At 40.2% G+C, this 57,671-nt stretch carries 48 protein-coding genes and 1 riboswitch (1 of these 49 running past the window's edge); of the genes, 30 read left to right on the top strand and 18 right to left on the bottom strand.

What is annotated here, in order from left to right; genetic code table 11:
* On the bottom strand, positions 1-569 hold the 5' portion of the coding sequence (locus tag H4J41_RS02520; RefSeq protein WP_182136399.1) for an acetyl-CoA C-acyltransferase. It extends 616 nt beyond the left edge of the window; 569 of the gene's 1,185 nt are visible here — the first part of the coding sequence; its start codon is at positions 567-569; its stop codon lies beyond the left edge, outside the window.
* Positions 570-953: 384 nt separating this feature from the next.
* On the opposite strand from H4J41_RS02520, the gene H4J41_RS02515 reads away from it, so the two are divergent.
* The 10 genes from H4J41_RS02515 to H4J41_RS02470 all read left to right on the top strand — a co-directional run bounded on the left by H4J41_RS02515 (position 954) and on the right by H4J41_RS02470 (position 12,410).
* A complete protein-coding gene (locus H4J41_RS02515) occupies positions 954-1,346 on the top strand; it encodes a MerR family DNA-binding transcriptional regulator (RefSeq protein ID WP_182136398.1) in 393 nt (130 codons plus the stop codon).
* Between the two features lie 118 nt (positions 1,347-1,464).
* Entirely contained in the window at positions 1,465-2,634 is a 1,170-nt protein-coding gene (locus tag H4J41_RS02510) for an isovaleryl-CoA dehydrogenase (RefSeq protein ID WP_182136397.1), read from the top strand.
* Positions 2,635-2,904: 270 nt separating this feature from the next.
* Complete coding sequence (locus H4J41_RS02505) at positions 2,905-4,512, top strand: carboxyl transferase domain-containing protein (RefSeq protein WP_182136396.1); 1,608 nt, start codon at positions 2,905-2,907, stop codon at positions 4,510-4,512.
* A 10-nt stretch (positions 4,513-4,522) separates the two neighbouring features.
* Complete coding sequence (locus H4J41_RS02500; RefSeq protein WP_182136395.1) at positions 4,523-5,371, top strand: enoyl-CoA hydratase/isomerase family protein; 849 nt, start codon at positions 4,523-4,525, stop codon at positions 5,369-5,371.
* A 5-nt stretch (positions 5,372-5,376) separates the two neighbouring features.
* Positions 5,377-7,389 (top strand): acetyl/propionyl/methylcrotonyl-CoA carboxylase subunit alpha, encoded by a 2,013-nt coding sequence (locus H4J41_RS02495; RefSeq protein ID WP_182136394.1) that lies wholly within the window; start codon positions 5,377-5,379, stop codon positions 7,387-7,389.
* Positions 7,389-8,306, top strand: coding sequence for a hydroxymethylglutaryl-CoA lyase (locus tag H4J41_RS02490; RefSeq protein ID WP_182136393.1), 918 nt, complete (start codon positions 7,389-7,391; stop codon positions 8,304-8,306). Before H4J41_RS02495 ends, H4J41_RS02490 begins: the two co-directional genes overlap by 1 nt.
* A 123-nt stretch (positions 8,307-8,429) precedes the next feature.
* Positions 8,430-9,137 (top strand): CoA transferase subunit A, encoded by a 708-nt coding sequence (locus H4J41_RS02485; RefSeq protein WP_182136392.1) that lies wholly within the window; start codon positions 8,430-8,432, stop codon positions 9,135-9,137.
* A 23-nt stretch (positions 9,138-9,160) separates the two neighbouring features.
* Positions 9,161-9,817 (top strand): 3-oxoacid CoA-transferase subunit B, encoded by a 657-nt coding sequence (locus H4J41_RS02480; RefSeq protein WP_182136391.1) that lies wholly within the window; start codon positions 9,161-9,163, stop codon positions 9,815-9,817.
* Positions 9,818-10,473: 656 nt separating this feature from the next.
* Positions 10,474-10,566, top strand: a riboswitch (cyclic di-GMP riboswitch).
* A 107-nt stretch (positions 10,567-10,673) separates the two neighbouring features.
* Positions 10,674-10,991, top strand: coding sequence for a DUF3718 domain-containing protein (locus H4J41_RS02475; RefSeq protein ID WP_259363218.1), 318 nt, complete (start codon positions 10,674-10,676; stop codon positions 10,989-10,991).
* A gap of 267 nt (positions 10,992-11,258) precedes the next feature.
* Positions 11,259-12,410 carry a patatin-like phospholipase family protein gene (locus H4J41_RS02470; protein WP_182136390.1) on the top strand — a complete coding sequence of 384 codons (1,152 nt, stop codon included), beginning with the start codon at positions 11,259-11,261 and terminating at the stop codon, positions 12,408-12,410.
* A gap of 66 nt (positions 12,411-12,476) precedes the next feature.
* On the opposite strand, the gene H4J41_RS02465 is transcribed toward H4J41_RS02470, so the two are convergent.
* Positions 12,477-14,444: a cation:proton antiporter gene (locus H4J41_RS02465; protein WP_310649802.1), complete on the bottom strand. Its 1,968-nt coding sequence runs from the start codon at positions 14,442-14,444 to the stop codon at positions 12,477-12,479.
* Positions 14,445-14,892: 448 nt separating this feature from the next.
* On the opposite strand from H4J41_RS02465, the gene H4J41_RS02460 reads away from it, so the two are divergent.
* Entirely contained in the window at positions 14,893-15,789 is an 897-nt protein-coding gene (locus H4J41_RS02460; RefSeq protein ID WP_182136389.1) for a GGDEF domain-containing protein, read from the top strand.
* Positions 15,790-15,903: 114 nt separating this feature from the next.
* Here the strand turns inward: H4J41_RS02460 and H4J41_RS02455 are convergent, their stop codons facing one another.
* The 5 genes from H4J41_RS02455 to H4J41_RS02435 all read right to left on the bottom strand — a co-directional run bounded on the left by H4J41_RS02455 (position 15,904) and on the right by H4J41_RS02435 (position 22,989).
* Entirely contained in the window at positions 15,904-16,545 is a 642-nt protein-coding gene (locus tag H4J41_RS02455) for a hypothetical protein (RefSeq protein WP_182136388.1), read from the bottom strand.
* 39 nt (positions 16,546-16,584) lie between these two features.
* Positions 16,585-17,934 (bottom strand): DEAD/DEAH box helicase, encoded by a 1,350-nt coding sequence (locus H4J41_RS02450; protein WP_182136387.1) that lies wholly within the window; start codon positions 17,932-17,934, stop codon positions 16,585-16,587.
* Between the two features lie 127 nt (positions 17,935-18,061).
* Positions 18,062-19,498 carry an alanine/glycine:cation symporter family protein gene (locus H4J41_RS02445; RefSeq protein ID WP_310649801.1) on the bottom strand — a complete coding sequence of 479 codons (1,437 nt, stop codon included), beginning with the start codon at positions 19,496-19,498 and terminating at the stop codon, positions 18,062-18,064.
* Positions 19,499-20,035: 537 nt separating this feature from the next.
* Complete coding sequence (gene pntB, locus H4J41_RS02440) at positions 20,036-21,439, bottom strand: Re/Si-specific NAD(P)(+) transhydrogenase subunit beta (protein ID WP_182136386.1); 1,404 nt, start codon at positions 21,437-21,439, stop codon at positions 20,036-20,038.
* A gap of 11 nt (positions 21,440-21,450) precedes the next feature.
* Positions 21,451-22,989 carry a Re/Si-specific NAD(P)(+) transhydrogenase subunit alpha gene (locus H4J41_RS02435; RefSeq protein WP_182136385.1) on the bottom strand — a complete coding sequence of 513 codons (1,539 nt, stop codon included), beginning with the start codon at positions 22,987-22,989 and terminating at the stop codon, positions 21,451-21,453.
* A 279-nt stretch (positions 22,990-23,268) separates the two neighbouring features.
* On the opposite strand from H4J41_RS02435, the gene H4J41_RS02430 reads away from it, so the two are divergent.
* From H4J41_RS02430 to H4J41_RS02375, 12 genes are all read left to right on the top strand, one after another.
* Positions 23,269-23,793 (top strand): gamma carbonic anhydrase family protein, encoded by a 525-nt coding sequence (locus H4J41_RS02430; RefSeq protein WP_182136384.1) that lies wholly within the window; start codon positions 23,269-23,271, stop codon positions 23,791-23,793.
* Between the two features lie 389 nt (positions 23,794-24,182).
* Complete coding sequence (gene nhaR, locus H4J41_RS02425) at positions 24,183-25,088, top strand: transcriptional activator NhaR (RefSeq protein WP_182136383.1); 906 nt, start codon at positions 24,183-24,185, stop codon at positions 25,086-25,088.
* A gap of 1,050 nt (positions 25,089-26,138) precedes the next feature.
* Complete coding sequence (locus tag H4J41_RS02420) at positions 26,139-26,711, top strand: Na+/H+ antiporter subunit E (protein ID WP_182136382.1); 573 nt, start codon at positions 26,139-26,141, stop codon at positions 26,709-26,711.
* Positions 26,711-26,968: a monovalent cation/H+ antiporter complex subunit F gene (locus tag H4J41_RS02415; protein ID WP_182136381.1), complete on the top strand. Its 258-nt coding sequence runs from the start codon at positions 26,711-26,713 to the stop codon at positions 26,966-26,968. The genes H4J41_RS02420 and H4J41_RS02415 overlap by 1 nt, the downstream gene beginning before the upstream one ends.
* Positions 26,965-27,288 (top strand): monovalent cation/H(+) antiporter subunit G, encoded by a 324-nt coding sequence (locus H4J41_RS02410; protein WP_182136380.1) that lies wholly within the window; start codon positions 26,965-26,967, stop codon positions 27,286-27,288. Before H4J41_RS02415 ends, H4J41_RS02410 begins: the two co-directional genes overlap by 4 nt.
* Entirely contained in the window at positions 27,285-27,596 is a 312-nt protein-coding gene (locus tag H4J41_RS02405; protein ID WP_182136379.1) for a hydrogenase subunit MbhD domain-containing protein, read from the top strand. The genes H4J41_RS02410 and H4J41_RS02405 overlap by 4 nt, the downstream gene beginning before the upstream one ends.
* Positions 27,589-28,338 carry an MnhB domain-containing protein gene (gene mbhE / locus H4J41_RS02400; protein WP_182136378.1) on the top strand — a complete coding sequence of 250 codons (750 nt, stop codon included), beginning with the start codon at positions 27,589-27,591 and terminating at the stop codon, positions 28,336-28,338. Before H4J41_RS02405 ends, mbhE begins: the two co-directional genes overlap by 8 nt.
* A complete protein-coding gene (locus H4J41_RS02395) occupies positions 28,335-28,631 on the top strand; it encodes a cation:proton antiporter subunit C (RefSeq protein WP_182136377.1) in 297 nt (98 codons plus the stop codon). The genes mbhE and H4J41_RS02395 overlap by 4 nt, the downstream gene beginning before the upstream one ends.
* Entirely contained in the window at positions 28,631-30,160 is a 1,530-nt protein-coding gene (locus H4J41_RS02390; RefSeq protein ID WP_182136417.1) for a complex I subunit 5 family protein, read from the top strand. Before H4J41_RS02395 ends, H4J41_RS02390 begins: the two co-directional genes overlap by 1 nt.
* Positions 30,161-30,162: 2 nt before the next feature.
* Positions 30,163-33,309 carry a complex I subunit 5 family protein gene (locus H4J41_RS02385; RefSeq protein WP_259364437.1) on the top strand — a complete coding sequence of 1,049 codons (3,147 nt, stop codon included), beginning with the start codon at positions 30,163-30,165 and terminating at the stop codon, positions 33,307-33,309.
* Between the two features lie 35 nt (positions 33,310-33,344).
* A complete protein-coding gene (locus tag H4J41_RS02380) occupies positions 33,345-34,280 on the top strand; it encodes a universal stress protein (protein WP_182136375.1) in 936 nt (311 codons plus the stop codon).
* Between the two features lie 129 nt (positions 34,281-34,409).
* On the top strand, positions 34,410-35,348 hold the full coding sequence (locus H4J41_RS02375) for a universal stress protein (RefSeq protein WP_182136374.1): 939 nt from the start codon (positions 34,410-34,412) through the stop codon (positions 35,346-35,348).
* Positions 35,349-35,983: 635 nt separating this feature from the next.
* Here H4J41_RS02375 and H4J41_RS02370 read toward each other — a convergent pair.
* On the bottom strand, positions 35,984-36,346 hold the full coding sequence (locus H4J41_RS02370) for a DUF2237 family protein (protein ID WP_182136373.1): 363 nt from the start codon (positions 36,344-36,346) through the stop codon (positions 35,984-35,986).
* A 48-nt stretch (positions 36,347-36,394) separates the two neighbouring features.
* Between H4J41_RS02370 and ubiG the strand changes: the two genes are divergently transcribed.
* Positions 36,395-37,192 carry a bifunctional 2-polyprenyl-6-hydroxyphenol methylase/3-demethylubiquinol 3-O-methyltransferase UbiG gene (gene ubiG / locus H4J41_RS02365; RefSeq protein ID WP_182136372.1) on the top strand — a complete coding sequence of 266 codons (798 nt, stop codon included), beginning with the start codon at positions 36,395-36,397 and terminating at the stop codon, positions 37,190-37,192.
* Between the two features lie 655 nt (positions 37,193-37,847).
* Here the strand turns inward: ubiG and H4J41_RS02360 are convergent.
* From H4J41_RS02360 to H4J41_RS02315, 10 genes are all read right to left on the bottom strand, one after another.
* Entirely contained in the window at positions 37,848-41,126 is a 3,279-nt protein-coding gene (locus tag H4J41_RS02360) for a PKD domain-containing protein (RefSeq protein ID WP_182136371.1), read from the bottom strand.
* Positions 41,127-42,291: 1,165 nt separating this feature from the next.
* On the bottom strand, positions 42,292-42,840 hold the full coding sequence (locus H4J41_RS02355) for a YcgN family cysteine cluster protein (RefSeq protein WP_182136370.1): 549 nt from the start codon (positions 42,838-42,840) through the stop codon (positions 42,292-42,294).
* Positions 42,841-42,916: 76 nt separating this feature from the next.
* Positions 42,917-43,984 (bottom strand): lytic transglycosylase domain-containing protein, encoded by a 1,068-nt coding sequence (locus H4J41_RS02350; protein WP_182136369.1) that lies wholly within the window; start codon positions 43,982-43,984, stop codon positions 42,917-42,919.
* Positions 43,984-44,283, bottom strand: coding sequence for a YcgL domain-containing protein (locus tag H4J41_RS02345; RefSeq protein ID WP_182136368.1), 300 nt, complete (start codon positions 44,281-44,283; stop codon positions 43,984-43,986). The genes H4J41_RS02350 and H4J41_RS02345 overlap by 1 nt, the downstream gene beginning before the upstream one ends.
* 177 nt (positions 44,284-44,460) lie before the next feature.
* Positions 44,461-45,612, bottom strand: a complete 1,152-nt coding sequence (gene rnd, locus H4J41_RS02340) for a ribonuclease D (RefSeq protein ID WP_310649800.1) — start codon at positions 45,610-45,612, stop codon at positions 44,461-44,463.
* A 380-nt stretch (positions 45,613-45,992) separates the two neighbouring features.
* The gene (gene rluB / locus H4J41_RS02335; protein WP_182136367.1) at positions 45,993-46,853 is read right to left on the bottom strand and encodes a 23S rRNA pseudouridine(2605) synthase RluB; all 861 of its coding nucleotides are present in this window, start codon (positions 46,851-46,853) and stop codon (positions 45,993-45,995) included.
* A gap of 146 nt (positions 46,854-46,999) precedes the next feature.
* A complete protein-coding gene (gene scpB / locus H4J41_RS02330; RefSeq protein ID WP_182136366.1) occupies positions 47,000-47,563 on the bottom strand; it encodes an SMC-Scp complex subunit ScpB in 564 nt (187 codons plus the stop codon).
* Between the two features lie 86 nt (positions 47,564-47,649).
* Positions 47,650-48,522 (bottom strand): ScpA family protein, encoded by an 873-nt coding sequence (locus H4J41_RS02325; protein WP_182136365.1) that lies wholly within the window; start codon positions 48,520-48,522, stop codon positions 47,650-47,652.
* Between the two features lie 98 nt (positions 48,523-48,620).
* The gene (locus H4J41_RS02320) at positions 48,621-49,241 is read right to left on the bottom strand and encodes an L-threonylcarbamoyladenylate synthase (RefSeq protein WP_182136364.1); all 621 of its coding nucleotides are present in this window, start codon (positions 49,239-49,241) and stop codon (positions 48,621-48,623) included.
* Between the two features lie 131 nt (positions 49,242-49,372).
* Positions 49,373-50,263 (bottom strand): RNase RNM, encoded by an 891-nt coding sequence (locus H4J41_RS02315; RefSeq protein WP_220460844.1) that lies wholly within the window; start codon positions 50,261-50,263, stop codon positions 49,373-49,375.
* Between the two features lie 364 nt (positions 50,264-50,627).
* Between H4J41_RS02315 and H4J41_RS02310 the strand changes: the two genes are divergently transcribed.
* The 6 genes from H4J41_RS02310 to trpA are packed head-to-tail and all read left to right on the top strand — an operon-like array spanning position 50,628 to position 57,649.
* Positions 50,628-52,391 carry an anthranilate synthase component 1 gene (locus H4J41_RS02310; RefSeq protein ID WP_182136363.1) on the top strand — a complete coding sequence of 588 codons (1,764 nt, stop codon included), beginning with the start codon at positions 50,628-50,630 and terminating at the stop codon, positions 52,389-52,391.
* Positions 52,388-53,098 (top strand): aminodeoxychorismate/anthranilate synthase component II, encoded by a 711-nt coding sequence (locus H4J41_RS02305; protein WP_182136362.1) that lies wholly within the window; start codon positions 52,388-52,390, stop codon positions 53,096-53,098. The genes H4J41_RS02310 and H4J41_RS02305 overlap by 4 nt, the downstream gene beginning before the upstream one ends.
* A gap of 49 nt (positions 53,099-53,147) precedes the next feature.
* Positions 53,148-54,185 (top strand): anthranilate phosphoribosyltransferase, encoded by a 1,038-nt coding sequence (gene trpD, locus H4J41_RS02300; RefSeq protein ID WP_182136414.1) that lies wholly within the window; start codon positions 53,148-53,150, stop codon positions 54,183-54,185.
* Positions 54,185-55,573 carry a bifunctional indole-3-glycerol-phosphate synthase TrpC/phosphoribosylanthranilate isomerase TrpF gene (trpCF, locus tag H4J41_RS02295; protein WP_182136361.1) on the top strand — a complete coding sequence of 463 codons (1,389 nt, stop codon included), beginning with the start codon at positions 54,185-54,187 and terminating at the stop codon, positions 55,571-55,573. The genes trpD and trpCF overlap by 1 nt, the downstream gene beginning before the upstream one ends.
* A 1-nt stretch (position 55,574) precedes the next feature.
* Positions 55,575-56,822: a tryptophan synthase subunit beta gene (gene trpB / locus H4J41_RS02290; protein ID WP_182136360.1), complete on the top strand. Its 1,248-nt coding sequence runs from the start codon at positions 55,575-55,577 to the stop codon at positions 56,820-56,822.
* Complete coding sequence (gene trpA / locus H4J41_RS02285; RefSeq protein WP_182136359.1) at positions 56,822-57,649, top strand: tryptophan synthase subunit alpha; 828 nt, start codon at positions 56,822-56,824, stop codon at positions 57,647-57,649. Before trpB ends, trpA begins: the two co-directional genes overlap by 1 nt.
* The last annotated feature ends 22 nt before the right edge of the window (positions 57,650-57,671 follow it).

Genomic DNA, 57,671 nt, shown 5'->3' with positions numbered 1-57,671 from the left:
TTAGCACGTGCTAATGAACGAATAGCATAGGCGTCCATATCTTCACGGGTAAAGGCAGATTCATCAGCCGTTGCTTGTGCGAAACAACCCATGGCAATACCGTCGTAGGCATTTTCTAAACCGTCGGTCATCATGTGATCAAGTACTAGGCCTTGACCCATTTTAATCCCAGTTCTGCCTTTAGGTAATAAATGTGGTGCGTTGGTCATGCTTTCCATGCCACCAGCAACGGCAACATCAATAGAACCAGCTAATAGAGCGTCATGTGCTTGCATAGCCGCTTTCATACCTGAGCCACAAACTTTATTGATAGTGGTACAGGCGGTTGATAAAGCTAAATCAGCTTCTAAAGCAGCTTGTCTTGCGGGAGCTTGTTTTAAGCCCGCAGGTAATACACAACCCATGATCACTTCATCAACTTGATCATTAGATAGATTAGCGGCCGCCATAGCACCACGAATGGCAGTTGCACCTAAAGTGGTAGCACTAACGGCTGATAAACCGCCCATAAAACCACCCATAGGGGTACGTTTTGCAGCAACGATAACGATTGGATCTTGAGTAGACATAGGGTTCTCCGATAAAGTGTTGTTTAGCATTTGTTCGACATTTGTTGGTTAGATAGTTTTTCAATAATCAATAAGAATTACAAATTAGGTTAACGTAAATTTAGTTTTACACAAACGTACTCTTTATACTTTTTAATATAATAACGCTAGTATTTACAAAGTTTGTCATCGTTATTTAAAGCAAAATCATGTGCTCAATTATGCTTTAAATAACACCATTGACTTAAACCGCGGACTTAAACCGCACACGGCTATTATCTCTTATGTAAAAGCACTTCAGTTAGCTAACTTTACACTCGCACTTTACGTTAACGTAAACTTATTGTAAAGTATCCCATAAATAAAAAGCGCGTTAACTTAGAGCAACAAGAATGAGTAACCATAATGAGCGATAAGAACCCAATCACCTTCTCTATCGGCGAGTTAGCAAGAGAGTTTGATATTACCACCCGCAGTATTCGTTTTTACGAAGACCAAGGCCTGATACTACCAAATCGCAAAGGACAAACAAGAATATATAACCAGAGAGATAGAGTTAGACTAAGGTTAATTCTACGTGGTAAACGTTTAGGTTTTTCATTAGCAGAAACGGGTCGCTTGTTTGAACTTTACGATGCTGACACTTCAAGTGCAACGCAATTAATACAAATCATGGAATTAATTTCCAACAAAAAGAATGACTTAAATCAGCAATTAGAAGATATTAAAGCGGTGTTGATTGAATTAACTGGTTTAGAAAAAAATTGCCAAAATACCTTGGCGCTTATCGAAAAATAACCGTTAGTCAGTCAATAAGCAGCAATAGATAAAAGCGCTAAGTCGCGTAACAAATAAAGTAAAAGTTAACGTAATAATAAAAGCGTTAACACGACAAACCATTATTAAGGGTACTACTATGATTTCTACTTTCTCATCAATGAATTTTAACCTAGGTGAAACTGTTGACATGATCCGCACCACGGTGAACGCTTTTTCTCGTGATGAAATTGCCCCTCGTGCGGCACAGGTCGATAAAGATAACGAATTCCCCATGGACTTATGGCGCAAATTTGGCGACCTAGGTTTGTTAGGCATGACAGTAGATGAGCAATACGGTGGTTCTGGTTTAGGTTACTTAGCACACATGGTGGCTATGCAAGAAATCTCTCGTGCTTCTGCCTCTGTAGGCCTAAGTTATGGCGCCATGTCTAACCTTTGTTTAAACCAATTAAACAAAAATGGTAGCCATGAACAAAAAGAAAAATATTTACCTAAACTGTGTTCAGGTGAACATATTGGTGCTTTAGCAATGTCAGAGCCAAACGCTGGTTCTGATGTAGTCAGTATGAAACTTACCGCCAAAAAACAAGGCGATAAATACATTCTTAATGGCAACAAAATGTGGATTACTAACGGTCCTGATGCCAATGTTTTTATTATCTATGCAAAAACTGATACCAGTGCCGGCTCTAAAGGTATTACTGCCTTTATCGTTGAACGTGACTATCCGGGTTTTTCACGTCATCAAAAACTAGATAAATTAGGTATGCGCGGCTCTAATACCTGTGAATTAGTCTTCCAAGATTGTGAAGTGCCGGCTGAAAATATTTTAGGCGGCGAAGGCAAAGGCGTTCGGGTATTAATGTCAGGCTTAGATTATGAACGCATCGTACTAACTGGCGGCCCGCTAGGTATTATGGACGCTTGTATGGACTTAGTTGTGCCTTACATTCATGACAGAAAGCAATTTGGTCAAGCCATTGGTGAATTTCAATTAATTCAAGGCAAAATTGCCGACATGTACACCCAAATGAATGCGGCTAAATCTTATGCTTATTTATGTGCAATGGCAGCCGATCGCGGTGAAACAACCCGTAAAGATGCCGCGGGTGTTATTTTATATTCTGCCGAACTGGCCACAAAAATGGCTTTAGACGCCATTCAATTACTTGGCGGTAACGGTTACATTAATGAATTCCCTGCTGGGCGTTTGTTGCGTGATGCTAAGTTATATGAAATTGGCGCTGGCACCTCAGAAATTCGCCGTATGCTAATTGGCCGCGAACTGTTTAACGAATCAGTTTAACGCTGGTTTTGGCTTTTTCGTTGCTAATGACGCGACTTCTACCTAAAAACACCCAGATAGGCAACTATGCTAGGTGTTTTTATTGAACTCGCGCTATTAGCTTCGAGCTTAGTCCAAGGCTCAAAAAAAAGCACAAGCTATAAAATACTTCAGTGACTATTGCTATTGAATACTCATCACTCATTAAGCACAGATTTAATATTAGTGAATCGAAAACAATATCAATATGCGCTGACCAAGCAAGAGTTCAACAAAACATAAGGTTATACCGTGGCTAAGATAATATCAAAAATTAATCCCCGCAGCCCTGACTTCATCGAAAATGCTGCCCATATGCAACTACAAGTCGATGATTTAAAAGTTAAGTTAGAAGAAATAAAACTCGGTGGTGGTGAACGCAGTCGAGAACGTCATTTATCACGTGGTAAATTATTACCTAGAGATCGAGTTTATGCCCTACTCGACCCCGGCTCTGCATTTCTTGAATTATCACAATTAGCCGCCTTTAAAGTTTATGACGATAACGTTCCCGCTGCAGGTATCATCACAGGCATTGGCCGTGTGGGTGGTCAAGAATGTCTTATTATTGCCAATGACGCGACCGTAAAGGGTGGTACTTATTTCCCGTTAACGGTGAAAAAGCATTTACGCGCCCAAGCTATCGCGCAAGAAAACAACTTACCTTGTATCTATTTAGTCGATTCAGGTGGTGCTAACTTACCGAATCAAGATGACGTTTTCCCCGATAAAGAACATTTTGGCCGTATTTTCTTTAACCAAGCCAATATGTCAGCGCAAAGCATTCCACAAATAGCAGTAGTGATGGGTTCATGTACCGCCGGTGGTGCTTATGTTCCAGCTATGGCTGACGAATCTATTATCGTAAAAGAACAAGGCACTATCTTCCTTGCAGGCCCGCCCTTAGTTAAAGCAGCTACGGGTGAAGTAGTCAGTGCTGAAGATTTAGGTGGCGCTGATGTGCATTGTCGTACCTCAGGTGTTGCCGATCACTATGCGCAAAATGATCACCATGCTTTAGAAATTGCTCGCAGCGCTATTGGTAATTTAAATCGGGTTAAACCCGTACAAATGGCCATTAAAGAAGTTGTTGAACCGGCTTATGCCACAGAAGAAGTTTATGGCATTGTACCCAAAGATTCTCGTCAGCCTTATGATGTGCGTGAAATTATCGCCCGTGTGGTTGACGGCAGTGAATTTGATGAATTTAAAGCGCTTTATGGCACCACCTTAGTTTGTGGCTTTGCCCGTATTTATGGTTACCAAGTCGGCATTATTGCCAATAACGGCATTTTGTTTGGCGAATCGGCACAAAAAGGCGCGCACTTTATAGAACTGTGTGCTCAACGAAAAATTCCCTTAGTATTTTTACAAAACATTACTGGTTTCATGGTCGGTCAGCAATATGAAGCCGGCGGTATCGCTAAACATGGCGCAAAAATGGTTACCGCGGTTGCAACCGCACAAGTGCCTAAATTTACCATTTTAATTGGTGGTAGTTTCGGTGCAGGTAACTATGGCATGTGCGGCCGTGCTTACGATCCACGCTTTCTATTTATGTGGCCAAACTCGCGTATTTCAGTGATGGGTGGCGAACAAGCGGCTGGCGTATTAGCCCAAGTTAAACGTGATCAAAAAGACCTTCGTGGTGAACAATGGAGCGCAGAAGAAGAAGCAAACTTCAAGCAACCCATTATTGATAATTACGAACATCAAGGTCATCCATATTATGCCTCAGCGCGTTTATGGGACGATGGCGTGATTGACCCTGCCGATACGCGTCAGGTGCTTGGTTTAGCTATTTCAGCGTCACTTAATAAACCTATAAAAGAGACCAAATTTGGTCTGTTTAGAATGTAGGGGTGAATTGATGATGCTTTCATATAACCAAATAAAAAGTCCTAGTGAACAGGTATTGTTCGATGTTGACAGCCGCGGCGTAGCAACGGTTACCTTAAATAATCCTGAAAAGCATAATGCCTTTGATGACAGTATTATTTTTGCACTAAATCACCTATTTCAGGCCATAGCACAATGCCATGACATTAATGTCATGGTGTTAGCGTCAAGCGGAAAAAACTTTTCTGCTGGCGCTGATTTAGCTTGGATGCAGCGAATGGCATCTTACTCTTATGAAGAGAATTTATCGGACGCTAACGCCCTAGCCCAAATGTTGAAAAACCTTAATTTCTTGCCACAGCCTACCATTGCTAAAGTGCAAGGTGCTGCCTTTGGCGGCGCTGTTGGGCTAGCAAGCTGTTGCGATATTGTCCTTGCCAGCGACAAAGCCAGCTTTTGTTTAAGTGAAGTAAAGTTAGGCCTAATTCCTGCCACCATTAGCCCTTATGTGGTTAACGCAATCGGCCAAAAAGCCAGCAGACGTTATTTTCAAACTGCTGAGCGATTTTTTGCTGACAAAGCACAGCAACTTGGTTTAGTCGATGAAATATACCCGTTAACCGTATTAGATAGCGCAGTTACTGAAATGGTAAACACACTATTAGCCAATGGGCCATTAGCCGTGCGACAAGCAAAGCAGCTAGCCTTTGATGTAGCTTACCAAGACATTGACGAAGCACTGATTAAAAACACCTGTGAGCGTATTGCAGCCATTCGTGTTTCCGCAGAAGGTCAAGAAGGCCTAACGGCATTTTTTGAAAAGCGCCAACCTGCTTGGCAAGCCGAGTCAAAAACATCAACAAATAAAGGCGAAGGATAAAATTTATGTTTACTAAAATACTAATTGCCAACCGTGGTGAAATCGCCTGTCGTGTTATTAAAACCGCACGCAAAATGGGTATATTAACAGTCGCGGTTTATTCTGATGCTGATGCTGACTCATTACACGTCAATATGGCCGATGAAGCGATCCATATTGGTGGCTCACCTTCACGCGAAAGTTACTTATTATCAGAGAAAGTAATTGAAGCCGCGAAACGTACCGGCGCGCAAGCTATTCATCCAGGTTACGGCTTTCTTTCTGAAAATGCTGAGTTTTGTCGCATGTGTAGCAAAGAAGGTATTACTTTTATTGGCCCACCGGTTGCTGCTATTGAAGCCATGGGGTCAAAGTCTGCCGCTAAAAATATTATGGAAAAGGCCCAAGTGCCTTTAGTGCCAGGTTATCACGGAGATGACCAATCGGAGGCCGTGATCAAAAAAGCCGCTGATGATATGGGCTATCCGGTATTACTCAAAGCTACCGCTGGCGGCGGTGGTAAAGGTATGCGCCAAGTTTGGCATGAAAATGAGTTTGCTGAAGGATTTGCCGCTGCTAAACGCGAAGCAAAATCATCTTTTGGTGATGATAGAATGTTGGTTGAAAAGTACTTAACTCAACCTCGCCATGTTGAAATTCAAGTGTTTTGTGATAATCACCAAAACGCGGTTTATCTTTTTGAGCGCGACTGTTCAGTACAGCGTCGTCATCAAAAAGTAATTGAAGAAGCGCCGGCCTTTAGTATGAGCGAAGAGCTACGTACCCAAATGGGTGAGTCGGCTATAAAATCAGCACAAGCTATTGGTTATCAAGGTGCCGGTACGGTTGAATTTTTACTTGATGTTGATGGTTCATTTTACTTTATGGAAATGAATACTCGCTTACAAGTCGAGCACCCAGTGACTGAACTAATTACTGGTCAAGATCTAGTAGAATGGCAATTACGTGTTGCGGCAGGTGAAATATTACCTAAAGCTCAACACGAACTGAAAATTAACGGCCATGCTTTTGAAGCCCGAATTTACGCTGAAGATCCCAACAATGACTTTTTACCTGCCACTGGCAAGTTAGACTTTTTACAACCGCCCGTTGAAAGTGAATTTGTTCGTGTTGATACCGGTGTACGCCAAGGGGATGAAGTGAGCGTGTTTTACGATCCTATGATTGCAAAATTAATTGTTTGGGATGAAAGCCGTGAAAAAGCCTTACAGCGTCTAGCGAAAGCCTTGTCGGAGTATCGTATAAGTGGTGTGACAACCAATATCGATTTTCTTTATAACTTAGCCACTTGTGCGCCATTTGTTAATGCGGATATCGACACCAGTTTTATTGAAAAAAACCAAGCAATAATATTTCATGACAACGAACAATCCCTTGCTGGAGAACTGCCAATGGCGGCACTTTATTTAGTGTTGTCACAAGCACAGCAAGCACAAGCAAAGGCCGCAAAAACCAACGACCCATTCTCACCTTGGAATATGACGAATGCTTGGCGCTTAAATGAAGCGAATATTCATCACATAGTATTGGCTCATAATGGCACAGAATACCCGATTATAGTCGAGCAAAAGCGTCAAGGTAGTGGTAGTTATTACTTAATCTCAGTTGATGGCCAAACCGTTGACTGTCAAGGTCGTATTGAAAACGAAACGTTATACGCCAGTATTGACGGCTACCGCAGTCATGCAACCATTGCAAAAAATGCTAACCAAATTAGCCTTTTCCATCAAAATGGTGTGTTTAATTTTATTCATATATTGCCAGACTGTGGCGATAATAGTGCTGATGATAACCATGGTGGCTTAGTTGCGCCCATGAACGGCACCATGGTGTCCGTATTAATAAAAGCCGGTGATAACGTAGTTGCAAATCAACCCTTGATGATTATGGAGGCAATGAAGATGGAACATACCATTCGCGCGCCAAGTAATGGTGTTGTAGATGCTCTATATTATAAAGATGGTGATATGGTTGACGGTGGTGCTGAATTAATCGCCTTTACCGCAGAGGAAGCATAATGACCGATATTGCTCAATTTTCATTACCGAACTCAGTAAAAATAGTTGAAGTTGGGCCACGCGATGGTCTACAAAATGAAAAGCTACAGATTAGCGCAGAAGATAAAATAGCGTTAATTGAAAAGTTAGCCGACGCCGGTGTCAGCTACATTGAAAGCGGCAGTTTTGTCTCACCTAAATGGGTGCCACAAATGGCCACTTCTAGTGATGTTTTCAAAGGTATTAAGCGCAAAAGCGGTGTTACATACGCCGCATTAACGCCAAATATGAAAGGCTTTGAAGCAGCAATGGCGGTGAATGCCAATGAAGTCGCTATTTTTGGCGCGGCATCAGAAGCCTTTAGTCAGAAAAATATTAATTGCTCGATTGATGAAAGTTTGCAACGTTTTGAATCCATTATGCAAGCGGCAAAAGCCGCTAACATTCGTGTGCGTGGCTATGTTTCTTGTGTCGTTGGCTGTCCTTACGATGGTGATGTTGCAGCAGAAAAAGTAGCAGAAGTTGCAGAGAAGCTATATAAAATGGGCTGTTACGAAATATCACTTGGCGACACCATTGGTGTTGGTACGCCAGCCAGTGTCCAAAAAATGTTACAGGCTGTTAGTGCTAAAGTCCCCATTGATAAGTTGGCTGTGCACTTTCATGATACCTATGGACAGGCTTTGACCAACATTTACGCGGCGCTTGCTATGGGCGTAAAGGTAGTCGATAGTGCTATTGCAGGTCTTGGTGGTTGCCCATATGCTAAGGGTGCATCAGGCAATGTCGCCACTGAAGACGTGTTATATATGCTCAATGGCTTAGGTATAAAAACTAATATTGATTTTGACAAATTACTGGCTGCAGGATGGTTTATTAGCGACAAATTAGGCAAGGCGCCGTTATCAAAAGTCTCGATAGCCTATCGTGCAAAATAATCTAAAATATAGACTAAAATATAGACTAAAAAGTTAACTAAAAAATTACCTGGCGTTGATTGTGAGCATTACCTACATCAGCGAATAAAATATAAATTAAACATTAATATTGAGGAGCAAATAATGGCAGGATTTGACAAAGTAGTGTCAAGCTATGAAGAAGCAATGGCCGGTCTTGAAGACAATATGACCGTAATTGCTGGTGGTTTTGGTTTATGTGGTATTCCTGAAAATTTAATACGCGAAATTCAGCGTAAAGGTACTAAAGGCTTAACCCTAGTTTCAAATAACTGCGGCGTAGACGATTTTGGTCTTGGCATTTTACTGCCTGACCGTCAAATCAAAAAAATCATCGCCTCTTACGTAGGTGAAAATGCTGAGTTCGAACGTCAGATGATGAGCGGTGAGCTCGAAGTTGAATTGACACCACAAGGCACCTTAGCAGAAAAAATGCGTGCTGGTGGTGCTGGTATTCCGGCTTTCTTTACGGCGACAGGCTATGGCACACCAGTAGCCGAAGGCAAAGAAGAACGTGAATTTGACGGGCGGCATTACATTTTAGAACCGGCAATTAAAGGCGATTTCGCTATTGTAAAAGCGTGGAAAGCCGATCGTTATGGCAACTTAGTGTTTAGAAAAACCGCGCGTAACTTCAATCCTATGGCGGCAACCGCAGGCAAAATAACCGTAGTAGAAGTAGAAGAGATTGTGGAGCCAGGCGAACTAGACCCTGATCACATTCATACGCCGGGCATTTATGTTAATCGCTTAATCTTAGGTACATTCGAAAAACGCATTGAACAGCGCACTGTTCGTAGCGACTCAGAATAATCAGTGTTAGTAAGGAGTAATTTATGGCTTTAACAAGAGAACAACTAGCACAGCGGGTAGCACAAGAATTACAAGACGGTTACTACGTTAACTTAGGTATAGGTATTCCAACCTTAGTGGCAAACTATATTCCCGAAGGGATCGAAGTCATGCTGCAGTCTGAAAACGGCTTACTAGGCATGGGACAATTTCCCACCGAAGCAGAAATTGACGCCGATCTGATCAATGCAGGTAAACAAACAGTGACGATGGCAAAAGGCGCATCAATTTTTGATTCAGCAGAATCATTTGCCATGATCAGAGGCGGTCACGTTGATTTAACCGTTTTAGGCGCCTTTGAGGTGGATGTAAATGGTAATATTGCCTCTTACATGATCCCTGGTAAGTTAATTAAAGGTATGGGCGGTGCGATGGATTTAGTCGCCGGTGCAGACAATATTATTGTGACCATGACCCATGCCTCTAAACATGGTGTGTCTAAGTTGTTAAGTAATTGTACGCTGCCGTTAACCGGTAAAGGCTGTATTAAAAGGGTATTAACTGATCTGGCTTTTATTGAAATAAAAAATGGTAAGTTTTACTTATTAGAGCGTGCACCTGGCGTGTCAGTCGCAGAAATAATATCATTAACTGAAGGTGAACTTGTTGTTGAAGGCGACGTGCCTGAGATGCAATTATAAAGTGATAACCTGCAGTTGATAATTAATAAAAACATATAAAATAAGGGGCTACGGTCCCTTTTTGTATTCAGTTTGGCGTTATAATTCGCCGAAGTCCCATCATAGTCATCGCTTATATTGATCTATGAAAAATATTAATATTTAATTAGTTATCACGATTTAAGCTAAAAATGCATTTCACCTGTTGCATTAATTAACTGGTCTTCTCTATACGAAGATCAAAAAGCGAAATACAAGACATTTGTTTGATAACTAGTCGCTCTAATTATTAAGTAAATAACGCAGTAGAGGGGTGTTTTAACTTGGTAAATAATCAGAAAATTAGTGAGATTGCTATTACCGCCATGCTTCTAACTTGCTCCCCTCTCCACAAAATTCACCAGGTTTAGTAATACAACTTCATACTGCCAAACCGCCCCTAAATATCAACCGTCAAGCAAGGTATTAGTTGTACACAATAGCTACTGTGGATAACGTCTAGAACCTTTGAATTAACGCCCTACATTTCTATAAAAACATCTTCAAAATCAATAACGTTATAGGTAAAGCTTATAAAATCGCCATTTGTAAAATAATTAAGTCAACTAGGTGTTAAATACCAATAAGTTGTAACCCTTGGGTTGCAATTAACTACGACTTTAGTGATAATTACACTAACAAAGAAAAGGCAAAACACGCGAAAACGTGTTACGCAAAACCACCGGTCTAAGGATAGTACTATCTTTATCTATGACAGCGGAGTCACCGTGTTATTAGGTACATCCTGTGGTTTTTTCTTTTATTAACTCTATTTGTATTATAAAAGGTTATTAAAGTGAAAAAATTATTACTAGTTACTACCATTACTGCTTTAACAATGACGTCTATTGTATCAACGCCAAAAGCGCAAGCTGCTGACATTGCACTAAGTATATGTGAGTATGTTGCTGCAGACGACAAAAGACGTATGCGTTCATTCTTAAAGGCGAATAGATTAAGAATTCGTGATATTTTTTCAGATATTAAGTGTAATGGTCAAAACTTGTTAGAATTTGCTGCTACCAGGGGTTCAGTTGAGATAGGCTCTTTGATGATTGGAAAATTACCAAGAGACGTTGTTTCTGAAAATCTACCCCTTATTCAACATGGGTCGCAACCATTAATCGACGCTGCAAACGAACGTGTTGGTGGTTAGTGGTTTATTTTTCTGTAGACGTTTAACTCAAACTGATAACCATTGAATTAAGTACATGAAAAATTTTTTATTTCAATGACTACAAGTTCAATGGCTATCAGTTCAATGTTTTACTAGTCAATAATTCTTGTGTCATTAAAAGGCTAGCATTTGCTGGCCTTTTTTCTATTAACCTGAACTGGCAAGCAAATATTATTCATTTCAACTAGCCACCCTATAGAAAACTGATTAAAATCACGCTCGACTTTAATAACATCGGTTTAATTAATGACGAATAAACGTAGCTACATCAACAGTAATAACGCTTTAGTATTAACCGGTGGAGGCGCACGTGCCGCCTATCAGGTCGGTGTTTTGTCTGCGATAGCTAAATTTATGCCACGCAATCATGGTGTGCCTTTTCCAATTATTTGTGGTACGTCAGCAGGTGCTATCAACTCAACCGCATTAGCTTGTTATGCCTCCTGTTTTCAATTGGCGGTCAAAAAATTGGAGTGGGTCTGGAAAAATCTCGATCCTGAAAGAATTTATCATACCGATCCCCTACGTGTGTTTAGTCACTTAATCGGTGGGGTTTTAGGTAACTTTCAGGCAGATTATGCCAATAAAAGTGCCCGAAGCTTATTAAACAACGCGCCGCTTAGACAACTGCTTGAAACCGTAGTAGATTTTAGCCGAATAGATACCAATATTAGACGCGGTTATCTCTCCGCAGTATCGGTGACAGCATCAAGTTATTCCAGCGGTGACTCGATTAGTTTTTTTCAATCAGAAGCGTCTATTTCGCCTTGGTTTAGAGCAAAGCGACGGGGCGAGCCTACGCAATTAAACAGCCAACATTTAATGGCATCAGCGGCCATTCCGTTAGTTTTTCCGTCAGAAAGAATACAACGCCATCATTTAGGCGATGGTTCAGTTCACCAGTTGTCTCCGTTAAGTCCTGCCATCCACTTAGGAGCAGAAAAAATATTTATTGTTGGTGTCGAGCAACCAAAAGAGCCGCTTCATGCGGTTGAAAATAACCCACATCCACCAACAACAGCGGCAATCGCAAGTCACTTACTTGATTCTGTTTTTTCAGATACCCTGCAAAGTGATATTGAACGCATGGAGAGGGTTAACAACACCTTATCGCTAATTCCAGATGCAAAGAAAAAAAACATTTCCGGTTTAAAAAACATTGAATCCTATCTGCTTAACCCTAGTCATAACTTTAACAATATTGCGGTGAAATATTACGATAAACTGCCTTTGTCGATTCGACTATTATTACGCAGCATGGGGGTTAGCAATGACGCGGAATCTAGCTTAGTCAGCTACTTATTGTTTGAAAAAAACTATTGTAAGGAGTTAATAAACCTCGGCTTTAATGACGCACTTGAGCAAGAAACTAAAATTCGCCAATTTCTTGATATCTAAGCCATGTTAATTAAAAAGCCTTAAACAAGCTTTTTGCTTTAACAACTGATACTACCGTCAAATAAGCTAATGCCCTTCTTGGACAAAACGTTCAGCTCGCTCTACCCGTCTGGGTTTGCCACGCACAATTAAGGTATCTTGTGATTGTAATATCGTGTCAACGTCAGGCTCTTCGCTTTCAATGTTATTGCGACGTAATGCGACCACAATAACACGGCGATCACCTAGTTTTAATGAAGCAATTGAACGGCCATTAGCAAAAGAATCATCGGCTAATATAATCGCATGCGCAAATTCAATACGGTCAATACTATCAGGGCTCATATCAGTATGTTCGCCTTGAAAGAAGCCATGTAAATGATTGTAGTGGTTCTTACGCTCTTTTTGCACACGGCGAACAATGCGAGAAAAAGGCACGCCTGATAATGACAAAACTTGAGACACTAGCATTAAACTGCCTTCTAGGCTCTCTGGAACCACTTCATTTGCACCCGCCGCATGTAATTCGTCTAACTGATCGTCGTTGCGGGTACGCACTAAAATAGGCACGTTAGGGGATAAAGAACGTACTTTTTGAATAACATCAAGTGATTGTTTATCTTCACCAAAGGCGATAACAACCAGCTTAGCTTTTGATAACTGTGCAGCATGCAACAATTCAGCCTGCCTAGAAGAGCCAAAAAGCACGTTTTCACCCGCCTCTCTTGCTTTACTTGTCCGTAAGGGGTCAATATCAATAGCGACAAAGTCGATCGACTCTTGTTTTAAGAAGCGACTAACGGTTTGTCCAATACGGCCAAAGCCGCAAATAATAACATGATCACTGAGTGTGGTACTTTGAGGTAATTCTTCTAACACTTGGCTGTCCAGTGGCTTTTCACGGCTCAACCAAAGTGCCCAGCCGCGCGCATGACTGATCATATAAGGCGTTATTGCCATACTTAGCACACCCGTACCCAGTAAGATGGATGCCGTGGTTTCAGGTAACACTTCAACTTGGCTAGCTAAAGCAATTAAAACAAAACCAAACTCACCCATTTGCGCCAACATAATACCGGCAGCCCAAGCATCTTTAGAAGACTCTCCAGCCCGTTTTGCTAGTAAAACAATCACCAACACTTTAATCGCCATAAAGCAGACTAACAGCGAAATAATGATCAAAGGAGAGGAAAAAACAACATTGATATTAAGCTTCATGCCAACTGTGACAAAAAACAAACCCAGTAAAATATCACGATAGGGTCTAATGTCAGCTTCAAGCTGATGTTTATATTGGCTCTCTCCTAACATCATACCCGCTAAAAAGGCTCCTAACGCCATCGAAAGGCCAAACCACTGCGTTAATGCTGATGCGACTAAGGTCACCAGTAATGTGGTTAATACAAATAATTCATCAGTTCTAACTTGAGCAACTAAATTGAATAATCTAGGTAATATCCATTTACCAGCGAATAATAATAGTGAAACAACAAATACCCCTTTAACTAGTGCAAATAATAGCGCCATAATAAAAGAAGAATCGCCGCCTTGGGCTAATAAAGGGATAATAATTAACAATGGCACTACCGCAACATCTTGAAACAACAGCACTGCCACAGATAATTGTCCTGACTTTTTCTTCATACCACCGCTTTCACTTAACTGGCGAATAACAATAGCAGTAGAAGAAAGTGCTAATATACCGCCTATGGTTATTGCCGCATCAATGCTTTGCCCTAGAAACATCGCCACCAACATAAATAACACCAGTGAAATAATCACTTGTAAGCTACCCACAGTAACCACCAGATGCCGCATAGAAACTAATTTAGGTAATGAAAATTCAAGCCCAAGGGTGAACAGTAGAAATACAATACCGAGTTCAGCAAAATGTTCATAATTAACATGTTCTTGAGCGATAGCTAAGCCATGGTCACCCACCAACACACCTGCCACTAAATACGCCAAAATCGCTGGCAATTGCAAGCGTCGAAAAAGCCAAACAATTAAAACGGCACTGGACAATATAGCGAGTAATTCAAAGTGACCTGTCACATGTATTCCTTCGAAGGTGATGAAACTGAAAATTGCAGAATTGTACTGGTTGAAATTATAATTAATACCCATGACATTATTGGTATATTCACCAGCACATTCAAATGAGGCTGCTATGAAACGCAAAATAGAACAAATTGAAAGCGTTTACATCGTATTTGCCTGCTAAGTGTAGCCTTGTGCAGGCTGTTTTGTCTAAAGTATTTTATTATATTTTTATAAAAAAACGCTTAAAAACGGTTACTTAACTTAATATTTAATTTTGTTTTTTCGTTAAAATTGCATCAACTAGCTATAGCTATAAACGACGTAAATTGATAATTCCCATTAAAACCTCATTAAAATATCCATAAAAAATTTGTTAATTTAAATAGTAGGTATGATTTTTGCTTTAAAATAGTTACGGATATGAAAATAAAGTTTAACGTCAAAATTTACAAGGAAAACTATGGCTACAGTTAATGTTGTTGATCACCCTAACTCTAAATTTAATGCCTTCACATTATTTCAACAAAGTGAACAACAGAGCCAACGTAATTTAGCCTTGCTTAAGCAATTACAAACCACGTTAGATGTAAAAGAACTTATCAATATTTTTGCAGTTGAAGTGGCAAAGTACCTTGATTTTACAGGTGTTTATTTTAAACACCCTGATATAAATGCGACAGCCAAGGACAGTCGGCAGGCTAAAGCAGAACGTCAGTTTGAGTTAAAACTCAATGGTCAATTTTTTGGCATAATTACTTATGCAGTTAACATTCCCATCAGTATGACTAATGATAAAGTCTTGACTGAACTGCATGAGTTATTAATCAACCCTTTAAATAATGCCGTGCAATATCACCAAGCAATGCAATTAGCGATGCAAGATAGCTTAACCCAATTAGGCAACCGACGTAGTTTTGACGAACAAATTAAACGCGCCATGGCCCAATCCACTCGCCAACAGACGCTAGTTGGCTTAATTTTTTGTGATTTAAACAAGTTTAAAGCCGTTAACGACTCTTTTGGTCACGCTATGGGCGATAACGTCTTAATACATTTTGCCAAGGCATTACGACAAAGTGTTCGAGATACTGACTATGTTTTCCGCTTTGGTGGTGATGAATTCGCGATTATCGTCACTGATGCGACCAAACCATCGTTAACCGTCATCGAGCAAAGAATTTACCACACAATGTCGCAAGATATATTATTAGCAAAGTATCATGTAACCTGTAGCTTAGGCTTAGCTTTTATGAACAGAGCTGACGATGTTTCCAGTTTTTTTCTCCGTGCGGATCAGGCGCTATATTCACAAAAAATGAATCTGCCACAAAAATTTAGTCTCGCTTTCAAAGGCTAATCTAAGTATTTTAATCGCTCGGCTTAAAGTGGAAAGGTTGAGGTTGAGGGTTTAACTGATACTCACTATAAACTCAGTACTACCTGAGTAGTAATAGTAATAGTAATAAAACTATTAACTAAATTCACGTAACGCAAGTGACTTTTCATTGGGTGTTGCACCCACATATAAGCGGCAAAACCTTACCGCTTTAGCAAAACTTTTTGGGCCAACTTTTGCTATTACTCGGCGTAAGAACGCTAAATCAAGTGCAAAGTTAACACTATAATGTTCCATCGCCTGATCGATACTCGGATAACTCACACCATCAAAACAAAACGCTAGGTCTACATCTTCGTTAACCATTTCAATGCCATTAAGCACTAACGGCCAGCCATAAAAATTCACTCTGTCTCTTGCTACTTCATACATAAACCAAGCGCTTTTTTGAAATCCTGCAAAGCTGCCCTCTTCAAAACCAGCATTCGCTAATTCGTTTTGTGTCCAATTAAGGCCAATGGCAAGGTCTTTACGATATTTTTGAATTAAATACTCTTTGACAATTTTTTCAACTTGCCAAATGCTGCGCACTTCGGCTTGGTTGGCCGCACGCGCGCATTCTGCACAACTAGGTAAGGTCAATGGCTCATGCGAGCAGTCAAAAACTAAATGCTCTGAATGAGGAAAAGTGAAAGAATGCCCTGCTGGTTCAGCACAAAACCAGCAGTGATGTCGATAGTTAAAAGGTACGTCAATATCAGTGTTATCAAACTGCATAAATACTAACCTGCGTTATGAGCAAAGCACTTAAAAAGACTATTTACGTCTTTTATTTGCTGTTTTACTTACTGGAGCATTTTTTTGAGTTTTAGTTTTCTCTTTTGCTCTGCGCTTAGCTGCTGGTGTGGCTTCAGCCTTTTTACGCGCCAGTAATTGATTCTTATCTTGTGTAGCTTTATAGCGGCTTTTCTTTAATGGCGCGTCTTCTTTGGCGTCATAATGTGCAGGTAAAGGTCGGTCTAATTCATAACCCGGTACAACAATACGCTCAAATTTACGCTCAATTAAGGCTTCAATATTATCAAGAAACTGCTCATCTTTAGGGCTAACTAATGAGATAGCCGTACCTGATTTACCTGCTCGGCCTGTGCGACCAATACGATGTACATAATCTTCAGGCAAGAAAGGTAAATGATAGTTAACCACATAAGGTAAATTAGCAATATCAAGGCCACGCGCAGCAACATCAGTAGCGACTAAAACCCGAACACTGCCATCAACAAATTGCTCTAGTGCTTTATTACGCGCACCTTGAGTTTTATCACCATGACATAAAGCGGTTTTTATACCGTCAAGTTTCAACTCATTCGCTAAAATATTGGCACTTTCTTTAGTACCAGCAAAAACTAACACTTGCTGCCAATTATTAACCCCAATAAGCTCCGACAAAAGCTCAGCTTTACGGGTTTCAGAAACCCAATAAACCGATTGCTTTACTTTACCTGAGGTAGAGTTTTGACGTGCTACTTCAATGGTTTTTGGTGTTTTCAGAATTTTCTTTGCTAACGTTTTAACTTTATTTGAAAATGTCGCAGAAAACATCAAGGTTTGATGTTTTGCCTTGATCATTGCCACAATACGTTCTATGTCGTTATAAAAACCCATATCAAGCATACGGTCTGCTTCATCAAGCACAAGAAACTGCACTTGAGATAAATCTAAGTTGCGCTGTTCAAGATGCTCAATTAAACGTCCTGGTGTTGCCACTAATACATCGACACCCGTTTTAAGCATTTTAGTTTGTGGTGGCATATTAACACCACCAAAAACGACACCCGAGCGCAAGGGTAAAAACTCACCATAGGTTTTTACATTTTTTGAAATCTGCGCCGCTAACTCACGTGTTGGCGTTAAAATGAGTGCCTTAACAGTCGTTGTGGTGTCAAATCCATCCACATTAGGCTTCACTTTTTTCGCTAAACTATCAAGAATAGGCAAAGTAAAAGCCGCTGTTTTCCCGGTCCCTGTTTGAGCACTGGCTAAAACATCAACACCGGTACGAATAACAGGAATAGCTTGTTGTTGAATCGGCGTTAAATTTTTATAACCGCATGCTTTTACCGCTTTTAGTAAATTAGCCGATAAACCTATTGCATCCACACTCATCACATCACCATTTCTGTATTATCGTAAAAACGCACCTGCCTTAAAGCAGTACGCCAAAATATTAAGTCGCGCAGTATAGCAGCTTTATTAACACTTGCTTGTATTAAATCAATACCAATTTTATCAGCTACTTTTTATTCCAAATGCCTTGGGTTAAATTAAAGCGTTGTTGCTCCTCTTCATCAGGCTGGTAAGTCGGTAATAAGCCTTTATCTTGTTGGCGGTGATAATCTTTGGTTATTTGCACCACCACTTTAGAAAGCATGAATAACGCCGTAACATTAAAAATGGTCATTAATCCTGTCGACAAGTCGGCTAAAGCGATCACTTCAGGTAAGGTCGCTACAGAGCCAAAGACCAACATCAACAGAAAACCAATACGTAAAAACCATCGTCCGAGGAAATTATCCATATTTAAATACTTTAAATTATTATCGGCATAGGCGAAATTTGCCACTATCGAGGTAAAGGCAAACAGCAATATGGCAATAGTAATAAAGTCGCTTCCCCAAGCCCCTACTTGATGGCTAAGGGCTTGTTGCGTTAATTGAATGCCTTGCGCTTGGCTGCCAGTATCTTTAAAAAGTAAGATCAAGATTGCCGTACATGAACATATGACAATCGTGTCAAAAAACACCGCCAACATTTGAATATAACCCTGTGAAACAGGATGCGGAGGAAAAGGCTCTGCAGCAGCGGCAGCATTGGGCGCGCTACCCATACCGGCTTCATTAGAATACAAACCACGTTTAACCCCTTGTACTATCGCCGCCCCTACCAGACCACTACCGGCTTCTTTTAAACCTAAGGCTGACGCGAAAATATCACTAATAATCATCGGCACTTTTTCGATATTCAAGCCAATAACAGTGCAGCAAACCAGTAAATAAAGTAAGCCCATAAAAGGTACCGTGAGCTCAGCAAAACGGGCAATATTTTTTAATCCGCCAAAAATAATAAAAGCCGCGGCAATCGTAATAACGATACCGGTGTAAAGTGGATTAAAACCGTACGAGCCATTAAATGCACTGGTAATAGAATTTGCCTGCACAGCACTAAAGACAAAGCCATAACCAAAAAACAAACAAAGTGAAAAGGTGATAGCTAATTTTTTATTCTTTAAACCTTTACTCATATAATACGCGGGGCCGCCACGAAAATTACCCAAGCTGTCGCGTTCTTTATAGAGCTGCCCTAAAGCACTTTCAGCAAATGCCGTTGCCATACCGACTAAAGCAATCAACCACATCCAAAAAACAGCACCGGCACCACCCAATGAAATAGCCACGGCTACGCCCATTAAGTTCCCCGTACCCACCCGCGCCGCCAACGATGTGCACAGCGCTTGAAAAGAAGAAATACCCTGGCTAGAGCTTTTACGACTGGTTTTTAAAATAGTAAACATGTGAAAAAATCGCGTGATTTGTAGCCCTTTCAAACGAAAAGTAAACCAGATCCCGCAAGCACTCAGCAGATAAATTAAAATACTGCCCCATAAATAACCGTTAATAGTGCCTACCCATAATTCAATGACACTGGGTGCAATTACACTTGGTTCTACCACATTATTCTCCGAAGGTTCTATGGTTAGTAATAGCGCAGATTAGATAGGCAAAAACTATTCACTCTACTTATGTTTAGCTATATTAAATTTGCTATTAATTGTTTGTTGTTGGAAGAAAACTTTTTATTATGTAGATAAAGTTTTGTTATTAGATAACGCTAGTAAGGTAAATAATAGCTATCGCTAAAAACTTAGTACAAAAGCATCAACTCAGGCTAAAAATCAATCGATAAGACAACTGAAGCGATTGATTGACTCACAATGAACTGAGTAATGGCTTTTATCTTCAGTAGCTTAACAAAATTGTCTGCGAGATATATAACTTTATCACTAAGAAAACGACTAAAATCAATGGCAATGGCAATGGCAATGGCAACTCGTATCGTAAAAAGAAGTTTATGGTGAGTAACCTTGTAGCTAAGGTCAATTTTTAGCATGTTTTATATTGTTGGACTGGGTGGTATCCATAAAAAATGCCGACAATCGCTTATCGGCATTTTTAACATCACTTGTTTATTGACGCTTTAATCTAGCAAATTACAAAGCCTTAAATATTTGTTCAACCGAGTCTTTTGCATCGCCAAACAACATTTGAGTGTTGTCTTTAAAAAACAATGGATTTTGTACGCCAGCATAACCTGTGTTCATTGAACGCTTAAAGACAATAACATTTTTCGCGTGCCAAACTTCAAGTACCGGCATTCCCGCAATCGGACTAGTTGGATCTTCAGACGCTGCAGGGTTTACCGTATCGTTTGCGCCTATGACTAAAACCACATCAGTTTTAGCAAAATCATCATTAATTTCATCCATGCTAAGCACAATATCGTAAGGCACTTTAGCTTCGGCTAATAACACATTCATATGCCCAGGTAAGCGTCCTGCCACCGGGTGAATAGCAAAGCGCACATCAATACCTTTGGCTTTTAAAGCTTGAGTCATTTCATAAACCGGATACTGTGCTTGCGCTACTGCCATACCGTAACCAGGCGTAATAATAACCGACTTTGCGCCGTTCAACATATCGGCTACCGATTCTGCGTTAATTTCAATGTGATCACCGTAATCGGTCTCTGTGTCTATAACGACATTGGTACCAAAACCCCCAGCGATAACACTGATAAAAGAGCGGTTCATGGCTTTACACATAATGTAAGAAAGAATAGCCCCTGATGAACCCACTAATGCGCCGGTAACAATTAACAAATCATTATTAAGCATGAAACCTGCCGCTGCGGCTGCCCAACCTGAGTATGAATTGAGCATGGACACCACCACTGGCATATCTGCACCGCCAATTGAGGCGACTAAATGCCAACCAAAAACTAAGGCAATAAAGGTCATCAGATATAATGTGTTATCACCACCACCTTGTTGAACAAAAGTCACTAGCAAAATAATCGCTACGATGCCCGCTACTAAATTTAACTTATGTCGCTGAGGTAACATGAGTGCGGCCGAGTTAATAATACCTCGCAACTTGGCAAACGCGACAATTGAACCGGTAAAGGTGACCGAGCCAATAAATACCCCAAGAAACACTTCAACTAAATGAATATTAACCGCCATTTGCTGACTGTCACTAAAGGTAGCCATTACCGAATGGTCCATTTCAAAATAGCTATTAAAGCCAACTAATACCGCAGCTAAACCAACAAAACTGTGCAGTATTGCCACTAATTCTGGCATTTGGGTCATTTCAACTTTTTTCGCTAGCCGCAGGCCAATGATAGCGCCGATCACCATAGTCACTAAAATAATCCAAACATTGTCGACACGAGGATCGGCAATGGTGGCAATAAGCGCGATGGCCATACCGACAATACCATACCAATTACCTGTTTCAGCCGTTTGTTGTTTACTGAGTCCTGCCAAGCTAAAAATGAACAATAACGCAGCAATAATGTAAGCTGCACTGATTAAACCTTGAGAAAATTCCATTAAAGTGTCCCTTATTTTCTAAACATTTTTAACATACGTTTAGTGACAACAAAGCCACCAACAATGTTGATAGTGGCAATAAGTATTGCGACACCGGCGAGCACTTGTATTAGTGGATTACTATTGCCCACCTGTAGAATTGCGCCAACAATGATAATACCAGAGATGGCATTGGTTACACTCATCAGGGGTGTATGCAGCGAATGGCTAACATTCCACACCACGTTGTAACCAATAACACAGGCTAAAACAAATACGGTAAAATGAGAAAGGAAATCCGCAGGGGCAACACTCGCAACCCAAGCAAAAAGTAGAGCACCAGCAGCCATCAGGCTATATTTTTTAACTGGGCTTACCGGTTCTTTAACTTTAATCTCAGGCGCTTTAACTGCTTCAGCTTTAGGCTTAACAGGCGCAGCACTGACCTGAATAGCCGGTGGTGGAAAAGTAATTTCATTTGCTTTAACAACAGTCATATTGCGAATGACGACATCGTCAAAATTAATATTAAGCGTACCATCTTTTTCTTTGCACAAGAGTTTCGCTAAGCTGACTAAATTATTCGCATATAACTGTGATGCTTGATTCGGTAAGCGAGAAACAAGATCGGTGTAACCAATTATTTTCACACCTTTTTCATTAACGACTTTACCTGCTTGGGTTAGTTCACAATTACCGCCACCCGCTGCCGCTAAATCAACAATAATACTGCCCGTTTTCATCGATTCAACCATTGCGGTTGTAATAAGCTTAGGCGCCGGTTTGCCTGGGATCATAGCGGTGGTAATAATGATATCAACATCTTTTGCTTGCTCAGCAAACAAGGCCATTTCAGCATCAATAAAAGCTTTGCTCATCTCTTTTGCGTAACCATCACCAGAGCCTGTGTCTTCCGGCTCTTCGTAATCAAGCTCAAGAAATTCAGCACCCATGCTTTCTATTTGTTCTTTAACTTCGGGTCGGGTGTCGAATGCTCGCACAATCGCCCCTAAGCTACTTGCTGTCCCTATGGCTGCTAAACCGGCGACACCGGCACCAATAATCATGACTTTAGCAGGTGGCATTTTACCAGCAGCAGTTATTTGTCCGGTTAAAAAACGGCCAAACTGATGTGTCGCTTCAATAACGGCACGATAACCAGCAATATTGGCCATCGAACTTAACGCATCCATTGATTGACTGCGGGTCATTCTTGGTACCATCTCCATGGCTAAGGTGGTAATTTTTTTATCTTTTAACGCCGCTAAAACATCCTCATTTTGTGCAGGAGCAATAAAACCAACGAGATAAGCCCCCTCCTTCATGGCAGCAATTTCGTCAAGCGTAGGAGGGTTTACTTTAAAGATAATATCAGACTGCCAAACATCCTTTTTAACCGCAACACTGGCACCGGCATCAATAAATTCTTGATCTGTAAAGCTTGCTTTAGTGCCACAACCTTTTTGTATTTTTACCTCAAAACCAAGCTTGAGTAATGACACTACCGCGGTTGGCGCACTAGCGACTCGGTTTTCACCTGACAATGTTTCTTTCGGTATACCAATAATCATATATCACCTTTATTTAGACATAGAACACCTAATAATAAGCTCAGCACATGTTCTTATGTGTTGAGCTTATTTGCTAAGTATCTCATCCGACTGGACGTTAAAATTATTATTATTACTAACTACTTGTAATGTTTTACCATTAATTGCTTAATCTTCATACATCAAGATGGGTTATTTTTAGTATAACTTAAGCATTATAACTATCACTTAAAAGTCTAATTTGCTCTCTAATGGGAATAGATTAATATAAAGGCATAAATTCGAAAAAAGGAAAAACAGATGATTTATCGATTGGCTGACTTAGTACCCAAGTTAAATAAGAGTAATTTTATAGCCCCCAATGCCACACTAATAGGTGACGTTACCCTAGGCGAAAATACTAGCATTTGGTTTAACGTGGTTATTCGTGCTGATGTAGCCAGCATTAGCATTGGTGAGAATACCAATATTCAAGACGGTTCAATTTTACATGTTGACGCTCAATTCCCAATGACTGTAGGGCGCAATGTTACTGTAGGCCACAAAGTCATGTTGCATGGTTGTACCATAGGAGATAATACCCTAGTGGGCATGAATGCGGTGGTACTCAATGGTGCTAACATTGGCAAAAATTGCTTAATTGGTGCTAACAGTTTAGTTACTGAGAACATGCAAGTGCCGGACGGACATCTTGTTTTAGGCTCGCCGGCTAAAGTCATTAAAGTGCTTGATGAGTCAACCCAAGAAATGTTCACTAAATCGGCTATGCACTATGTTGAAAATGGTCAACGTTATTTAAAAGACCTAGCACCCGTAGATTCGTGATTATTGCTACAATGAAATGATTTTAGCTAGCATTTTCACCGTCTTTTTGAGCACTATAATGGCGGAGAAAAAACCTTAGGTGTACTGAATCGAATCGTCAACATAAGCCATAAATAATGCTTTATGTTGAGAAAAATTTAGCGTCATACTAGGACTTTTAAAGGAGAAATTAACGCAAACTATTTAATATATATTTTCTAATAGTTCGTTTTATATCATTTAAGGTCTTAGTAACCGCCATATTTTGTTAAGAAAATATGGCGGTGATAAAAATTCAAACGTTGCAATATAAAAGCCTTAGTATAAATTATTGTTAAATTGACAATATCCTTGTCATGGCGCTGTTACATTGCAATTTTCACTATTAAAAGCCTTGAGGTGTTTTACTTTTGTCTGAGCTTATTAACTATAAACATTTGCGTTACTTCTGGGCTGTAGCACATGAAGGCAGTATAGCTAAGGCAAGTAAACGCTTACATATAACACCTCATACCATTAGTGGCCAACTCTCGCTATTAGAGGCTCGCATGGGCTGCGCCTTGTTTGAAAAACAGGGGAGAAACTTGGTGTTAACAGAGCCGGGTAGAACCGCGCTGAAATACGCTGATGAAATTTTCAAATTAGGCCATGAGCTCGGTGGTGTAATGCGAAGTTCTGCTTCATGTAACCAGACTGAGTTTATGGTCGGTGTCGCCAGTTCGCTTCCTAAAACTATTGTCTGTAAAATTATTGAACCGGCATTGCTGATACCTGGCGGTCTTAACTTAATCAGCACAGAAGGTCCTGTTTTAGGTCTATTGGCTGACCTATCTATGCACAAATTAGACATGGTTATCAGTGATGCTCCGACTAACAATACCTTGGGAACTAGTGTTTTTAATCATTACCTTGGCGAATCTGGCTTGACGTTTTTTGGCGTTCCTGAATTGAAAGAAAACTTAGCACCAAACTTTCCAAAATCTCTGCACCACGCGCCAATGTTATTACCCACAACACAATTTGGCATCAGGCAGTTATTTGATCAGTGGATACATAAGCAAAAAATATTTCCTAATGTTGTTGGCCAGTTTGATGACAGTGCTTTATTAAAGTCATTCGGCCAACGAGGTCTTGGTGTTTTCTTTATGCCAACAGCAATAGCCGATGAGGTCTGTCAGAACTTTGGTGTGCAAGTTATTGGCCAAACTGATGATGTAAAACATAGATTTTATGCGATTTCGGCCGAGCGTAAAGTCAGCCATCCTGCCGTTTTAGCTATTTGTAAAACGGCAAGAACCTGCATCTTCCGTGATTAAGCTTTGCTAATAGCGGTGCCACTTCAAGTTGGAGCAAATATAGACTAATTAAGTGACATTGTTCAAATATTATGCACATCCAATCATGTGCTTAATTGAATTATAATTGTAATCACCATCCCCCCTACTTATTTTATCTCAATAAAAACGCTTTTTTTATAGGCATTTTTTGGCCCTTTGTAGGTCGGACTTCAGTCCGTCAAGGGATTAGCCTGATGATTAACACTAGGGGTCAAAAAAATCTGCAGCGTGCTATTATTTTTTTCGCTCACCATTTATACCAAAACCAGTTAAATTTCATTTAACCTGATGGACTAAAGTCCAACCTACATTGGTCAAGCGTTCAGCGGATGATTAATGTAATGGGGGCAAAAAATCCTTTTTTGGACCCTTTGTAGGTCGGACTTCAGTCCGACAATCGTGTAGCTTAATGATTAACACTAGGGGTCAAAAAAATCTGCAGCGCGCTATTATTTTTTCGCTCACCATTTAGACCAAAACCAGTTAAATTTCATTTAACCTGATGGACTAAAGTCCAACCTACATTGGTCAAGCGTTCAGCGGATGATTAATGTAATGGGGGCAAAAAGTCCTTTGTAAATGGTAAATCGGACTTCAGTCCTTCAAGCGAACACATAACTTGATGCACAAAAACCTAACAGAAAAAACAAACTCACAGTTGTTACTTTTAACTGAAAGCTGATAGCTATTTTACTAACCACTGTCTTTTAAAATCTGATGAGCCAAATATGAATATCTAAGCCAGTTAATTTCATCTGAGGCGACAATAATTAGCGACAACAGAGCTTTAATTTAATCGCTGTTATTTAAAGACTCCCTGCTGCATTAATTTAAGTTGGAATATTGTTATCGATAAATCCGACTTAATATGTCGTTTAATTCGACTTTTTATTTTCTCTGCTGTAACCGAAACTGCATTTTTATCAATGTATCTGAAATAAACGCTACATTAACTTTATATCAACCTATTATAAACTTGAAGGTAACTTTTTATAAAGTGAATATTGACTTAGATATTTAGGGGAGAAAATGAAAATTATCAAGCAAAATAATGAATTGTCGAGTTCACCATCTGCGTTCAGCTTTCGCTTAGTATTGAGCTGGAGATTCTTGATTCGGTTCGCTTTATTTAGCCTATTTTGGGGCTTACTTACCCGTTGGCAGCAAAATTCTCTGGGCCTAGGTTTTGTTTTTATTGCCATGGCTAGTGTGCTTAGCCTCTATTTAGCGCCACAACAAAAACAACGACATCAGTGGCTAAAAAAACCATTCAGTATTCTATCATTTTTATATTACTTCTATGTTCAGTCTCTGCGAGGCGGATGGTCTATCGCTAAATTGGCACTTAGCCCTAAGCTAAAGCTTTCGCCTGGCTTTATAAAATATCACACAGATTTAACCAACGACTCACAAGTATTTACCTTTATGCAGGTACTAAGTTTATTGCCCGGTACCGTAAGCGCTAGACAAAATACTCAAGAGCTCACCATTCATGTGCTGGATATGAACACCTTTAATCAAGCCGAAATAGAAGATTGCCAAATACGTATTAAACAGCTTTTAGACACTAGCGGTCAACCGCTTATTGATGATGAAAAGTGATGATAACCCTATTAGTAATTACCAGCATAGTGTTAGCTATTTTACTGCTGTTAAGTTTGCTGTTTGTCTTGCACGCACCAAGTTACGCAGATTGTATTTTAACAACACAATTAGTGGGCACTATCGGTGTTGCTATATTGGCACTTCTGTCGGTTATTCAAGATCAGCCTTATCTGCTTGATGTCGCCTTGGTACTTGCGTTGTTAACGTCGATAACGATTGTAACTTTCACCCAACTTAGAGGTAAATCTCAATGAATTTAACTGATATTTTTAGTGTGATATTTTGCTTAGCAGGGTTGTTTTTTTTCTTTGCTGGCACGGTTGGTTTAATACGATTCCCCGATGTACTCAGTCGCCTACATGCATTAACCAAGGCTGACAATTTAGGTCTTGGATTAATGGTAATGGGGTTATTACCACAGCTGTCTTCACTTACTGATGGCTTAAAGTTAGTGCTTGTTTGGGGCTTGGTTATATTCTCTAGTGCCGCTTGCAGCTATTTAATCGCTTCTCAAGTGATTAACGAGCAATCCTTAAAAACACCAGCACCCCCTTCAGTTGAGAGTGAATTATGAACCTAGTGATGATTTTTGATGCTCTGTTAATCTTCAGTATGCTTACTCTTGGCTGGATGAGTATTTTTTCTCTCTCGCTTTTTCGATGTATCGTATTTTTTGTTTGTTTGGGCCTTTTAGCTGCTATTGCTTGGGGACAGCTTGGGGCCTTTGACGTCGCTATTGCCGAAGCCGCTATTGGTGCAGGCATCACCGGCGCTTTATTGCTAGCTGCATGGAATCGCATTAGGCCTCACCGCACAAAAGCAATTGAGCCAAATTTGACTAACGCTAAGACAAGTCAAAAGGATACTAGAGAGCATGTTTAATAAATTAGATATTGAATATGACGGCCCCGCAGTCGATAAAAGTGCATTAAGCTTAATTGCCTCAGTATTGGTTGTTGGGCTTTTATTAGCCGTAACGATAAAAATAGTACTTAGCGATAAGGGACATAACACTGGCCTAGCCCCTTTAATTACTCAGAATATCGAGCTTAGTGGTGTTACTAACCCAATTACCGCTGTGTTACTCAATTTTCGCGCCTACGACACCTTGCTTGAAATCGCCGTGCTACTGGTGGTTGTACTGGCTATTTTACCCACGCGTGATCACCATGCTCCATTCTTTAAACGCATCGAAGTAAGTAAACAAAATTTGGTGCTATTGGCACTGCAGCGTTGGATTACACCCGCAGTGGTTATTTTTGCCGGCTATTTGCTTTGGGCGGGTGCACATCAGCCTGGTGGTGCATTCCAAGCTGGCGCTTTGTTGGCAGGTGCTAGCGTGCTGATGTTTCAAAGTGATACTTATCAGGTTAACTACACCTCTTTTATGGCGCGTGTTTTGTTAGTGCTTAGTTTAGTGGTATTTATCACTATCGGCACAGCCCTTATTTGGTTTGAAGGCAGCTTACTCACTTATCCCCTAGCATTTTCTGGCCTGCTGATACTGTTAATAGAAACTTGCGCTACTGTCTCAATAACCCTTGCATTAGCCTCACTTTATAGCAGCTTTATTGCTAGTGAAAATATATCAGTTACCGACCATAAACACCGGACTATAAAATGACCTCTGCATTGCTTTATTCTATGGCTGGCTTAGCACTTTTTGCTATTGGCTTTTTTGGTGTGGTGGTGGCTAGCCATGTGATGCGAAAAATACTGGCGCTCAATGTCATGGGCGTGGGTATCTTTATGTTCTTGATTGCCTTAGCTAAACGCAATCCATTGGTGGTCGACCCATTGCCTCATGCTCTGGTATTGACCGGTATTGTTATCGCCGTAGCAGGCACCGCACTCGCCCTTAATCTAATGGTGCGAATTCATCACATGGATCAGTCTAGCCAAGAGCAAAGCAAGTGATGAATTACCTAAGCTCATCGCTGCTCTTGCCAGCCATAGTGTTTTTGCCGTTATTGGCAGCAATAATAGCCTTTATTATCGGCCGAAATCGGCTACAAGGCCTGATAAATATATCTTTTTCACTAACGCAATTTTTACTCGTTGTGTTAACAACTCTGCTGTTTTTAGATGAACAAACTGATCAAAGTGAGCGTTATGTCATTGGTGGTTGGGGAGCCCCTCTTGGCATAGATCTCATTGTTGATGGTTTTTCAATCTTGATGCTCGCACTAACGGGCTTACTTACACTATTAATAACTCTGTATAGCGCCTCATATTTTTCAGATAAATATAACGCTAGCGAAAAAAGCTTACGTTTTTGGCCCTTGTGGTGGTTCTTAATCTCAGGGCTTAATGCCTTGTTTATGTCAGCAGATGCTTTTAACATTTATGTCTGTCTAGAGATTATCGGACTCTCTGCCGCTGCCTTGGTTGCCCTGCAAGGCAATCGCGCCGCCTTACAAGCCGCATTAAGGTATTTGTTAGTCGGTCTATTAGGTTCACTTTTTTACTTGTTCGCCATTGCCATTCTCTATCGTAGTCATGGCACGCTAGATTTAATGCAAATAGCTGAAACAGCCAGCCATAGTTTTCCTGATAAGGTCGCGATGATCCTAATCACCATTGGACTTCTGCTCAAGATAGCTTTGTTTCCACTGCATTTTTGGTTACCACCCGCACATGCAAATGCCCCAACACCGGTTAGCGCGATACTTTCTGCGCTAGTAGTTAAGGCTTCGTTGTATATCTTAATAAAGTTTTGGTTTGACGTGTTAGGCGAAGCCACCACCTTCGGTGCCTCTCAAGTGTTAGGTGCTTTGGGTGGTACAGGCATTATTTATGGCTCATGGTGCGCATTTCGTGCCACACAATTAAAGCTGCTTATTGCTTATTCTACGGTTGCCCAACTTGGCTACATATTTTTATTGTTTCCGTTAAGTGAATACTCAATGGGGGTTAGCTCGTTTACTGGCTCTGCATCACAGGCAGCAGTCTATTTCATCGTTGCACATGCGTGCGCAAAAGCGGCAATGTTTCTAGCGGCTGGCAATTTGATCTTAGCGCAAGGTAATGGCGAGATTGCTAAACTCAAGGGTATCGCGGTGCGCGAGCCACTTAATGTTTTAGTCTTTGCTATCGCGGGCATCAGCCTTATTGGTTTACCGCCGAGTGCTGGCTTTATCGCCAAATGGTTACTACTCACCACGGCTTTCGAAAGTGGTCAGTGGTGGTGGGTGATCGTCGTAATTACAGGCGGACTCTTAGGAGCTATGTATTTATTCAAAGTATTAAGTTTGGCCTTTTCTACAGACCCTGCTGTTGTTGAGTCGCCCACAGCAAAATCGACAGCGCCAGTATCGTCAGTGCCCGTATCAAGCGTTATGACAACAGTCGCCCTAATACTTGCGCTGATCACCTTAGCCTTAGGTTTAAATGCAGAGTTTATTCTTAATATCAGTAATACAGTAACTGAGGTAAATGGTATATGAACATGAGCACACTATTACCTGCGTTCATTGTCCTTTGTCCTCTTTTAGTTGGTTTGGCCGTTATGGCGACACCTGAGCATAGATCCTTGCAGCGTCGAAGTCTAAATATTGGCGGCGCACTGATGACACTTAGCCTAATCGCCATGTTGTTGTCAGGTGTTGTCAATGGCTTAGACTTTGAAACGCGCCTACCACTGTTACCTAATATTGACTTTGTTCTTCACGGTGATGCCCTGTCATTATTATTTGTCAGCTTGTCAGGCCTGTTATGGTTGTTTACCACTATTTATGCCATTGGCTATTTTAAAAATAGCGCTAATCGAAGCCGATTTTTTGCCTTTTTTAGCTTATGTGTTGGTGCCACAATAGGCTTAGCGCTTGCTGGAAATTTAGTCACCTTTTTAATTTTTTATGAATTACTGACACTCGTTACCTACCCACTAATTGCCCACAAAGGCAATGCGGCGTCGATTAAAGCGGCGCGCACCTATCTTGTCTATACCATGATAGGTGGCGCATTGCTGTTAACCGGTGTGGTCTGGCTAAAAGTGCTAGCTGGACCACTCGACTTTACCTCAGCAGGTTTGTTGGCTGAGTTGCCCGGATTAAACAACAGCCATTTACAGATCATTTTTGTCTTACTCATTGCTGGGCTAGGTGTCAAAGCAGCTTTGTTCCCTTTGCATGCTTGGTTACCTATTTCAATGGCCGCACCGGCACCAGTAAGTGCCTTGTTGCATGCCGTTGCCGTTGTCAAAGCCGGCGCGTTTGGTATCGTGCGTGTTGTTTATGATATTTATGGTGTCGAATTTGCCAGTGATTTAGGACTAACCGTTTTACTGGCCGTTATTGCTGGCTTCACCATCATCTACGGCTCAGTTAAGGCTTTGAGTCAGGACGATCTCAAAAGACGCTTAGCCTATTCAACCGTAAGTCAGGTCTCTTATATCGCGCTCGGTACTGCGATTGCAGGACCAATAGCCACTATTGGTGGCCTAGTGCACTTAGTGCATCAGGGTTTAATGAAAATCACGCTATTTTTCTGTGCAGGTAATCTTGCAGAAACCCTGGGTGTTCATAAAATCAGCCAAATGAATGGTGCAGGTAAACGTATGCCCCTTACGATGGCAGCGTTCACCATCGCTGCATTTGGCATGATTGGTGTGCCACCTATCGCCGGCTTTGTGTCTAAATGGTATTTAGGTGTGGGTGCATTAGAGGCACAGGCCTATTGGGTGCTCGGCGTACTGGCGATTAGTAGCCTACTAAATGCCAGCTATTTTTTACCTATCATTCATGCCATTTGGTTCAAAGAGCAAGATCAGCCATGGCCCAAAGAAGTACCTAAGTTGCGTTTAGAAACACATTGGATGCTACTACTACCACCTTTAATTACCGCTTTTTTCGTCTTAGCTGTTGGCTTATTTGCCTCAAGTGCTTATAGCCCACTCACTTGGTCGGCGTTAATTGCCTCGCGGGAGTACCAAGCGATTTTTCCGAATATTTCAGGTATAGCACTTAAATACAGTACAGGTCACCTTTGGGTATTGATTTTACCCACTTTATTATTGTTCGCGATGGCGTTTAAAACTTTACGCGCTAAAGTCATTCGTTTGATCCCGCTTGCCCCATTACCGGCATTATTAGCGGCGCTACTTGTGGTTAATGAAGACAAAGTAGAGCAGTCTTTTTTACTATTAACCTCAGCCATTTGGTTTATTGCCGCACTTTATGCTCAAACTTATATGGCTAACGATGACAAACGAAACCGTTTTTACCTGTTCTTTATCCTAACCATGATAGGCAACCTTGGCGTGGTGTTATCGCAAGAAATTTCATCCTTTATTGCTTTTTTTGCACTGATGAGTTTCTCTGCTTACCCGCTGATCCTACATTCAGAAAGTGACGAAGCAAAGTCAGCGGCAACAACTTATATCCGGTGGGTGATATTTTCAGAAATAGTGTTATTTCTTGGCTTAGTGGGGAGAACTTATTACGCTGAATTTGGCACAAACGAGTTACCTGTTGTTTGGGTTTCAACATTATTGATTATCGGTTTTGGCGTTAAAGCCGGTTTGGCCACTTTGCATGTCTGGTTGCCTAAAGCGCACCCCGTGGCACCCATACCCGCTAGTGCCCTGCTCAGTGCGGTTATGGTGAAAGTAGGTTTGTTAGGTTGGATACGTTTTCTGCCCTTAGGAGATGCAAGCATCAATGTCTTGGCCCAACCTATGATGGTGCTTGGTTTTACCGCCACTTTCTTGGCTGCTATTTATGGCGCATTGCAAGACAATGCTAAAACCGTATTAGCTTACTCAACGGTTAGTCAGCTCGGCATTATAGTCGCCAGTATTGGTTTTGCTTTAGCGACCCCTGACAGCTGGGCATTATTGTTGCCCGCCATAGTACTTTTTGCTATGCATCATGGTTTTGCGAAGGCAAGCTTGTTTTTTTGTGTTGGGCTCAGTTCAGCATTAAAACCCGGCCATAAGCTCACTCCGTTTTTGTGGCTACTGGTATTAGTGCCAGCGCTATCATTAATCGGCTTGCCACTAAGCAGTGGTGCCTTAGCCAAAGCAGCACTTAAAGATGCCACTTCAAGCTGGCCATTGTTCTCCACGTTACTGGTTATGTCAGCTATAGGTACCACATTGCTGATGGGCAGGTTTATCGAACTGATGAAAGAGCAGGCGATATTAAAGGCATCGAGCGCTAAACCCAATTGGCGGCTTATCTTACCAACAGCACTTTCAGCCTTGATGTGTTTAAGCTATTTTTACACGCCGCCGTTTGAATTCAAGCAGTTTCAGACAATCGTTTCAACGCTAAGTTGGTCTGCTGTTTGGCCAGCATTTACCGGTTTGTTGATCATTTTTGCCACCAAAAAGCTACGCGCTAAATTACCCGTACCTCCGGCCGGCGATCTGTTAATTGTCTATCAAGCATTAGCACGTTTAAGCGCTAAAACTTGGCAAAAAATTGCTAATTTAAACGCCAGCATTGCTCAATATATCGACATGACGCTGGGTCATCTACACCTATGGTCACTAAGCGTATCAAGGCGTTTAAGCAAACAATTAACGCTTGATACGCCAGGCACTGTCATGATTGTTATGCTAGCCGCTCTACTCTATACCTTTTTAACTTAAGCCAATTTGTCTAATCAACAGCAGGAGATAACCCTATGAAACGTTTTAAACATATAATCATAAAAGTTAATGAGCAAACTAAGCCTGAACTGGATATCGCCGTATTGCGAGGCATTGAACTGGCCAGTAATACCGGAGCAAAAATAACTTTATTTGACGTAGTTGAACCGCATGAAACTATCCTCAGTAGTTATGCCGATATTGTCGGCCCTGCAGAGCTAACCGAATTTATTATCGCCCAGCGACTCGACCAATTAACTGATTTAGCACAGCAATTACAAAGCACTGGTGTAGACATTTCAGTCAGTGTCGCCAAAGGTAAAAACTTTATCGAAATCGTTAAAGCCGTTATTTTAAACAAAGCTGATTTACTGATCAAAGTGGCAAATAAAAGTGAAAATAGCTTTGACAGCAATGACTTTCATATCATGCGTAAATGCCCCAAACCGGTTTGGTTAATTAAAGAACAGCAGCAGGATACAGTTAAAAAGGTATTAGCTGCCGTCGACCTTTCAATGGAACAGCATGCAGAAGGTCGCGCGCAAAATCGCATGATAATCGATATCGCCTCATCATTAAGTCAGTATAAAGATGCCAAATTAACAATCTTGTCATGCTGGTCGTTATATGGTGAGGAAGCTCTCAAACATGGCGCATTCACCAGAGTGTCACCCGCTAAAATTGAAAGCTTATTAAAGCATGAAGAACGCGAATACCAAGAGAGCCTTAATATCTTGGTAAACGAGTATACCCAGTGCAAGTTTGAGCAAATATTAGCCAAAGGTGATCCAAAAACTATTATTCCTGCTTTTGTTAATGACAAGGGTATCGATGTTGTCGTTATGGGCACTATTGGCCGCTCTGGTATTCCTGGATTTTTAATTGGCAATACCTCTGAATCGGTACTTCAAGCGATTAATTCTTCAGTCATCACCTTAAAACCTGAGAATTGGGTCTCACCCATATATTAAGCGTGAGCATATATACCGACTCCAGTTCAATCTGGAGATTTCAGCAAGTTGAAAAAGAGCATAAGCACCAAAGATATAACGACAACTTAATCACAGTGTTACTGAATTTGATCATGATAGGAGAAAACAATGGTTTCTTTAAATAAGTTATTACTCGTAACCCCGGCAAACTCAATTCAAGCTGCAGTTGTTTCACAAGCAATTAAATTAGCAAAAAGTCATCACTCACACATCACCTTCTTTAGTGTGGTAGAAGAACTTCCTAAAGATCAGCTCGCATTGGTTACCCTATTGCCCTCAAAAGAGCTAATGGACAATTTACAAAAAGATCAGCAGCGAGTTTTAAAAAAGAATATTGAAAAGTTTTATCACCCCGCTATTGCTGTCGACGCACAAAATGCAATCGGCGTACCTTTTATTGCCGTGATTAAAAAAGTACAGCAAGAAAACTATGATCTGGTGATATTAGCCGCAAGAACGGGTGAGCAAAGTCGTAGAAGGTTTTTTGGTAGTACCACCATTCACCTCATGAGAAAATGCCCTTGTCCGCTACTAGCGGTTGGTACAAAAACAGATGAGCCCATTAAGCGCATAGTGGCCGCTATAGATGTTTATGCGCCAAGCGAAGAAGGACTCGCGCTTAATGATACCATTTTAACATGGGCTGCCCATTTAGCGGTGTCAGAAAAAGCAGAATTACATGTTATACATGCTTGGCAATTGCCTGATGAAGATTATTTAAAAAGCTGGGGCCATAACTCTGAAGTTGATCGCCTTGAATTAATCATGAAGCAGCAATTGGATAGACAAAAACGTTTTGATGACTTTATCAACAATCACTTTGTTGATGGCGACTTGCCCATAACAGAATTGATTGAGGGGACTGCTCAAGAAGAAATCCCTAAATACATCGCCGAGCAAAACATTGATCTGCTCGTCATGGGCACGTTATGTCGTACCGGTATTGCTGGACTTTTTATTGGCAACACGGCTGAGTCAATATTAAGTGAAGTGTCATGTTCTGTATTAACGTTAAAACCAGTAGGCTTTACCTCTCCTATTAAATAGGCTTTATTTTAAGATAACGTTTTTTATAAAAACAAGGCTATGCTCGCTACTGCTAGATTAAGCTAATACCCCATTAACCTAAAGCCTTATGCATACTAGATACAATCAATAATACTGTCTATAAGCTTTATAAATCGGACCTTGACTAATGAATAGCCATCAGATGAATGCGATTAATTTATCGCCTATGATATTAGTCGCTGATGATATTTGTAGCACATTTTTATTTTGCTAAGTTCGCTACTGATGCGCTAAATTGGCTGGTTAATTTTCAACCGACATTAAGTCGACTACCGCCATGTTTTTTTTCATCAAGTTGCTTGATATTATCGACAAACCAATGAAAAATTAGTGAATAAGCTAGCAAAGATTACAGGCTTAACATAGCGTAAACTGTTTGATATAGGTTATCGAAAGATCAGAAAAAAGCATTGTAATTTTTTATTGGGGATTTACCAGTCAAGAAAAAGGGTTTGAAATAGTGGTTTAAATAGGTAAAAAACTTCCTTGTTTAGATCTGAAAATAGCTAAAATGCTAAGCGCGGGATCATTCACTCAATAACAGTGTCAAACAGCAAAAGAGGAGAATATTGAGCATAAGTACTAAACACTTATATTAGCAAGAGTATAGAGGATTACTCAACATACTCATGAGCTTTTAAAACCTCTAATGAGACGACTTTTAGCGCTTTTTGATTAGTTGACGCAAGTATAATCGGTGGTGCAACCTTGTCTGCAATCGCTTGATACCAGCGAACAGCGCACAAACACCATTTGTCACCCGCTTTTAAGCCGGCAAAGTTATACATATGATTAGGTGTGATTAAATCATTACCTTGTGCCTTAGAAAATTGTAGGAATTCGTCAGTCATAACCGCACAGACACTATGGTTACCAAAATCATTTTCGGGTACATAACAGAACCCTTTTCGGGTGAAGCCCGTATTACTACAACATAACTCTAAACGCGTGCCTAATACATTGAATTGATTTTCCATGAATATGCCTTGTGTTAATTAACATTAGATTAAAAGGATAATATTACCATGCTAGACAAAAGTAAGCTTAATCCCGTCCAAAATGATAGCACTGAACGCACTTCTACCGGTAATTATAGTCCTAAAGAAATTGCCAAATTTGATAAATTAGCTGAAAGTTGGTGGGATCCACACGGCCAGTACAAAACCGCACTTGAATTTAATCGGGTGCGAGTAGCTTATTTTATAGCGCAAATTTGCACATTTTATAATCGTGACCCCAACACACTAAATCCTCTGCAAGGCTTACATATTTTAGATGTGGGCTGTGGTGGTGGCTTAGTTTGTGAGCCTTTGGCAAAAGCAGGCGCTACCGTGGTGGGCATCGATGTTAGCGAAATGAGTGTTGAAGTCGCAAAACGTCATGCTTTAACATCTCAACTTGATATTGAGTATCGTCACGAGCATGCTCAACACACTAGTACAAACGATGAAAATCGCTACGATGTAGTGATTAATGCTGAAGTCATTGAACATATACCCAATCAGCAAGACTTACTGAAGCAATGTAGTCAATTATGTAAAGTAAATGGCTGTGTCATCATGGCAACACTCAATCGCACGATTAAATCTTACTTGGTCGCCATTGTTGGTGCTGAATATATTATGCGATATTTACCCATTGGCACCCACAGCTGGCATGCTTTTGTTAAACCGATTGAATTAAATAACATGGCTGCAAACGGTCGATTACAGTTAGTAACCGGCATTGGCATGGCATATAACTTATTCACTAAAACCTGGTCTACAACATCCAGCCTAGCGGTTAATTATGTGCAAGTATACCGACGCTTAACTCCTGATTAGCACGACAAGTTAGCACTTTTTATGCACATTAGAGTTGACCGATATGTTCACAAACTTTGTCGTTATCTTGCGTTAGGTGAATTTTTTCATGGCAAACCGGGTTTACTTATTTGGCTCTGTTGAACAACCCTTATTCGGTTATAAAGTGAATTGCTTAAAGCTTTAGGGAGAAAATGAGTATTTTAGTCAAAGCGGCTTTTACAGCTGTGGGTTCTAAATAAAGTTGGAAACCGTTAAATAAAGTCGAAACTGGAATTATTACATTTAGGTATGAAAATACCTTTCAAAAAATTGAAGTTAACTTTTATCTAGATTGGATACGGCTGAACAACCACATTGAGTCATCTAGACTAACAGACAACTAAGCTACCAAAGCAGGTCATATACTTTTGAATTACTAACGATCACTTTGTGCGCAAAACGGAAGGTAGGAGTGCAGATCTTAAATATTCCACTTCTCGCTATAAGTGGACGTCATTAGTATTGGAATTAAAGGTAACCTCTCGTTATTTTTAACAAAAATATATTAAAATAGAGCTATTACCCTCGATTCATGCATTAAACTCATTTAGGTTCCAGGGGAATTAAAATTATAAACTAATAGACGTTTTCATTAACATAAACGTCTATTAGTTTGCTTTCATTTAATGGTTATTTACTGGCAAATTCCTGGTTTAGTTAGATTGTTCGTGGTTTCTAACGTAGCAATACAAGAACTATTACTACATAGCTCCAGCGTCACATCACCAAGGGATCCATCGTTGAACTGATTATCTACCCCAGATAAAGCATAACCCTGGCTAGCACTTGAAAGCTTCAATGCGTATTCGTCGTCAAACACTATATCGTTATCGAGCGTAACGCCCCACCAGGTACAAGCATCAGCTCCATTATCTATTTGCGCTTTCAAGTAACCTTGCTTATACCCATCAGTGTAGTCGTGGTACTTATTGACGATTTCAGCTGTCACTTTTACGGGTTGAGCAATAGCTGAATTCACCGCGGCGTCGCTATTAGCAACACCCGGCCCACAATCAGCACATTCTCGGTTAAAATTACCTGAGCTATTTTTAATATGTTGTTGAGCGAGGGCTGTAGGAAACCCTTCTAAGTTTTGTTTAATTAAAGCTAGTACTGAAGCAACGATGGGCCCTGAGAAACTCGTTCCGTCCCATAAACTGATGGTTTCTTCAAAGGCGGTGTCTCCAATAATAATATCTAAAACAGGTACTTCAACACCGACAGCACTTGCGTCAATGATGCCATTGATGTCGTAATTACTAAAATCAGCTCGGTTACCATTAATATCATTGGCGCCAACAGCAACAATGCCACGGCAATTTGCAGGCGCATTGGCAACATTGCCAAAATCATTACCCGAAGAAGCCACCACGATGACGCCTTTTGCTAAAGCATAGTCAATGGCTGTTTGGTAATCACTATTACACTCGCCGCCACTCCCTAAAGAAAGGTTGATAACATCAACCGGTGAGCTAATGTCTTGCACACCTTCAAAGCTATAGCCAGCAGCCCAACGTATCCCATTAGCCGCATCATTACTACTACCAAATCGACCATTTTCAAAAACGCGAATAGGTACTATTTCTACGTTTGCTAAAGCGCCAGCAATGCCGTAATTATTGTTGCTAATTGCGCCGATAACTGATGATACTCCCATGCCATGAAAGGCATAATCACCCGCTTGAGCTTCTTCAAAAGTCACAAATGGTTCATTATCCATTTCAATCGCATCAAAACCTTCAACAAAGTTAATTTCATCCGTAGGAATAAAGTTACCATCAATAACGGCAATACGAGAGGTGCGAGTTTCAGTGAAAGTATCCTTTAACTTCAACAGGCTTTGCGCGCCTTTATAGACAGGTTGATTTTTCATCCATAATTGGTCTTTAAAGTAGGGATCATTAAATATTGGATCTTCGCTGCTTTGCGCCATCACTGAACTTTTATTTACATTAATTGATGGTGTAATTTTTTTCTCTGAACGAAAGCCAAGTGGATAAACTAATCGCTCTTGCATTGCGTCATTTGCTAAACCAAGTTTTAATTTATCTTCTTTAGCGCGGTCACGCAGTTGCATCGCCATTTCACGGGTTACAGCGCTACTGGTTTGTAATTCATCATTCCCATTTAACCAATGTTTCATATCAACTACGGCTTGCAAATATTCATAGCCAGCATTAAACGTCCAAACATCATCAACGTAGGCACCAATAGCCGTATCACCTATTAGGTTTGAATAGCTATTGTCGCTGAGTAATTTTTTACTATTGTATTCAGGTGACGACGGAAAATTGCTTTTGCCATAAAGTTCAATAAATGCGCTATTTTGCCAATAGAAATAATCAAAATCAAAGTAGCTAGGATCAACATTATTTAGTTTTACGGCTAAGTCATTGACTTCGCTGGGTAAGTAGTTTATTAGATTGTTAATAGCTCTTTCAGCTTGATTGAACTCATATGGCGCTGAAGGTGCATAAGTTATCGCAACCTGCTCTTCGTATTCATCTACGGTGATTAGTTGATTGTTTTGTGCATAATCAAGCGTGAACATTTTTAGATGGTAATAATCTTGCGAATGTTTGAATTCGTTTTTAGCTCTTTCAAAAGCCACTTTTAAATTGTCATAAGGTGTTGTACTTTTGACTAAGCGAATACCATGGGTATTACCTCTTCCTCTTGACCCTAGCTCAGACCGTGTATTCGCTACAATATAAAAAACAAAACCTTCATCGGGGGTTTGTGCGTCGCTTGCAACTATAATTGTAATCTTATTATTTTCATAAGATGCGGTTAGCATACCCTCAATAGGGTCGAAATTGCTGTCCGTTATTTCTAGTGGTAATTCTATTTTGCTACCATCGCCTATCACCGTAACTTCAACCGTTTGCCCTGACATTAGTATTTGAGGACCATCAAATGATAGTATCTCGGCTGGCGTATCTTCAAGTTTTTTCAGGGTAAAGGTTACGCTGGCAGTTTGTCCTATAGTATCGGTGACTGAGACAACACAATCTTCTTCATAATTAGGTTTTGAACCCATCGTACCAAACCAAATTTGATTGTAGTTTATATTGATATCAAAGCTTTCATTTGGATCTCTATCACATTCTAAGGTTAAGCTGTTGTATAGGTCATCTTCTGTCATTAAATCATCTATGGCTGTAAAACTTATTGTTTCACTACTCGATTGCTCTACTTCTACAAGGATTTTATCTGCTGACAACTCTGGTATTGAATCTGTAAAAACAGTAATATTTACGGAATCAAATGCTTCTCCACCATCGTTGTCAATAACGGTTAATTGAAAGATTAACGTTTCGTCTGCGGTGAGGTTGCTTGGGATAAAAGAAGCTGAAGCGGTATCACTATTCTCTAGGGTAATGCTCGTGCCACCCGTTTGAATCCAGTTGGATTGTGCGATGCTTCCGTCTGTATCGCTTCCAATACCGCTAAGCATTATTACATCATTTTTATAAACACTTTGGTCTTCACCTGCGTCAACTGATGGCAATATATTGACATTATTAACATTAATCGTAATGGTATCGGTCTCAGTTGCACCTTCATTATCGGTTACCGTTAGTGTAAAAGTAAATACTTCGTTATTGGTAACTTCCGGTGTTATAAACGAAGTGCTAGCTGAGTCACTAGTGCTCAATATTACGTCTGTTCCACTGCTTTGTGTCCAGATATAGCTAGCAATAGTTCCGTCTGAGTCAGAGCCTGCACCTAATAAGGATACCTCAGAATTTTCATTTACTATTTGGTTCGCACCAGCATTTGCTGATGGTGACTGATTCTTTACTGGTTCAGGTGTAGAAGGGGTTGACGATGAACCACCTCCTCCGCCACAGGCTGTGATTATTAGTGCTAAAACAAAAGGTGAAATGCTCTTTAAAGATAGATGGTTCAAATTAACTACTCCTTGATGTTAATTTTTTGAATTTAAAATAAACATATGAATCAATAAAAAATGATAGAGTTTGAAATTAAAGCTCAACGACAGTACAACTCTCACTATTTGGTGACCTTTTTACCTGCCAAGTAATTTAATCACTTTTATTAATTTCATATATTTCATATATTTAAAGCTAGAATACTACTTTATTAACGTTAATATATCTACCTAATTAGCGATATATAAATATACATATAAAGTCCTCTTACGTATCTAAGTTATCATTAGATTAGTTAATTTTAATTGAAGAATAGATTAGCTTCGTGGCATCAGTTAGCGTTCTGATAGGGGTTACCACCGGCAGCATGAGCTTGCAGCAGTCATAGAGATTATTCTCGTTCTACAATTGTATTTGATTTTTTGATCATGATATTAGTCTAAAAATCAATTTTGGGAATGGCTGCTATGCCAATGATAATCAAGTTAACTTTCGACCTGCTTAAGTCAAATCAAGGGTGTACAGTCGACTTTTACCTATATAAAAAATTTCAAAATTTTTCTTCCGCTCTTGCGCACCACAAAGTCAGGTTCCAACTTTATTTGGAATGTTTTTGATACTTTTTTATTAAATAAGACTTACTGCCAAATTTTTCTATCTTTATTTAGCTTCTACAACAGCGGGTAACCTAGTGTTCATTGATTTTTTTGTCGGCCGGACTTTAGTCCGTCAACCGTTAAGCTGGCAATAAACTTGATGAGCAAAAAACATCTACAGCAAGTAGTATTTTTTTCTTCGGTATTTAAACCAAAAAAAGGTCAAATTTCATTTAACCTGATGGACTAAAGTCCAACCTACATCATGCCTGAGTGTGATCATGCGCGTTGAATTTTTTGGTGATCTTTTGTAGATCGGGCTTTAGTCCGTCAACCGTTAAGTGGTGAACGTCATGGGATCACAGCTATCTGCAGCAAGTATTATTTTTGTCTTCGCGTTTAAACCAAAAAAAGGTCAAATTTCATTTAACCTGATGGACTAAAGTGCAACCTACATCATGCCTGAGTGTGATCATGACGCGTTGAATTTTTTTGTGATCTTTTGTAGGTCTAACTTTAGTCCGTCAACTGTTTAGCTGGCTATTAACCTAATCAGCAAAATATAAATAGCCAGGTATGATACGATTTAATCTATATCGTGTAGCGGCCATAGAACAATGTAGTCTTCAAAATCTTCTAATTGAACGTCGTTATCTTTAACAATTTTGCCACGAACTGACATACCTGCCTGGTGCATAGCTGACTTTTTACCATTGTGTAACAACGGGTGCCAAGACGGCATGCCTCTGCCCTCTTTTAAACGACGGTAAGTACAACTTGTTGGCATAAAGAATACATCATCTAAGTTATCTTGGGTTAACTGCACACAATCTGGCACAAGCTCAGTACGTTGCTCGTACTTAGAACATTGACAACTTTTATCATTAAGTAAATGACAAGCAATGCTCGAGTAACTCATTTGCTCGCTTTCAGTAATATGCGTTGTCGGCATCAGATCCATTTCGTCTGTGGTGCTTTCATCGTCAATAAATTTATGTAAACAGCACTTAGCACAACCATCACATAATGACTCCCATTCGGGTCTGCTCATTTCATCTAATGATTTGGTTTCCCAAAAACGTTCGACCGGTACTTTTTTTGATTTTATTGTCGAACGGTTACTTTTTTTACTCATAGGGCTAATTATCGCTGTTTATTACTTTCTATTATTTTTTAATATGTGCTATTTAATACTTTATTTTTAATACTTTTTATTGAATAGGTGGATATTTAATCTGATCTGATAAATGTCCAACTGAACTAACAAAGTAATAAGATAAATTCCAATGCATCAAGCTTTTATAGTTGCTGTAAGCCAAATAAGCACGGCCTTTTTCGTCATCAGGAAAAACTAAGGCGGCTTTAATATCAACGACAGGTAAGTTAGTACCGTCGCTGCGTCGAATGCCTAAAGCTTGCCACTGTGCCAAGGTTTTTTCACTTTTAGCCCAAGCTTTTAGCCAGTTTTTGCGACCGCCAGTATTTTTAGGAATAGCTAACGAGTTATCAAAACCACTGGGTAGTTTAACTTGGCGGCCCCAAGTAAGTTGATCACTCCAGCCTTGTTTTTTCAAATAATTTGCCATTGAAGCAAAGACATCAGCTTGGTTAGCCCAAATATCTTTTTTGCCATCGCCATCACCATCAACGGCATAGCCGACAAAAGAAGTGGGTATAAACTGATTTTGCCCCATAGCACCGGCCCAAGAGCCTTTCATATTGGCGCTATCAATATGGCCCTCTTTTAATATTTGTAACGCGGCCCAAAGCTGCTTTTTAAAGAAGACTTCGCGGCGTCCTTCATAGGCTAAAGTTGATAACGCAGAAATAACATTATAGTTACCCATTATTTTGCCAAAGTTAGTTTCTAGCCCCCAAAGCGCGACGATAAAACGCGGTTGCACACCGTATTCTGCCGCTACTTTTTTTAGCAGCACTTCGTGTTCTTTATATTTTGCTCTAGCACGCTTTATTTTCCAATCGGGTAAGCGTTTTGGCAAATAAGTATCAAGTGTTTCAACCGTTTCAGGCTGATTGCGATCAGCTTTTACCGCACGTTGATGAAATACAACATTAGCAAAAGCTTCATCAATTAACGCTTGCTCAAAGCCCTTAGCTAGCGCCTCTTGCTTGAGCTTAACAATATATTGCTCAAAGCTGACTTTAATTTCTGAGCTTGTCGCGGCTTTGTCAGCAGCAAAACTAGTTTGTGAACATAAGGCTAAACAAAGTGAAAGTAATAATATTTTTACTGATTTTATCGCGTTGATAGAGCGCATTATGATTGTTCTCCTTGACTATCATCACTACCTTGCATATTAACTTTGTGCGCTTTTAACATATCTTCTTCCTGCGGCGTTAGTTGCAAGTAATAACCTTGTTTGGCTAAACTTACTTTTACTTTATCAAGGTCAGAAAAGCCCAGCTTCACTTTTGTTGCAAGGTTAAGCACAGTAACCATCACGGGCTTACCAAACATTTTCATTAAGGCTTCAGGCACATCAGAAAAATCATCTCGTTTATTAATAAAAAGATAGGTTTGTACTTTTTTGGAACTTTTATAAACACTACACAGCATAATGGAGACCTATGATTAAAAATGGGTTATGAAAGCATGCTAACTTGACTTTATCTTAGCAAACTTTGAGTAAAGTTATCATTACAAGACGACAGCGTCTTTACTTGTTATATGATGCTCTACTGAGCGTAATTCAAGCAGCAGTTAAGCGCAATTTATACCTAACTGATACTTAAGTTATTGAAAGTCATTCTCAACAAATGCGAGCAATTTATCACCTAACAAGGGCTTACGCCAACCGCGCATAATATCCACCATGTTGGGATTGTTCTCTGCATCATTGAGCTTAAAATGCCAAGAAAGAAATTGATTTATTTGTTTTTTAGACGCTAAGTTCTCTGTCAATAAGTTGGTTTGTGTACTTAATTCGTTAATATAATTTTTAACTTTTTTAAAGTTCTGTTTATATCCAGGATATTCGTCAAGACGAGTTATTTGCTTAGGTAATTTAATATCTTGTGCTTCAGCTACACGTTTTAATACCGTCAGCATAGCATTACCTTTATGGCGAATATCAAGTAATTCAACACCTTCAATGCTCGACATAGCACCGACATTACTGGGGTTAATTTGCGCTAAGGCTAATAAGGTATGATCTTTAGCAATAAAGCCAATGGGGCGATCTTTTAGTTTAGCTTGTTGATAGCGCCAAATGGTTAATTGCTGCAGTCGATAAAGTTGCGGTGGGTTTAAACGCCAAGCCATTTTAACATTGAGATACAACTGGCTTTCATCAATAGCTTTAAACTTACGTTCAACCATGACATCACTTTCTTCTTTTACTGCCGCCAGCCAACCCGACTGTTCAATATCTGCCATTAATCTAGGCATAATATCAAACAAGTGTTCAACATCAGCCGCCGCGTAACTCAGTTGCTTTTGTGTTAGCGGCCTTTTCATCCAATCGGCTCTAGATTCAGACTTGTCCACTTCTATACCCGTGTAATGCGCGATCATAGCGGCATAGCCCATGGATATGCCATGACCTAAAAATGACATGATAATTTGGCTGTCAATTAAGTTTAAAGGCTGACAATTACCTGCGGTAAGAAAAACTTCAAGATCTTCAGAGCAGGCATGCAGCACTTTTTGCACATTCGGATTTTCAAGTAATTGCCAAAAAGGCGATAAGTCTGGTAAAGCGACTGGGTCAATTAAGGCTAAGGTTTTACCGTCGTTTATTTGAATCAGCCCTAATTTTGGATAGAGCGTTCGTGTACGCACAAACTCAGTATCAATAGCAAGTACACTTGCTTGGGAATAGCGTTGACAAACTAGATGTAATTGCTCAGAGTATTCGACATAAATTCTTTCAAGAGTTGCTTGCACGTAATATCCTATATAAACCAAATACTAAGAAAATCGCTTGTTGTTACATTGAAACGTTAACAGCGGGTAATGGGAAGTTGCATTATACCAATTTGACTCATTAAGTTTGACTCATTAAATCATCAGCTGACTCATCAGGAAAAATGGATAAATACGAGGCCTAAAATTTAGTCAGTAGCTTTTCATTTTAACCATTAAAAATAAGCAGATAATTAATCAACTTGGTCTTTAGCGTACCATAGCTTATTTTCTCATTGTTTTCTAACGATTGCTAAGATGATATTTAATAGCTCAGCACAAATAAAAATGACAAGTTCGAGAGTTAATTGAACTTGTCATTTTTTTCAGCACTAACTTTCAGCACTAGCATAGTACGATTTTTAACGTTTACGTCTAGTGGCTTGTTTGCTGCGGTGTTGATGTTTTTTCACTGAGCGACGAATTCTGCGACTTTTCGCGTTATCCATGGCTTTTTCGTCAACCTTAACTTTACTTTGTATTTCAGGCGCTAAATCAACCAGTGTTCTGTAGTAGTTAACATCTTTTAAGTTTAATTCTGTCCAACCACCTAAAGGTAACTGACGCTTCATTTCCATGTCACCGTAGCGAACACGGATCAAGCGACTTACTTGTACATCTTGGCTTTCCCACAAACGACGAACTTCACGGTTACGTCCTTCAGATAGCACAACATGGAACCAATGGTTACGACCTTCACCACCTCGGTAAGTGATTTTTTGAAACTTCGCCGTGCCATCTTCTAGTTTAACGCCATGGCGCAAGGTTTGTAACATAGCTTCATTAACGTCACCAAATATACGTACAGCATATTCACGTTCAACCTGTTTTGAAGGATGCATTAAACGATTGGCAAGCTCACCATCAGTGGTAAAAAGTAACATGCCTGAGGTGTTAATATCCAAACGACCTACCGCAACCCAACGACTACCATCTAACTTAGGTAAACGGTCAAATACTGTTGGGCGACCTTCGGGATCTTTGCGGGTACACATTTCACCTTCTGGCTTGTTGTACATCAGTACCCGGCAAAAGTCTTCTTCTAATGCCTTAAGCTTAATTTGATGGCCATCAACTCGAATAAGTTCATTGCCTTCAACACGATCGCCTAAATAAGCGGTTTTACCTTCAACACTCACACGACCAGCGCTAATGTAGGTTTCCATTTCACGACGTGAACCAGCACCTGCTCGTGCTAATACTTTTTGTAATTTTTCAGACATAGGTCTTAACTCTCTTACGTCAGTAACTTCACAGATAACAGGGTATAAAACCGGCTACTATTACGTCTCTGTCTCTTTAAGTTTAGGGTAAATAACCCCGGTGTTTAGTTTTTCTAATGGTAATTATAGCTAAAGTGTTAAACACCTTAACGAGTAAAGTCTGCCATCGGCATTAGCTCTGGCAATTGGTCGAGTGATGTTAGCGAAAAGTAATCAAGAAATTCTTGCGTACTTGCATACAATACAGGTCGACCTGGCACTTCCTTATGACCTACAGTTTTAATCCAATTTCTTTCCGTTAATGTCTTAATGATTTGACTACTAACACCAACACCGCGAATGTCTTCTATTTCACCACGAGTTATCGGTTGTTTATAAGCAATTAACGCTAATGTTTCTAAAATAGCACGTGAGTATTTCGGTGCTCTTTCTTTATATAAATGCGCTAAATCATCACTAAGCTCTGTCGGTGTTTGAAAACGATAGCCTGAGGCTACTTTATTAAGTTCAACACCACGGCCTTTATATTGGGCCTGAATGGCAATGATTATATCACGAATACGAAGATTACTAATACGATATTCAATTAAAAAATCACGTTTAAGTAATTGCACTGACAACGGCTTATCGGCAATAAATAATGCAGCTTCAACCAAGCGTTGTAGCTTGGCATCGTCGATGTCTTTGTGGCGTATTTTATCGGTTATCATTGCGGCTAATCTCGCCCTTAATTCTTTTATAAGTTCTATTATAAATTCGGTTACAAATTTTGCTATAAGTTCTGCTGCAGGTTTTGCTAGAGCTGAGCATGCCGAGGAAGACAAACGTGTATTTCACCATAAACTTGCGTTTGAACACACTCAATCAACGACTCTTTGATGAGTTCAAGAATGGCTAAAAATGTTACCACAACACCTTGCTTACCCTCTTTCACGGTAAATAAGTCGCTAAAATTTCGATAAGCTTGCTCATTTTTAGTCTGTGTAAGCGTTGCCAAAATATCTGCCATACGCTCTCTAGTCGATAATGACTCTTTATGAATATGATGATGTTCATAAGCTTGGGTGCGTTTTATGACACCTTGCAGGGCCGTTACTAACTCAGCTAAATCCACTTGGTTATTAAGTATTTCAGGGACAAAATTTTCGGCTAATTCGACATTGGCAACAAAGTTATCTCGGTCAACTCGCGGTAATTCATCGAGGTTTTCAGCCGCTTTTTTGATCACTTCATATGCTTGCAATTTTCTAACCAATTCGGCTCTTGGATCGCCCTCATCTTCTGTAACCGCTTGTTTGGGTAATAATAAGCGTGATTTAATTTCGGCTAAAATTGCTGCCATAAGCAAATATTCAGCGGCTAGTTCCAACTTAATATCTTTCATTAAATCGACATAAGCCATATATTGCGTGGTAATAGGGAAAATAGGTAAATCTAGAATATCAAATTTTTGTTTGCGAATTAAATACAGTAAAAGATCGAGCGGCCCTTCAAACAACTCTAGAATAACTTCTAAAGCGTCAGGGGGAATAAATAAATCTTGTGGTTTTTCAATGATGGCCTCACCGCGTAACAAGGCAAAGGGTAATACTTGCTGCAACATAACACCAGACGCTGGACTATTACCTTGGGTAATCTTATTAGATAATTTATCTGTACTATCGGGCATCAGTAGCTTTCAACATTAAAAATTTTTGTTTCATAGATCAGCAAGTAAAGGCTCATATTCAAAAGATCATGGCTAATCGTTAATTATGCTAAGCCGTTTTATTGAAACGGTGTTGGATCGCCTTCACCAAAACGAATGATTTCAACTTCATCATTAGAAAAATCAATCACAGTGGTTGGCTTTTCGCCCAAATGCCCACCATTCATAATCAAGTCAACTTGGTGTTCTAAAATATCGCGGATATGCTCAGGGTCAAATTCTGCGGTTGCATCACCGGGCATGATCAAGGTAGTCGACATGATTGGCTCACCTAATTCAGCTAATAATGCTTGGGCAATATTATTGTCAGGTACGCGGATACCAATAGTTTTACGCTTTGGATTTAATAACCGTTTAGGGACTTCCTTGGAGCCTTTAAAAATAAAGGTATAAGGCCCTGGGGTATTATTTTTCAGCAAACGAAAAACACTGTTTTCAACACGAGTATATTCTGACAATTCTGATAAGTCGCTGCACATTAAGGTAAAATTATGATCTTTATTAATATCTCTAATATTACAGATTCGATCTAAGGCTTTTTTATCACCGATATGACAGCCTAAAGCGTAACCAGAGTCGGTTGGATACACAATGACGCCACCTTGGCGAATAATGGCCGCCGCTTGTTTCATTAAACGACCTTGCGGGTTATCAGGGTGAACATAAAAAAACTGACTCATAATGAGCTCCAACTAAATAACAGGTTTATCATAAAAGGTGGCGTTAAATTAAGTGATTAATTAAACTGACCTGTGACTAAAATTTCTCACGTACTTTAAAGTGATTAACTACCAACGACTAAAATAGACGATTAACTCATTGCTTGTGTTTGCCAAAGTTGCCAAATAGGTTTGGCCTGCTCAGGCATCACTAAATTTCGCCCTAAGTCACTCCAGCGACTTGGTTGATGAAAGTCAGATCCCATCGAAGCATGTAAATCATATTCTGCACAATAGCTTAACATTATTTTACGCTGTTCGTTGTTCATCTGCGGTAAAACCACTTCTAAGCCATCACCTTGTGCCGCTTTAAAATCAACAATTAAACGCCGTAACCATTTAGCGGTTAAGTCGTACCGGATCGGATGCGCCATCACAGCAACACCACCCGCAGCATGAATAACGGTTACGGCTTCTTCGATACTGCACCAATTTGGATTAACATAAGCCCGCTGACCTTTACCAATATATTTATCAAAGGCTGATTGCATTTTACTCACAATACCGCGGTGCAAAAGTACTTTAGCAAAATGTGCTCGGGTAATAGAGCCTTCACCCGCTAATGCTTTAGCTTGACTATAAACGTCGTTAAAACCGCACTTGGTTAATTTTTCGCCCATCGAAATAGCGCGCGCTTCTCGACGTTGCTGTTGTGCTGAAATTAACGTCTGCAATGCCTCGTGCTCAGTATTAATATTTAAACCAACGATATGAATTTCAAAACCCTGCCATTGCGTCGATATTTCAATGCCATCAATCAAAGTTAATGGAATATTTTTGTCTATAATAGTTTGTTTTGCACTATCAAGACCTTTAACTGTATCGTGATCTGTGATGGCTAATACGTCAATTTGAAAGTTAACTGCCCGTTCTATTAGCTCTTTTGGCGTTAATGCGCCATCAGAGCAATTAGTATGGCTGTGCAGATCAACGCGCAAGTTTGAAAAATCTTTCTCATTTGTAGAATCAGTAGTTGACATCATTACGTGAATCGGTTCTTCTATAGGGACTTAAAACTGCTTAAAACAAGTGCAAGTCGCTAATTAGGCAAGTGAATAACAACGATTTTACTGAGATAAAACAGATAATGATACAAGTAAAAAAAACTATTTCTTTGATTTGGTGGTGGCATAACTCTAGATAACTGGGTTGTGATGTTTACTTGTACGTAAAAACTTCGAAAACCCGCACCCTATTGCGGGTTTTTTGTTTTTAAAATTTTGAATTAATTAACATAACAAGAGAATAACTATGTTGCGCATTAAAGGTAAACGTTGGTTCTTATGGTGGCTTCTGCCTATTTACGCTGGATGACCTTTTTTAAATAGATTATTTGTAGGAATACCCATGAGCAATACCCAAGAAAGTAACACCGAAAAAACAACCGAACAAAACACCAAAGCAAATACTGAAACAAATACTAAAAATATACCGTTACAAACTGCACACGACCATCAAGAGTCTGGTGCTGTAGTTACTATTACTGATACCTTAAGTTATCAAAGTGACCCACTTGCGGTCTTTCACACGCTTTGCGCTGACAAAGAAAACACCCTGTTACTAGAGTCAGCGGAAATTGATAAAAAGCATCAATTGAAAAGTTTACTGCTCACCGATACCGCGGTTAAAATTGTTTGTAATGGTCATATAGTCAGCTTTACTGCCTTAAGTAAAAACGGCGAAAATGCGCTTAGCTTTGCTAAACAAGCCTTAGCATCAGTCGCGTCAATTACCGGTGACAACCAGGCTTTCACCGCAAGTTTTGCACAAGTAACTGAACAACTTGATGAACGTTCACGCCTACTGGCTGTTAACCCATTTCAAAGTTTGCGCTTGTTTAATCAACTGAAAAACATCAACAAACACCCGTTCGCAGTATTTCTTGGTGGCGCCTTTGCATTCGATATGATGGCCATAAGTGAATCGTTGCCCGAGGTTGAGGATAGCGAAAACTCCTGTCCTGATTTTGTTTATTACCTAGCAGAAACTCTGATTATTATTGATCATGAAAAACGCTCAAGTGAAGTAATTACTAACCAATTTACCGGCACAGGTTATGAAACAGCCAAAACAGCGGCATTAGCTAGAATCAAACAAATAAAAGCCAGTTTATGTACTGATATAACAGCGACATTTGAGCTTAAAGCTCCAGACATTAATTCCACAGTCAGTGCAAGTCAGGATAATACACTAAAATGTGACATCGACGATGACGCTTTTTGCCAGATAGTGGATGACTTAAAAGAGAACATTTTAGCCGGTGATATTTTTCAGGTAGTTCCCTCTCGCACCTTTAGCCTGATTTGCTCAAATAACCTTAATGCTTATAAAGCTTTAAAACAGAGTAATCCAAGTCCTTACATGTTTTATTTGCAAGATAGTGAATTTTGTATTTTTGGTGCTTCTCCAGAGTCAGCGCTTAAATATCAACAAAGTAACAGACAAGTAGAAATTTACCCTATTGCCGGTACTCGTCCACGGGGGTTTAATCCTGATGGCAGCTTATCACCCGACTTGGATAGCCGTATCGAATTAGACTTACGATTAGACAAAAAAGAATTAGCCGAGCACATTATGTTGGTTGATTTAGCCCGTAATGACATTGCACGCGTTAGCCAACCTGGCACTCGTCACGTAGCTGAATTATTAAAGGTTGATCGGTATTCCCATGTCATGCATTTGGTTTCTCGTGTCTGCGGTACGTTAGAAGATGAATTAGACGCGCTGCATGCTTATCAAGCTTGTATGAATATGGGCACCTTATCAGGCGCACCCAAAGTAAAAGCAACCTCATTGATACGTGAAGTTGAAGGCAAGCGCCGTGGTAGTTATGGCGGAGCCGTGGGTTATTTAACGGGTGAAGGTGATATGGATACCTGCATTGTTATTCGCTCAGCATTTGTAAAAAATAAGCGCGCACAAATTCAAGCCGGTGCCGGCGTAGTTTTTGATTCTGATCCGCAATCAGAAACCAACGAAACCCGACAAAAAGCGCAAGCGGTGATTAGCGCGATTAAAGAGGCAGAAGGTAAAGTATTGATAATTTCTCATCAAAAAAGGCCTGCAACGATAGTAAATAGCGAAACATTACAGCCGGAGGTTAAATCATGAAATCATCTGATGTTGTAACAGACGCTTTACCAGAGTCTCTTCCAGAGATAGTTATGCTAGATAATCTTGACTCGTTCACCTATAACCTAGTGGATGAATTTCGTTGTTTGGGCTATCAGCACACCATTTATCGCAATACCTTAAGTGCTGACTTTATTTTTAAAAAGCTGCAAGAGAAACAGCAAAGCAACAGCGCAGGTGTTATTCTTGTACTGTCACCTGGGCCTGGCGACCCAACACATGCCGGTTGTTTAATGGCGTTACTAACACTTTGCGCGGGAACATTCCCTATACTGGGTATTTGCTTGGGACATCAGGCATTAATTCAACATTATGGCGGCGTTATAGCGCGCGCACCTGAAGTCGTGCATGGTAAATCATCAAACATCATCCACAACCAATTAGGCGCTTTCAACAATATTGCTAGCCCTTTACCTGTGGCGCGTTATCATTCGCTGGTTGCGAGTGTTATGCCTAAACAATTAACTATGACCGCACAGGTGAGTTTACTGCACAACAATGAAGAAGTTATTTTACCTATGGCCATTGAACATAGCACGGATGCCGCCATTGGCTTTCAGTTTCATCCTGAATCGATACTTACCACATTTGGCACCAATTTATTAGCACAAAGCCTACGTCATTTATCAGCTTTAGCGAATAAAAACCTTTATAAAGCACAGGGGAATACTCATGAAAACCACTGAACTTAGTAGCACAGCTTTACAAAATGCTCAGGCAGTAAGTAACGATGACATGACTCATAGTGCACTTAATACCTTAGTTGACGGTCATTCATTAACGCAACAGCAAAGCCAAAATGTATTTGAACAGGTGATCAACGGCCATGTTGCCCCTGAACGATTAGCCGCGATACTGACTGCATTAAAAATAAAAGGTGAAACACCGGCTGAAATTGCCGGCGCTGCTATCGCTATTCGCGCAAATGCTACCGCTTTTCCAAGCCAAACCAACAGCGTTGCTGATTGTGTGGGTACTGGTGGTGACGGTGCAAATACCATTAACATCTCCACCACAGCAGCTATTTTAGCAGCGGCTTGTGGTTTGAAAATGGCCAAACATGGTAATCGAAGTGTTTCGAGTATGTCGGGCTCTGCTGATTTACTAGAAGCCTTAGGTGTTAACTTAACCATGTCACCTGAAGTGGCTAGTCAATGTTTGGCACAAGCCAATATCTGCTTTTTATATGCACCGGCTTACCATAGTGGCTTTAAACATGCTGCTCCTGTTCGTAAAGCCATGGCGATTAGAACACTGTTTAATATTTTAGGCCCATTAGTCAACCCTGCAAAACCGGATGTTATGTTACTCGGCGTTTATATCCCTGAGTTAATTAACCCGATAGCTCAAGCCTTATTACTCACAGGTGTTAAGCGCGCATGGGTAGTGCACGGTAGCGGCTTAGATGAAATAGCCTTACACGGAAAAACAAAGGTTACTGAGATCAATCATGGTGAGTTAGTTGAAAAAGAAATCTCACCCACAGACTTTGGTCTGAAAAATTATACCTTGGCTGATATTAAAGGTGGAACACCACAAGAAAATGCCGATATTATTCAAGCCATATTGGCCGGTAAAGGCCAAGAAGCTCACAATAGTGCAGTGGTAATTAACTGCGCGGCGCTACTTTATTTACATCGTGAGCAATTAAATGGTCAGGCAGATACCTTATTATTAGCGGCGCAACATGCTGAGCAAGTGTTGGCCTCTGGCGCCGCAACAAAAACCTTAGCAGATTTAGTTCGACTATCAAATTCCGGAGCAGCAGCATAATGAGTAACATTCTTGAGCAAATCGTCGCTAATCGACGTATTGAGATAGCACAACTAAAACAAGACCTGCCTTTAGCCAGCTTTATTGATGACTTAACGCCATCAAAAAAAGACATGTATCAGGCATTAACACGCACAGCAGAAAAACCCTACGCAGGCTTTATTTTAGAATGTAAAAAAGCTTCTCCGTCAAAAGGAATAATTAGAGCGGATTTTAATGCTGGTGAAATTGGCGTTATTTATGATAAGTATGCCGCCGCGATTTCAGTACTGACCGAACATAAATATTTTCAAGGCGACTTTAGTTATCTGAAAACAGTGAGTGACTTGGTGAGCTGCCCAGTACTGAATAAAGATTTTTTCTTCGACACCTATCAAGTTTATTTGGCAAGACACTATGGTGCTGACGCCATATTATTGATGTTAAGTGTACTAAATGATGAAGAATATAATGAACTAGCAGCGGTTGCTCGGTCATTAAATTTAGCCATTTTAACAGAAGTGTCTGATGAAGAAGAATGCCAGCGCGCCATTACCTTAAACGCAAAACTTATTGGTATTAATAATCGTAATTTACGTGATCTTTCTACCGATATTTCACGTACCTTTGACTTAGCACCCACACTACCGGATGATCGTATCGTTATTTCTGAGTCGGGCATTTATCACAACGCACAAGTAAGAGAACTTGCGCCTGCCGTTGATGGCTTTTTAGTCGGTAGCTCTGTCATGGCTCAAGACGATATTGACCTAGCTTGTCGACAATTGATATTTGGTCACAATAAAGTCTGCGGCTTAACCCGCCCAGAGCATGCAAGTTTTGCTATTGATGCGGGGGCAGAATTTGGTGGCCTTATTTTTGCTGAAAAATCACCTCGATGTATCGATAAAGCTCAAGCAAAAGCCATTATTAACCAAAACCCAAGCATGAAGTATGTTGGCGTTTTTGTTAATCATCCTCAGGAAAAGGTGCTTGAATTAGCGCATGACTTACAACTTAGTGCTGTGCAGTTACATGGCCAAGAAAGCCAAGAATACATTGATAACTTGCGGGAAAAACTGGCCAGTAATTGTCAAATATTTAAAGCATTAGCTGTTGAGCAAACGGTGCCAACACTAGCAAAAAATGTTGACCATATTGTGCTTGACGGTAAATGTGCCGGTAGTGGAGAAACTTTTAATTGGCAAGCGTTAACTGATAGTGAGCAAGACTTATCAACTTGCTTTTTAGCCGGTGGATTAGCACTCGATAATATCACCCAAGCTTGTCAGCAAATGACCAATCAAGAATTATTTGGCTTAGATATCAACTCAGGTGTTGAATCAAGCCCGGGCATTAAATGTCGCGATAAACTTCAACAAGTTTTCGCCAAAATACGGAATTATTAACATGTTAAAAGCAACAACTGAAAATCAGGTTAAAAAAACCTTACCCGCCTACTTTGGTGAGTTTGGTGGTATGTTTGTCGGTGAATTACTAGTGCCCGCTTTAGAAGAGCTTGAACAAGCTTTTATTGAATCACAAACTGATGAAGCTTTTTTACAAGAGTTCAATAAACTACTAACAAGTTATGCTGGCCGCCCAACACCATTATCCTTGTGCCGCAATATTGTTAAAAACCCATTAGTTAAAATGTACTTAAAACGTGAAGATTTACTCCATGGTGGTGCCCATAAAACTAATCAAGTTTTAGGACAAGCTTTATTAGCAAAACGCATGGGTAAAACTGAAATAATTGCTGAAACAGGCGCTGGACAGCATGGTGTTGCTACCGCTATAGCTTGCTCATTATTAGGCTTGAAATGTAGAGTTTACATGGGCGCTGTAGATTGTCAGCGTCAACAACCTAATGTATTTCGCATGCAATTAATGGGGGCTGAAGTTATACCCGTAACAGCGGGCAGCGGCACGCTTAAAGATGCGGTGAATGAAGCCTTGCGAGACTGGTCAGCTAATTATGAAAACGCGCACTACTTATTAGGTACTGCTGCGGGTCCTCATCCGTTCCCAACCATTGTGCGTGAGTTTCAAAAAATGATTGGTGAAGAGGCTAAGCAGCAATTACTGGCTGAAGAAGGTCGATTACCCGATTACGTTATTGCCTGTGTTGGCGGTGGCTCAAATGCTATTGGTATGTTTCAAGACTTCATCGGTGATGAAGGTGTAAAACTTATTGGCGTTGAAGCTGGCGGCAAGGGTACTGATACTTCGCTCCATGGTGCAACTTTGGTGGCTGGCACTAAAGGTATGTTACATGGTAACTATACTTATATTATGCAAGACAAAGTTGGGCAAATTGAAGAGTCTTACTCTGTATCAGCTGGCCTTGACTACCCTGCTGTTGGTCCACAACATGCACAATTGAAAGATTCTGGTCGTGCACAATATGTTGCCATAAACGACGATGAAGCGTTAGAAGCATTTCAATTACTCGCACGTAGTGAAGGTATCATTCCCGCATTAGAACCTTCTCATGCCTTAGCCTACGCCTTAAAATTAGCCGAGCAAGCGACCGAAGAAACCATCATCTTGCTTAACTTATCAGGTCGAGGTGATAAAGATTTAGCCCATGTAAATGCGATTATATCGCCTGAGACTGCCGAAAAAAGTACAGTAAAACATCGAGGAGAAGCATAATGAAGCAAGCAACTGAAATTGGCAGTCGTTATGACCAAACCTTTGCAAAATTAGCCAAAAAAAATGAAGGGGCTTTTATCCCTTTTGTGATCATTGGCGACCCCAATGCTGAGCAATCTTTTGCTGTAATTAAAACACTGATTGATGCTGGCGCTGATGCTTTAGAACTGGGTATGCCGTTTTCGGATCCCAGTGCTGACGGTATTGTCATTCAAATGGCAGCATTACGGTCATTAAAAGCCAATACTAATACTGATGTTTGTTTAGATATTTTAGCCAAGGTTCGTGCCTATGCACCTGATATACCGATTGGCTTGTTACTTTATGGCAACTTAGTCTTTGCCCGTGGCATCAACAATTTTTATCGTGATGTAGCCACGGCAGGTGTTGATTCAGTACTTATTGCCGATTTACCAATACGTGAAAGTGAGCCTTTTAGACAAGCCGCCATAGCCAATGGTGTTGCCCCTATTTTTATCGCGCCACCTAATGCTAGCGAAGCCACCTTAGAAAAAGTTGCACAATATGGCGCTGGTTATACTTATGTTTTGAGTCGAGTGGGTGTTACAGGCACAGAAACCGAAGCAGAAATGACCGGTCATAAACTTATTCATATTTTGGAGAAATACCAAGCGGCACCAGCGGTTATGGGCTTTGGTATATCAAAACCTGAACAAGTAAAAGCCGCCTTAGCAACAGGTGCAAGAGGGGCTATTAGTGGCTCTGCCGTTGTTAAAGTCATTGAAAAAAACCTTGATGATAACGATAATATGCTTAAAGAGTTAACGCAATTTATTAGTGCAATGAAACTGGCTACTAAGCTGTAAGTTAAGAGTTAGAAGTTAGAAG

Origin of the sequence: Colwellia sp. MB3u-45 (assembly GCF_014077005.1) — a bacterium.
Taxonomy (GTDB): domain Bacteria; phylum Pseudomonadota; class Gammaproteobacteria; order Enterobacterales; family Alteromonadaceae; genus Cognaticolwellia.
Note: the sequence above shows the minus strand (reverse complement) of the source record. Positions and strands in the feature narration are given on the sequence as shown.

Excerpts from the sequence above, each read along its gene's own strand:
- H4J41_RS02515 (WP_182136398.1), top strand. The coding sequence starts at position 954 with ATGAGCGATAAGAACCCAATCACCTTCTCTATCGGCGAGTTAGCAAGA.
- H4J41_RS02510 (WP_182136397.1), top strand. The coding sequence starts at position 1,465 with ATGATTTCTACTTTCTCATCAATGAATTTTAACCTAGGTGAAACTGTT.
- H4J41_RS02500 (WP_182136395.1), top strand. The coding sequence starts at position 4,523 with ATGATGCTTTCATATAACCAAATAAAAAGTCCTAGTGAACAGGTATTG.
- H4J41_RS02495 (WP_182136394.1), top strand. The coding sequence starts at position 5,377 with ATGTTTACTAAAATACTAATTGCCAACCGTGGTGAAATCGCCTGTCGT.
- H4J41_RS02490 (WP_182136393.1), top strand. The coding sequence starts at position 7,389 with ATGACCGATATTGCTCAATTTTCATTACCGAACTCAGTAAAAATAGTT.
- H4J41_RS02485 (WP_182136392.1), top strand. The coding sequence starts at position 8,430 with ATGGCAGGATTTGACAAAGTAGTGTCAAGCTATGAAGAAGCAATGGCC.
- H4J41_RS02480 (WP_182136391.1), top strand. The coding sequence starts at position 9,161 with ATGGCTTTAACAAGAGAACAACTAGCACAGCGGGTAGCACAAGAATTA.
- H4J41_RS02475 (WP_259363218.1), top strand. The coding sequence starts at position 10,674 with ATGACGTCTATTGTATCAACGCCAAAAGCGCAAGCTGCTGACATTGCA.
- H4J41_RS02470 (WP_182136390.1), top strand. The coding sequence starts at position 11,259 with ATGACGAATAAACGTAGCTACATCAACAGTAATAACGCTTTAGTATTA.
- H4J41_RS02460 (WP_182136389.1), top strand. The coding sequence starts at position 14,893 with ATGGCTACAGTTAATGTTGTTGATCACCCTAACTCTAAATTTAATGCC.
- H4J41_RS02455 (WP_182136388.1), bottom strand. The coding sequence starts at position 16,545 with ATGCAGTTTGATAACACTGATATTGACGTACCTTTTAACTATCGACAT.
- H4J41_RS02450 (WP_182136387.1), bottom strand. The coding sequence starts at position 17,934 with ATGAGTGTGGATGCAATAGGTTTATCGGCTAATTTACTAAAAGCGGTA.
- pntB (WP_182136386.1), bottom strand. The coding sequence starts at position 21,439 with ATGGAATTTTCTCAAGGTTTAATCAGTGCAGCTTACATTATTGCTGCG.
- H4J41_RS02435 (WP_182136385.1), bottom strand. The coding sequence starts at position 22,989 with ATGATTATTGGTATACCGAAAGAAACATTGTCAGGTGAAAACCGAGTC.
- H4J41_RS02430 (WP_182136384.1), top strand. The coding sequence starts at position 23,269 with ATGATTTATCGATTGGCTGACTTAGTACCCAAGTTAAATAAGAGTAAT.
- H4J41_RS02420 (WP_182136382.1), top strand. The coding sequence starts at position 26,139 with ATGAAAATTATCAAGCAAAATAATGAATTGTCGAGTTCACCATCTGCG.
- H4J41_RS02415 (WP_182136381.1), top strand. The coding sequence starts at position 26,711 with ATGATAACCCTATTAGTAATTACCAGCATAGTGTTAGCTATTTTACTG.
- H4J41_RS02410 (WP_182136380.1), top strand. The coding sequence starts at position 26,965 with ATGAATTTAACTGATATTTTTAGTGTGATATTTTGCTTAGCAGGGTTG.
- H4J41_RS02405 (WP_182136379.1), top strand. The coding sequence starts at position 27,285 with ATGAACCTAGTGATGATTTTTGATGCTCTGTTAATCTTCAGTATGCTT.
- mbhE (WP_182136378.1), top strand. The coding sequence starts at position 27,589 with ATGTTTAATAAATTAGATATTGAATATGACGGCCCCGCAGTCGATAAA.
- H4J41_RS02395 (WP_182136377.1), top strand. The coding sequence starts at position 28,335 with ATGACCTCTGCATTGCTTTATTCTATGGCTGGCTTAGCACTTTTTGCT.
- H4J41_RS02390 (WP_182136417.1), top strand. The coding sequence starts at position 28,631 with ATGAATTACCTAAGCTCATCGCTGCTCTTGCCAGCCATAGTGTTTTTG.
- H4J41_RS02385 (WP_259364437.1), top strand. The coding sequence starts at position 30,163 with ATGAGCACACTATTACCTGCGTTCATTGTCCTTTGTCCTCTTTTAGTT.
- H4J41_RS02380 (WP_182136375.1), top strand. The coding sequence starts at position 33,345 with ATGAAACGTTTTAAACATATAATCATAAAAGTTAATGAGCAAACTAAG.
- H4J41_RS02375 (WP_182136374.1), top strand. The coding sequence starts at position 34,410 with ATGGTTTCTTTAAATAAGTTATTACTCGTAACCCCGGCAAACTCAATT.
- H4J41_RS02370 (WP_182136373.1), bottom strand. The coding sequence starts at position 36,346 with ATGGAAAATCAATTCAATGTATTAGGCACGCGTTTAGAGTTATGTTGT.
- ubiG (WP_182136372.1), top strand. The coding sequence starts at position 36,395 with ATGCTAGACAAAAGTAAGCTTAATCCCGTCCAAAATGATAGCACTGAA.
- H4J41_RS02355 (WP_182136370.1), bottom strand. The coding sequence starts at position 42,840 with ATGAGTAAAAAAAGTAACCGTTCGACAATAAAATCAAAAAAAGTACCG.
- H4J41_RS02350 (WP_182136369.1), bottom strand. The coding sequence starts at position 43,984 with ATGCGCTCTATCAACGCGATAAAATCAGTAAAAATATTATTACTTTCA.
- H4J41_RS02345 (WP_182136368.1), bottom strand. The coding sequence starts at position 44,283 with ATGCTGTGTAGTGTTTATAAAAGTTCCAAAAAAGTACAAACCTATCTT.
- rluB (WP_182136367.1), bottom strand. The coding sequence starts at position 46,853 with ATGTCTGAAAAATTACAAAAAGTATTAGCACGAGCAGGTGCTGGTTCA.
- scpB (WP_182136366.1), bottom strand. The coding sequence starts at position 47,563 with ATGATAACCGATAAAATACGCCACAAAGACATCGACGATGCCAAGCTA.
- H4J41_RS02325 (WP_182136365.1), bottom strand. The coding sequence starts at position 48,522 with ATGCCCGATAGTACAGATAAATTATCTAATAAGATTACCCAAGGTAAT.
- H4J41_RS02320 (WP_182136364.1), bottom strand. The coding sequence starts at position 49,241 with ATGAGTCAGTTTTTTTATGTTCACCCTGATAACCCGCAAGGTCGTTTA.
- H4J41_RS02315 (WP_220460844.1), bottom strand. The coding sequence starts at position 50,263 with ATGATGTCAACTACTGATTCTACAAATGAGAAAGATTTTTCAAACTTG.
- H4J41_RS02310 (WP_182136363.1), top strand. The coding sequence starts at position 50,628 with ATGAGCAATACCCAAGAAAGTAACACCGAAAAAACAACCGAACAAAAC.
- H4J41_RS02305 (WP_182136362.1), top strand. The coding sequence starts at position 52,388 with ATGAAATCATCTGATGTTGTAACAGACGCTTTACCAGAGTCTCTTCCA.
- trpD (WP_182136414.1), top strand. The coding sequence starts at position 53,148 with ATGACTCATAGTGCACTTAATACCTTAGTTGACGGTCATTCATTAACG.
- trpCF (WP_182136361.1), top strand. The coding sequence starts at position 54,185 with ATGAGTAACATTCTTGAGCAAATCGTCGCTAATCGACGTATTGAGATA.
- trpB (WP_182136360.1), top strand. The coding sequence starts at position 55,575 with ATGTTAAAAGCAACAACTGAAAATCAGGTTAAAAAAACCTTACCCGCC.
- trpA (WP_182136359.1), top strand. The coding sequence starts at position 56,822 with ATGAAGCAAGCAACTGAAATTGGCAGTCGTTATGACCAAACCTTTGCA.